Here is a 57671-nt window from a genome sequence, read left to right as displayed (position 1 = left end):
AAGTAGCTCTGCACCAGTTCGACCGCCTCGACGAAGACCGGGTCGGTGAACTTGATGTCGCCGGACAGCGCCTGGTGCAAGGCGTCCGGACCCGAGTAGTGGTTCCAGAACACCGTCATCAGCCACTCGCCGGCGGCCTTCCAGTCCACGTTGGAGGAACCGAACGCGGTGATGCCCTGACCGTGCGCCTCGGCCGCCAGTGCCTCGAGCTCGTCGCGGTTCGTGGGCTGCTTCCAGCCCTTCGACGCGAACAGCGTCTTGTTGAAGTAGAGCATCATCGTGTCCACCCGCATGGGCAGCGCGAACAGCTTGTCCTCGGTCGTGAACGCGTTCATCGCCCAGGCCGACAGCTTGTCCTTCCAGCCGTACTTGTCCGCGTACGGCGTCAGGTCCGCAAGTGCGTGCGCCTTGCTCCAGGCCAGGGTCTGAGTGGCCGACGGACCACGGACCACATCGGGCCCGGACCGGGCCTGCAGGGCGGTCTGCACGAGCCGGCGCAGGTCGTCACCCTTGTAGTAGGTCGTGTTCAGGTCGACCGACGGGTTCGCCTTCTCGAACAGGGCGGCGACCTGCTCGTTGAAGTACTTCTGGTTCGCGTCGCCCTGGATGTCGAGCCACAGGTCGACCTTGCCGCTGCCCGAGCCGGCCCCACTGTCGTCGCTGCCTCCACAAGCGGTGAGGACACCGGGCGCGGCGATGGCAGCCGCGCTCAGGCCCGCACCGGTCAGGAAACGGCGGCGGCTGAACGGATGTGCGGTCATGATTCCTCCTCGCGGGAGATGGGTGTGATGCGGACCTCTTGGGTCGCCGTCCGGCCCTCGGTGACCACCAGCGCGACGCCGCCGCAGTCGTACGCGGGGTCGGTGAGGTCGAACAGAGCCTCGCCGTCGACGGCGGCGACGAGCCGGTCGCCGTCCACCGTGAGGGCGAGCCGATAAGTGTGGCCGTACTCCCAGTCGAACGCGCGGCTCGCGAGCACAGTGTGGTGCCGAACGAGGCGGACGGTGTTCCGGTCGGCCAGTTCGAGCGCGTAGTACCGCTGCAGCCCTTGGACCCGAGCCGCGATGCCGGCCGACGCCGCCAGATGCGGAGTCACATCGGCGGTGACGGTGTAGTTCTGCCAGTCCCTGGATCCCTGGCTGAGCAGGCCGGTGCCCCGGTTCTGCACGATGCGGAACGGCTCCGGCCAATGGCCGTCCCAGCGGTCGACCGCGCGGAGCCAGGCACGACGCCAAACGGTTCCGGCCACCGGTCGCGTGAGGGTTACGTCGGGTGCGCCGTCCCAGGTCAGGCGGTCCAACTGGACGGTGCCCGAAGTCGTCAGACCGACAGCCGCGACCGGCTGGCCTCCGAGCTCCGGCACGGTGAAGGCCAGCTCCGCGGACTCGCCCGCGGACAGGGTCGTCCCCGGTCCGGAGACGGTGCGCAGTTCGTCGTTCTCGTCGTACGCCGTGATTGTCAGTCGCACCTCGGCGTCGTCCGTGGCGTCGACGTGTGCCGTGACCGTCTGCCCGGTGTAGAGGGTGGGGCTCGCGAGCAGGCCGTAGATCGGCATGTCCAGAGCCTCGGGCGGGATGAACGTCGGCGTACTGACCGTCGTTGCCCCCGGCACCGTCAGGCGGGTGTCGTGGTTCACGACCTGACCGTTGCCCTCAGCAACGGCGAAGCCCTGCACGGAGCCCGGGAAGGCGAAGTGGAACCGGGCGCCGTCCTTCGGGACCACCGGTCGCTCACCGGCCCAGGTCCGTCCGTGCCCGGCGAGAGTCAGGGCCTCACGCGCAGCGTCGGTGATGCAGGAGCCACCGTCGGCGGCCGGCAGGTAGAGCCGGTCGGCGATCGGGCCACGCCAGTCCGGGCCGGCGTCGAGGCCGGCCAGCCCACCTCGGACGCCGCAGATCGCACCGACGTTGCCGGCGTTCGAGTCGGTGTCCCAGCCGGAGGTGTTGACCACCGTCATCGCCTGGGCGAACTCGCCGCCACTGTGCGCGAGGGCGTTGATGATCGTCGCGTGGTTGGGGATCACGTGGCAGTTGCCGCCGTACAGGTGGTAGCCGTACCGCTCCTCGATCCGTTCCCGAGTCGCTTTCCAGTCACCGCCGGTGGCCCATTCGCGGACGTCGGCGACGACGCGGTAGATCAGGCTGTCCTTCGGGATCAGCGTGACCGCGGTGTCGAGCAGCCGATCCATGTCCGGCTCCACGAACGACTGTGCGACCAGGGCCGCGACCACACGAGCAGCATGGATCGCCTCACCGTCGTGGCTCACCCGGGCGGCTCGCTCGGCCAGGTCGGCCGCGGCCTGCGGATCGCCCGGCCGCGTCATCGCGAACCCCTCGACGAAGATCTGCGCACCGACCTGCTCGGCGACCACCTGACCGTTGCGCGCCATCGCACCGCTGTCCGGCGGCAGGATGCCGGCCTTCATCCGCAGGTACGCCGTGTGCTCGGTCGAGTTGCCGAGCCCACCCCACCACAACACCGTCTGTTCCTCGACGATCTGGTCGAGCCAGGTCTGCCCGACCTGCTCCGACGTCGGCTCGACACCGTGGTCGCGCAGCGCCCGCGGGAACACCAGCGTCCCGCTGATGTCGTCGTCGGTGACCACCAGCAGGTGGTTCTTCAGCGGCAGATCCATACGGTCGTTGACGTAGTAGGTGATGTCGCCGAGTTCGTCGACGATCCGCTGGTACCGCCAGCCCTCGAACGGCCGGCCCAGATAGACGGCGATCACCTTGCCGAGCACACCGGCGTACACCCGGTCTTCGTAGTCAGCCGGAATCATCAGAACGGCACTCCCGCGGTCAGGATCACATTGGCGTACGGCGTGGTCTCGCCGGTGCGGACGACGGCCCGCGAGGTCCGGCAGAGGACCTTGAAGTCTTCGTGGCTGGTCCGTTTCAGCGGGACCGAGCCGAGGTGTTCGTCGAGGCCTCGCAGCAACCGCGAGTCCGTCAGCTCCTGCGCGATCAGGGCCTGCTCGACCACCAGTTCGGCGGCGAGCGCGGCCAGCACCGGCAGCAACGCGGGCTCGTCGCGGGCCCAGACCAGATCGATCGTCTCGACCTCCGGCGGGACCGGCAGCCCGGGATCCGCGAGCACGATCGTCTCGGTATGTCGCAGACCGGCCACCACCGCGGCCAGCCGCGGGTGCCACAGTCCTGATCGACGCATCTCAGTCCTCCGTTTCGGGTGCGTCTCCGCCCGTCGGGTCGATGCAGCCGCACGACCCGCGCCGGACCAGCTGGACCGGCAGGACCTCGGTCCTCGCCTCGTCCGCGTCGACCTCACCCACGCCCAGTTGCTGCACGAGATGGCTCACCGCCGCCCGCGCCAGCAGGCGGAACGGCTGCTGGACCGTGGTCAGGCCCGGCGTCGAGTACATGGCCGCGGCCACACCGTCGAACGATGCGATCGCCAGTTCGTCCGGACAGACCAGGCCGAGCTCGGCGACGGCACGCAGTACACCCATCGCCTGCTCGTCGCTGGCCACGAAGATCGCGTCCGGCCGCTCGTCCGCGGCGAGCATCTTGCGGGCCGCGCTGTACCCGGCCTGCCGGCCGAACGGCGCGTGCCACAGCGACATCGCATCCGGTTGGATGCCGCCGTCCGCCAGCGCCGCACGCCAGCCGGCGACTCGGTCCGTCGCGGGCATCACGTCCTGCGGTCCGGCCAGGCACGCGATCCGCCGCCGGCCGTGTTCGAGCAGATGCCGGGTCGCGGCGTACGCACCGCCGTGGTTGTCGACGAGCACGGCCGGCGCGATCCCTTCCACGGCACGGTCGAGCGTCACCCACGGCGTCTTCGCGCGCTGCAGGTCCTCCAGGCAGCCCAGCGGACCGTGCGCCGGAACCAGGAACAGCCCGTCGACCTGACGGGCCAGGAAGGTCTGCACGTACGTCGTCTGCCGGTCGTCGTCCTCCGACGAGTTGCCGATCAGCAACGTGTACCCCTCGGCGAACGACTCCTCCTCGATCGCGCGGGCGAGTTCGGCGAAGTAGGGGTTGGCGTTGTCCGGGACGACCAGGCCCAGCGTCATCGTCCGGGCCATCCGCAGCGAGCGGGCGATCCCGTTCGGCCGGTAGCCGAGCTGCTCGATCGCGGCCAGCACCCGCTGCCGCGTCTCCTCCGCGACCCCGCGAGGTCCGCCGTTGAGCACGTAGCTCACGACCGAGGGCGACGTACCCGCCAACCGGGCCACGTCCGAGCGCCGCACCGTCACCGCGCCTCCGATCAACACGAGTTGCGTGGAATCGAGCGGCCAGCATGTCGCGCCGGTCACATCTCGAGCAACACGTGTTGATCCGTCGTGACCCAACCGTGATGAAGGTGGTCTGTCAGCGGCTGCTGTGCGTCGGAGCGGGGTCGAGCGGCGGGTACGGCGAGTCCGCGAGGCCGAGGTTCCGCCAGACGAAGCGGGGGACGCGGGCCAGGAAGCCGCGGAGGAAGTCGGAGCTGTGGGCGATGACCCCATGGCTGTGGGTGCCCGGCGCGAACCAGGCCCAGTCCTCGGTGATCCTGAACGACGCCGGTGGGTTGGCCATCAGGTACTCCATCTGGCGGGGATGGATGACGTCGTACGCGAACTTGGTGTCCTGGGCGGTGACGGCGAACTGGTCGTTGAAGTCTTCGCTCTCGAAGCTGATCCCGCGCCCGAAGCCCCGCCGGGCGACCTGGATCCACGGCATCCGGGCCGGCAGCTGGAAGCCGAGGATCGGCTCGCTGTGGTTCTCGACGACGGTTCGGGTATGGGTCCGGCCCTCGCTGTCGGTCGACGTCTCGGTGCGGGTGGTCTTCCAGTGGTGCGTGAACGCGACGAACGGCGGACCGTCGCCGTCGCGTCCCCGGATCACCTCACTGGTGCTGTGATCGTGGCCCGACCGAGTCACCGGGGTGACCTGCAGCAGGCTGTCGTCGACGCCGATCCAGTACCACTCCGGGTGGTGGTAGAAGGTCAGCCGAGGCGGCTGCTCCGGCTGGATCCACTGATCCAGCGGTGTGGCGTCGATCGCCGCGGCGACGGTGGCCAGTTGCTCCAGCCAGGGACCGAGCAGCTCGACGTCCTTGCGCGGCGGATCCAGAACGACCAGCTGGTCGGCGTCGATGCTGAGGTTCACACCCGGCTGGCCCGCGGCAAGCGCGGTCAGCCGCTCACACAGCTGCGGCGTCATCACCGCTGCCGCGAACGCCGGGTCCAGTGCACCGACCTGCCAGCCCTGCCCGAGGTGTGCGGGGGTCTGCATGACGGTCGCTTCGACGCCGGACCGCGGCTGCGTCTGACCGCCGGTGATCCACAGCTCCGGCAGCCGGCGGGACAGCGTGACCATCCCGACCCAGCCTGACCAGTACTCCGAGTCGTACTCGATGACCTGGAACGCCCGGCCGGAGCTGGTGAGGCCGGTGATCTGATCGTCCGGCTTGCGCCGGAAGCCCATCCCGAACGGCGGATTGCCGAGCCGGCCGACGGCGTCGAACGCCGGACTGTTCACGAACGTCCAGCCGCGATTCCGCAACGACTTGATGTACTGCTGCCGCCGTACCAGCGCGATGATGCCCCAGATGATCCCGGCCGCACCGACGACCACGACGGACAGTACGAAGATCCCTGACCCCGCCACGTCCACCTCCTTCAGCCCAGAACCCAACCACACGGCCGGGTCCAGCCGCAGGAACGTCTGACGCATCAGCCGCCCGAACCGCTCCGCCGGAACCGGGTCAGTTCGGCAAGGTGGCCTTGACCTGCCAGCCACCGCGGAAGGTCGGCCCGGCGTCCAGCCGGCCGTCGAGGTCCTGGACACGTTCGCGCAGACCGAGGAGACCGCGACCGGTGCCGGACAGTCCGGGCGGTTCCTGGGTCGGATGATCGTTCTCGACGGAGACGGTCAGAGCGCGATCGGAGCCGTCGACCAGGACTCGTACGGCGGCACCCGGCGCGTGGCGCAGCGCGTTGGTCAGGCTCTCCTGTACGACCCGAAACGCGATATGCGCGGTGGGCGCGGCCAACCCGTCGTACTCCCCCTCGAACCGGCAGGACACGTCGAGTCCGCCCTGCGCGGCCCGGGTCACGACCTCCTCGATCAACGACAGATCCGGTCCGGACACCTCGGTGCCGCCGAGCAACTCGACGAGCCGCCGCAGGTCGTCGCGTCCTTGTCGTGCCGACTCGGCGATCGCGGCGAAGACCTCCTTGGCCCGGACCGGGTCGTGGTCGAGCAGTCGCTGACCGGCCGCCGCCTGGATGACCATGACGCTGATCGCGTGCCCGACGATGTCGTGCAGCTCCGAGGCGATCCGCGCCCGCTCGTGGCGCAGCGCGAGTTCGGCGTACAGCTCCCGCTCCTCCTCGAGCTCACGGCCCCGCAGTGCGAGCCGGTCCGTGGTCTCCCGTCTCAGCCGCAGGACGGTGCCGGCGAGGAACCCCGGCGCGCTGAACATCACCAAGGCGGTTCCGGTGGTGTCGCCGAGCACGAGCCACAAGACGAACAGGTACGCCGCCAACCCGAGCGCGGCCACCCACGACGCCCGGCCCGACCAGCCCAACGCAGTCACGGTCGTCAGCAATGCCAGGACCGCGAACGACAGATCGGGGAACCAGCCGTAGTCGCCGAGAACGGCGGCCAGCAGGTAGAGCAGGCCACCAACGACGGCGACCACCCGTGGATGAGTCCGCCACCACGCCAGCGCGAGTCCGCCTGCCACCAGAAGTGCGGCGAACACGTTCCCCAGGACGGTGGTCGGCCAGCCGTGGACCGCCGTCGGCACAACAACCACGGCGAGTACGAGGGCCACGACCGCTGCCTGCTCGAGCCTGCGCATGGTCACCTCCAGGTCAGCCGAGCACGGGCAGCTGGGCCACCGCGCCGGCCCGGCCGCGGGCGACCTTGACCTCGACCGAGCCGCCGAGCAGTTTGGCGCGCTCCCGGGCCCGGGCGGTCGCTGCCTTCAGCTCGCCAGGCTTGTCCACCAGTCCACTCACGCGGATCTCGAGGGCGTCCGCCTCGAACCGCACCGCGACATCGATCGGAGAGTCCGCGTGGTCGGCCAGCGCCGCGACCAGGTGCTCGACGATGCGGTACGCCGAGAGCTCGACCGTTGCCGGCAGCACCCGTGGATCCCCCGTCACGGTCAGCCGCGAGTACGCCGTACGCAGCCTCGCCAGGAGTGCGTCGAGGTGGGCGACCGTCGGGGCGGGTGCCAGCGCGACGTCGCCACCGCGGAGCAGGCCGACGATCTCGCGCATGTCGTCCAGCGTCTGCCGGCTGACGGACTCGATCGACTCCAGCACGGCCTTCGCCTGCGCCGGTTCGAGGCTGCTCGCCGACTCGGCGGCCATGGTCAGGTCGGCCAGGCGCTCTTGGAGCAGTCCGTCGAGCTGCCGCGAGAGCCGGGCCCGATCGTCGGCCACGTGGAGCGCGGCCCGCTCGTCACGCAGCCGCCGCAACTCCTCCTCATGGAGCTCGAGTTCCTCGTTCAGGACTGCTCGCTGACGGGCGGCTCTGCCGATCCCGAAGACGATGAGGAGGACGGGCAGCCCGATCGCGATGGCGCCAGGGCCGGTGGTCGCATCGACGATCAGCACGGCCACGGTCAGCAAGGCCGAGAGTGCGCAGACGATCCAGGCCGTCGTGCGTTCCGCCGCCAGCGCTCCGAGGAACGCCAGCACGAACGCGAGCGGAAGCCCGGCACCGCAACGGGTCACCCAGCCGAAGACGATGTCGTGCAGCGTCATCGCCAGCAGCGCGACGGCGGTGACGACGACGAGGTTGCGTCGCCACCAGAGCACCGGAATCGTCGTGGCGGCGTACGCCGGGAGCATCCAGACCGAGTGAGAACTCGGCGGGTGGGCCATCGATCCCTCCGCGATGGCCCTGGCGGCCTCGGCCTCGGACAGGTGGATGTCGAACCACATCAGCAGGAAACCGAGCGCGGTGAGGCCTCCCGCAAGGAGCCAGTCGCGGCCCTTGATCCCCCGGAAGACCTCACTCATCGCCGATCCCCTCCCCCGTCGCAGATCCGCTCAGACGGCCGCACGCTCGGTGGCCGGCGCCATCCCCGCGGACTGCTTCTCGACTCGATTCTGCACGAGCAGGCCGAGTCCGTAGAAGACCCCGGTGATCGGCAGCGCCAGCGCCAGGCCGCTGAGGATCTTGTCGATCGACGCGTCCCTGGCCAGCATCGCGACCTCGAGGACGACGATGCCCGCGAGGGCGATCACGTGATTCGTCCAGGCACCGGCGAACCGGGCCACGGCGTACGCGAGCGCGAACGCCAGCGGGAGGACCACGCCACAGCGTGTGTTCCAACCGAACGCGAGCACATGCCCGATCGTGGCGACCGCGGTGACGACCACGACCGCGACGATGTTGCGCCGGCGCCACAGGATCGGCAGTGTGACGAGCACGAAGGCCGGCAGCATCGCCCACGACGTCGACGACTGCGCGTGCGGCAGGTCGTCCGAGATCGCCTCGATGTTCCCGTACATCAGGAACGCACCGGCCGCCGTCATCAGCACCGCCAGGACGTAGTCGCTGGGCCGGACCCCCTTGAAGATTCCGTTCATCGCTCTTTCCTTCCCTCCCGTGGGCCGGCCCGACCGGCCCCGATGCAGCGACGTTAGGAGGCGGGCCGCGTCGCCCACGTCTGCCGCGAGGACGATTGTTCGCGAGCGGCGTCCTCCGCAGGGATGCCCCCGCAGGGCACAATCACGGTGTGCCCGACAAGATCCGCGTGCTCGTCGCCGACGACCAGACGCTCGTCCGCACCGGTTTCCGGGTCATCCTGGAGGCCGAGGGCGACATCGAGGTCGTCGCCGAGGCCGACACCGGCACCGAGGCGATCCGGCAAGCCGAGCTGGTGCGGCCCGATGTGATCCTGATGGACATCCGGATGCCCGAGCTCGACGGCCTGTCCGCGACCGAGCAGATCCGCCGGCGGCCTGACCCGCCCACGATCGTCGTCCTCACCACGTTCGACCAGAACGAGTACGTCTACCGCGCCCTGCGCGCCGGTGCGGCCGGGTTCCTGCTCAAGGACTCCCCGTCAAGCCGGCTGGTCGCCGCCGTGCGGGCCGCGGCCACGGGCGACTCACTGATCGAGCCGTCGATCACCCAACGGCTGGTCGAGCGCTTCGTCGAACCGGTCGAGCCGGACGGACGCCCCGAGAAACTGGCGGCTCTGACCGACCGCGAACTCGACGTACTGCGGCTGATCGCGCGCGGACTGTCCAACGCGGAGATCGCGGCCGAACTGGTCGTGGCCGAGACGACGGTGAAGACCCACGTCGCCCGGCTCCTCACGAAGCTCGGCATCCGCGACCGCGTCCAGGCCGTGGTCGTCGCCTATGAAACCGGCTTCGTCACCCGCAATCCCGAGGGTTAGGCCAACAGCGGTAGGAGCTGGAGGATCGGGGCGCCGAGGCTGCCGAGCCAGCCGGCGAGGGTTTGCAGGGGCTGGACCAGGGCCGCGCCCGCGGACGCGAGTGAGCCTGCGGACAGCAGCAGCCGCGTGAGTCTCTCCAGCGAGCTCGCGGCCCGGGACCGATCGGGCTCAGGTTTCCGGATCTCCGTCTCGATCTCGCGCACCTCCGCCTCCGCGGCAGCCGAGGTCTGCTGCTCGAGCGGAGCGAGCCGGAGCCCGGCGCGCAGATCGACGACAGCCTGTCGGGCCGCCTCCGGTGTCACCATCACGCCCTGCTGACCGCCGGTGATGTGCTGGTCCCGGCCGACGTTGTTGATGTTGCCGGCCGACTGGTTGCCGATGTTGAAGGTCATCACGCATCCCTTTCAGGGGCCGCGGTACGGCCGTGGCGGCGGCAGTTCCCGGTCGACCCGCTTGCGCCGCGATGTCGCGACGATGTGCAGCACGATCCCGATGATGATCAGCAGGATGCCGAGGGTGTTGATCAGGCCACCCAGCAGTGTCGTCACGAAGCCGTCCCCGAAGTCGTCCGGCGGACCGGTCGAGTCCAGCGGCGTATCGATGATCAGCTTGAAGAAGCTGTAGCCACCGGCGTAGGCGATGCCCAGACCGGCCACGAAGAGGACGACTCCCATCCAGACCAGCCATCGCGCCTTGGTCCTCGTGGCCGCGATCTCACGGAAGAAGCTCTCCCGCTGCTGGATGATCTGCTGCGAGTAGTTGTACTGGTCCCGCCCGACGTTGTTGATCGATTCCGCCCGCTGGTCCCTGATGTCGTAGCGAACCGCGGGCTGCGGCGCCGGTGTCCCATCGCCTTCGTAGCGAAGCCGAAGGCCGGCGAACGCCACCGTGTCACCGGCGGACAACTGACGCGGAGCACCGATCGGTACGTCGTTCACGTACGTGCCACCGGACGACCCGAGGTCCTCGACGTAGTCCAGACCGCCACTGCGCCACAGAGCGGCGTGCGTACGGCTCACCTGGATGTCGTCGAAGCGCACGTCGCAGCTCGGCAACCGGCCGACCGTCAACCGGTTCCCGACCAGGCTGATCCGCCGCCCCTGGTCCGACCCCGCACTCTCCACAACCAGGTAGGTCGCTCCAGCAGTCGACGGCCCCAAGTCACCACCCCCGAATTCCAGGAAACCACCCCGAATTCAGGCCTGCAATAGGGAGACATTGACAGAGAGCGACCGCGCCGCGCATCTTCACGACATGCCGTTGCGATATTCGCCGAAAGGCACACCACGAGGCCCCTGGCGACTGCATGGTCACGGGCGCCTGTCCGGCACGACTGATGTCGTCGCGCCCCAGGAACGGCTCGTGCTTCCGCAGATGCTCGCGATCGGCGCACAGCACACCTTGGCGATGTTCGGCGGCACGGCCCTCGTCCCGATCCTCACCGGCTTCCCCGTCAGCACCACCGTCTTGTTCTCCGGGATCGGAACCCTGGTGTTTCTCGTCGTAACGGCCGGCCGGGTCCCGTCGTACACCGGCTCGAGCTTCGCGTTCATCGCCCCAGTGCTCGCCGCCAAGGTGAACGGCGGCGTCTCCGGTGCGCTCGGCGGCATCGTGTGCACCGGGATTCTGCTCGCGGTGATCGGCGGGGTCGTGCACTACGTAGGTCCCGGTCCGGTCGCCCGGCTCCTCCCGCCGACGGTCACCGGGGCGGTCGTCGTCATCGTCGGTCTGAACCTGGCGCCCGTCGCCAAGGACCAGTTCAGCGCACAGCCGGGCATCGCTGTGGTCACGCTGCTGGCGATTCTGCTCGCCGGGGTACTGCTTCGCGGCCTCTGGGCGCGACTGTCCATCCTTCTCGGCATCTGCGCGGGTTACGCCCTCGCGGCGGTCCTGGGTGAGGTCGACTGGAGTCCGGTCGAACGCGCTCCCTGGGTGGGCATCCCGGAACTTACCGCGCCGACGTTCGAGCCGCGCGCCATCGTCCTGATCGTGCCGGCCGTGCTCCTCGTGTTGCTCGCCGAGAACGCCGGACACGTGAAGGCGGTCAGCGCCGTGACGGGCGACAATCTGGACGGAATGCTCGGCCGCTCCTACATCGGCGACGGGCTCGCGACGTGCATCGCCGGCAGCTTCGGTGGTTCGGGTACGACGACGTATGCGGAGAACATCGGCGTGATGGGGCTGACGCGGGTGTACTCCACCCTGGCCTACCTGATCGCGGGCTGCTTCGCGATCCTGCTCGGTCTGTTGCCGAAGTTCGGCGCCGCGGTCTCCGCGATGCCGGTCGGGGTCGTCGGCGGCGCGGCCACCGCACTGTTCGGTCTGATCGCCGTCCTAGGTGCCCGGATCTGGATCGACGGCCCGGTCGACTTCCGCGACTACGTGAACCTTTCCACGGTTGCGGTCGCCCTCATCGTCGGCGTCGGCGACTTCACTCTGCAAGTAGGTGACTACCGGTTCGCCGGGATCGCCTGCGGTTCCGTGACGGCGATTGTCGTCTACCACGTGCTCCGGACCTTGCAACGGCGAGCCTGACGGCGCATGTCTTCTGCATCCCTTGCCGCAGACGGGAACCGAAACTAGCCTCTTGACACAACGGACCGAGCGGTTTGGGGGGTGCGCCATGAGCGCAACAACCGGTGACGTGCGGGTGACCTCGACGGGGAGCAGTTTCATCAACGGGGAACTGTTCACGATGAGCTACAAGGCCACTGGCTCGCGACAGGACGGAACCATCGAGACCGACTGGGAACTGTCGAGCGTTCCGAAGGGTATGCCGATCCTTGTCCTGGTCGACTGCACCAGTGCGGGTGTCAGCCCGATCTTCGCCCGCGAGCAGAACGGCGCGAAGAACCTGCTTTCACTGGCTGGAGGCAACTATCGGCTCCAGCGGACGTTCGACTACGGGACCTACGGACGCTACGAATTCACCTACGAGATCCGCACCTCAGGTGACGACGTCACCTCGACAGGCGTGCAGGAGGGCAGTCTCAACCTCCCGGAGATCGAGAGCGCACAACTGTCTCTCGTCGAGTACCTGATCCCGGCCGGACCCCGCCGTCTGCACGGTTTCATGCGGACCAGCAAGACCCTCAAGAACGGCGAACAGGTCCAGGTGAACATCACGGGCGTCTATTCGCCGCTGGACGACGACGCCGATTGGACTCTCACCGCGGAGGCGCAGGTACGCCGGTCGCTCATCGAGATCACCGAATCGTCGCACGACAACAAACTGTCGCTGAAGTACACGACCGTCGTCGCTCCGATCGTTGCCCCGGACATCGCATCGGGAGCCTGACCTCACCAGGGGCGTCCTTTCGTCGGGCGCGGTCTTCGGCGACTACGTCGGTCACCACGGTCAGTCTGGTGCCGCCGGAGTTTTTACGTCAAGAGCCCGGAATTAATCTGTATGGATTAATTCCGAGGTCTTGACAGAAAACGGGGAGACGGCCCAGAGTCCTCCGCATGGCCAAGGACACCGCCGGACCGCTGCGCCTGCTCCGGGAGACCCACGAGGATCGGGTGCTGACGGTGTTGCGCACGCAGGGCGCGATGACCCGTGCCCAGCTGGCGGAGCGAACCGGCCTGTCCCGGGCGACCCTGTCGTCGATCGTCCAGGAGCTGCTGGCGGCCGACGCACTGACCGAGACCGCGATCGACGACAACACCACTCGCGGCCGCGGCCGCCCGGTCACCCAGTTGACAGTGAACGCGTCCGGCGGGCTCGCGCTCGGCATGGATCTCGGTCATCGCCTGATCCAGGTGACGATCGCGAACGTCGCGCACGAGGTCGTCGGCTCGGCCGGCACCGACTGTTCCGAACGGACGCCGTGGTCCAGGCGGCTCGAACTGGCGCTCGACCTGGTCGACACGCTTGCCGCCGACAACGGAATCTCGCTGTCCGCGCTCGCCGGTGTCGGCGTCGGTGTGGTCGGTCCGGTGTCCGAGACCGGCGGCCACCGCCAGCCGAGCCGGGCCACCCGCATTCATCTCGTCCGCGACGGCCTGACCGACCGTTTCGGCGTACCTGTGTACGTCGACAACAACACCCGGCTGGCCGCTCTCGGCGAGGCGATCTGGGGCGCCGGCGCAGGTCTGCAGAACGTCCTGTACCTCCGGCTCTCGTACGGCGTCGGCGGCGGCCTGGTCCTCGGTGGGCACCTGTTCTCCGGTGCCGGCGGCGCGGCCGGCGAGTTGGGCCACATCACCGTCGATCCCCGCGGACCGAAGTGCGTGTGTGGTGGCCGGGGTTGTCTCGAGCGCTACGTCTCGCTCGCCGCGATTCTCGAGCAGTGCGGCGTACGGCGTTTCGACGAGGTACTGCGCCGGCTGGACGACGGCGATCGCGCGGTACGCGCGGTGATCTCGACGGCCGGCACCAGGACCGGTGAGGTCCTGGCGGCGGCCTGCAACACCGTCAACCCCGAGACAGTGGTCATCGGCGGCGAACTGGCCGCGGCCGGTGCGGCGCTGCTCGACCCGATCCGTGACGCCGTCCGCAAGCACACCCACAACCAGGTGCGGCACGGGCTGCGGATCGCACCGGCCGCCCTGGGCCACGACGATGCGGCGCGCGGCGGTATCGCCCTCGTACTCCGGCGCTCCGCGCTCCTGGCCGGCTACCCGGCCGCCCCCGCCGATCCCGCCGAGGCCGCGGCCGCGCGGGACCGGATCCCCGACCTCGGCTGAGCCCTGCCCTGAGGAGGCACTCGCCATGAGCACCTCGACCACGCCCCGACCGTCCCGACGCCAACTGCTGCGCACCGCCGGCGGCCTCGCCCTCGGCCTTCCGCTGCTCAACGCCTGCACCGGCGGCGGCCAGAGCGCCCAGAACGCCGGCGCCGATCCAGCCGGCACCACCGGTCCGATCACCGTCAACTGGTGGGACCACTTCCGGCCGTTGACCGAGTTGTTCGAGAAGAAGCTGTTCGTCGAGTACCACCAGAAACACGACGACATCACGGTGAAACGCCGTCAGCTCGATCCCGCCGACCTCGGCCAGGCGCTGCAACTCGCCCGGCGCAGCAAGCAGTTGCCCGACGTCCATTCGACGGCCGGCCTGAGCGGCAGCGTCGCGGCGCTGGTCACCAACGGCTGGTTCCACCCGATCGGCGACTTCGTTGATCTCGGCAACAGTCCGATGAAGGACTACCTGTACGACGGGATCCATCGCTTCGACGGGAAGGTGTACACGTTCCCGGTCTTCAGCGGCCGGTGGCACGACTCGACGACCTGGGTGAACAGTGCGCTGGCCAAGCAGGCCGGGCTGGATCCCGAGCAGTCGCCGGCGACCTGGGACGAGTACCGCGCCACGGTCCGCACGCTCGACCAGAAGACGCCCGACTCGGTGCACGGCCTCCTGCTGCCGATGAAGGACACCGACTACCTGGGCGGGAAGCTGACCGCCTTCGCCCAGATGGCCGGCGCACCCGGTCAGACCGACTGGAAGACCGGCGAGATCGTCGTCGCGAGCGACCCGTTCGTCCAGGCGATGGAGTTCCTGCTCGCGTTGAAGGCCGACGGCGTACTGCATCCCGCGTCCTCCTCCCTGGGTCCGCGGGACGCCCGGGCCCGCTGGGCCGCCGGTGAGGCCGCGCTGTTCCCGTGGGGCCCGTGGTTCATCGGCGGTCTCATGGTCGAGGAGTCTCCGGCCGTCAAGCGCGGCATCAGCGCCTGGCAGATCCCGGCGCCGTCGACGCAACGCGGCACCGTGTACGTCGCGCCCGCGCCCGGCTCGTTCTTCGTGTCGGATCAGGCCAAGAACCCGAAGGTCGCCGCCGACGTGCTGTTCCAGATGACCACGCCCGAGTTCGCCGCCCAGTTGGCCACCCGGATGGACCAGCCGCCGATCCTGCTCGACTCCGTGGACAAGGCCGAGGTCCACCCGGCGTACAAGAAGAACGTCTCGTTCTTCCAGCAGGACGTGCGGATCGGGCCGGTGCCGGAGGTCCGGAACAGTGGCGTGGCGAAGGCCCTGGCCGAGATGCGCGACGTGCACCCGAGCCCCGGTGAGATCGTCCAGGCCGTGCTGACCGGCTCGACCAAGGACTACAAGGCAGCGCTCCAGCAGTACGCCGACAAGGCCACCAAGGAACGCGAGCGCGCGATCGGCGCGGCGAAGAAGAAAGGCGCCGAGGTCAGCCAGGACGACTGGGTCTTCGGCAACTGGCAGCCCGGTCAGGACTACACCCAGGCCAGCTACAAGTGACCGTCACCACGGAGGCACCGGTACGACGGAAGCCGCCGGCGCCCGCGCCGAAGCGGCGTACCGTCTGGCGGCGGATGCGGGACGACTGGTGGATCTACCTGTTCCTGCTGCCGACGGTGGTCGGGTACGGCCTCTACACGGTCTATCCGCTCGTCGCCAGCTGGTGGTACGCGTTTCTCGACTGGCCCGGGTTCGCCGACGTCGGCACGTTCATCGGCTTCGCGAACTTCGAGCTGCTGTGGGCCGACGACCTGTTCTGGAACTCGTTCCGCAACTCGCTCGTCTTCCTGGTGATCGCAGTGCCGCTGCGGGTCGGTCTGGCGCTGCTCCTCGCGATCGTGCTGAACCGGCGGAGTACGCCGTTCCGCGGACTCTTCCGGACCCTGCTGTTCCTGCCGGTCGTGACCACCGGCGCGATCGTCGGCGTCGTGTTCACGCTGATCCTGGACGCCGGCGGGCCGGTCAACCTGGCCCTGGTGAAGTCGGCGCTGGTGGACAGCCCGGTCGACTTCCTCGGCTCGTCCGGGATGTCGCTGTACAGCGTGATCGGTGTCTGGGTGTGGAAGTGGCTCGGCATCACACTGATCTACTGGCTGGCCGCGCTGCAGACGATCCCGAACGAGCTCTACGAGGCCGCGCGGATCGACGGCGCCGGCAACTGGAAGGAGTTCCGGTACGTCACTCTGCCGCTGCTGCTGCCGTTCCTGGTGGTGATCACGCTGATCGACATGGTCGGGGCACTGAACGTCTTCGACCTGGTGATGACGCTGACCGGCGGCGGTCCCGCGTTCTCCTCGGAGGTGGTCGAGGTCTACATCTACCGGACCGCGTTCGGCGCCACTGTCCCACAGCTCGGGTACGCCTCGGCCGCGGCTGTCCTGTTCGGGCTGCTCACGATGGCACTGGCGATCGCCCAGGCACTGGGGATCCGGGCCGCACGGCGGGCGATGGCATGATCGCGACCAGAAGCTCTCGCTGGCTGATCGGCACCGGGCTCGCACTGCTCTGCGCCGTCTGGATCTACCCGTTCCTCTGGCTGGTCTCCGGATCTTTGAAGACCAATCCGGAGATCTTCGGCAAAGGCCTGAACCTGTTGCCCGAGGCACCGGTCTGGGAGAACTACAGCCGGGCCTGGTCGGAGGTCGGGTTCTCGTCGTACATGCTCAACACCGTGCTGATCACGCTGGGCACGGTTGCCCTGGTCATCATGCGCAGCGCGCTGGCCGGCTATGTGCTCGGGCGGTACGACTTCGTCGGCAAGAAGGTCCTGATCGGCGTCTTCCTGGTCACCTTCTTCCTGCCGGAGGGCTACACGATCATCCCGGTCACGCAGCTGACCGATCAGCTCGGACTGCTCAACTCGCACCTCGGCGTCGTCCTCGGGCTCGGCGCGGGCGGTCACGCGGCCGCGACGCTGCTGTACGCCGGGTTCTTCCGGACCATCCCGAAGGACCTCGAGGAGTCGGCCCGGATGGACGGCGCCGGACCGCTCACGGTCTTCTTCCGGATCATGCTGCCGCTGGCCAAGCCGATCACGGTGAGCGTGTTCATCCTGCAGTTCCTCGCCGCCTGGAACGCCTACCTGCTGCCGCTGGTGTTCACGCTCAGCCATCCCGAGCTACGCACGCTGGCGGTCGGCATGTCCGCGTTCGTCGGGGAGAACGACACCGACTGGGCCGGGATGGCCGCGGCCGCCGTCCTGTCCCTGGCACCGGTGGTCGCCGTGTTCGTCGTACTGCAGCGGCAGTTCGTCGAGAGCCTGGCCGGCGCGGTGAAGCAATGACCCCTAGCTCTGGAGACCGAGTGCCGTCGAACATCCTGCTCCTGATGACCGACCAGCACCGCCTGGACACCCTTGGCTGCTACGGCAACCGGGTGTGCGAAACCCCCGCTCTGGACGGGCTCGCGGCCGCCGGCACGTTGTTCACCAACGGCTTCACCCCGACCGCGATCTGTACTCCGGCCCGGGCCACGCTGCAGACCGGCGTACTCCCCTACAAACACACGCTGCTGGCGAACTACGAACGCAACGTCGGCTACCGCGAGGAGCTCGACGACACGTTTCCACCCTTCTCGTCCCTGCTCGGCGAAGCCGGCTATCAGCTCGGCCACGTCGGCAAGTGGCACGTCGGCAAGGTGAAGGGGCCGAAGGACTTCGGGTACGACGGTGAGCACTACGCCGGCTGGGGCAACGCCGTCCAGCACCCCGACTACCTGCAATACCTGGCGGAGAACGGCTATCCCTCTTTCGCGGTGCACTCCCCCGTCCGCGGCACCTTCGCGAACGGGGAGCCCGGCAACCTGCTCGCCGGCATCCTCGAGCAGCCGGTGGAAGCCACCTTCGAGTACTTCCTTGCCGAGCGCACCATCCAGCAGCTCCGCCGGTACGCCGAGGACGGACGGCCGTTCTACCTCGGCTGCAACTGGTTCGGACCACACCTGCCCTATTTGTTGCCCGAGGCGTATTACCACCGCTACGACCCGGCCGATGTCGAGCTGCCGGTTTCGATCGCGGAGACCTTCGCCAACAAGCCCCGGGTGCAACAGCACTACTCCTCGCACTGGACGTTCGACAGCCTCGGGCCGGACACCTGGCGCGAGCTGATCGCGGCGTACTGGGGTTACGTGACGCTGATCGACGAGCAGGTCGGTCGGATCCTCGCGGTACTCGACGAGCTCGGGCTCAGTGACGACACGGCCGTGTTCTTCACCGCGGACCACGGCGAGTTCACCGGGTCGCACCGGCTGCACGACAAAGGCCCGGCGATGTACGACGACATCTACCGGATCCCTTTGCTGGCAAGGATTCCGGGGAACCCGCCCGCTCGGACAGAGGACGGATTCGCCACTCTCACCGACCTCACTCCGACCTTCCTCGAGCTCGCCGGACTCGCTGTCCCGGAGTACTACCAAGGGCGGTCGTTGCTGCCGCTGGTCGAGGGCAACCGCCCGGCCGACTGGCCGGATGCCGTGGTCGCGGAGTTCCATGGCCACCACTTCCCGTACCCGCAGCGGATGATCCGCACCGACCGCTACAAGCTGATCGTGAATCCCGCCGACGGCAACGAGCTGTACGACCTGGGGACCGACCCGCACGAGTTGCAGAACCGCTACGAGCACCCCGAGCTGGCCGGCGTACGGCGCGAGCTGATGGGCCGGCTGTACGCGACGCTGCGGGATCGCGGCGACAACTTCTACCACTGGATGACGTCGATGTTCGAAGTCGGCGCGAAGACCTACGACACCGCCCTCAGCGCCCTGGACGAGGAGAACCCGCACCCGTGAAGACCACAGCGACCATCGACATCCGCACCGACCGGCGCAGCACGATCGACCCGCTGATCTACGGCCACTTCCTGGAGTCGGCGTTCTTCGGCAACATCGACGGCGGTGTCTTCGACGAAGGCTCACCACTGGCGTACGACGACCCGGACGCGCGCAACGGACTGCGCCGCGACGTCGTCAAGCTGTGCCGCGAGCTCGGCCTTCCGGTGGTCCGCTGGCCGGGTGGCAACTTCACCTCGCCGTACCAGTGGGAGGACGGGATCGGGCCGCGCGCCGAGCGGCCGCGAAGACTCGAGCTCGCGTGGGGTGAGGAGGAGGACAACCACTTCGGCACCGACGAGTTCCTTGCCTGGTGCGCTGAGGTCGGCACCGAGCCGTATCTCGCGCACAGCTGCCGCGACGTCGACGACGCGGTCCGCTGGGTCGAGTACACCAACTACGCCGGCGACACGACGTACGCACGGAAGCGTGCCGCCAACGGCCACCCGGATCCGTACCAGGTCAAGTACTGGGGTCTCGGCAACGAGGTCTACGGCCGCTGGCAGATGGGCCATCGCTCCGCCGAGGCCTATGCTGCGGACGCCACCGAGCACGCCCGCTTCATGCGCGCCGTCGACCCGTCGCTCAAGTTCATCGGGGTCGGCCTCACCGACGACCGGCGCGGCTGGACGGACACCGTCCTGAAGGCGGTCGGGAACCAGATCGACTACCTGTCCTTCCACCTCTACGGCGCGACCACCCAACTGGTCGACGGCGACACCGAGTACGAGGCGATCGTCGCCCAGGCGCAGTACTTCGAGCAGCAGATCCAGACGTACGCCGATCTCGTCGCCGGCCTGGCCGCGCGGCACGGAATCGAACGGCCGCTGGGTCTCGCGCTGGACGAGTGGAACATCCGTCACGTCGAACCCGACACCTGGCCCGAGCCACAGGCCTCGGACGACGGCGGCACGATCGAGCGCGACGTCGACGGGCTCTCCACCGAGCACTGTCACCGGGTCAATCGGTGGAGCCCACGGACCCTGGCGGATGCGCTCTTCTATGCCGGTGTCTTCCACGCACTGCATCGCGCGAGCGGACACGACGTACCCGTGACGATGGCGAACACGGTCAACCTGCTCAACGCCAATGGGGTCGTCGTCGCCCGACCGGGTGGCGCGGTGCGGGCGACGACGTACCACGTGTGGGACCTGTACCAGAACCACCTCGGCCCGGTCGCGTTGACCGCCGACGTCCGTTCATCCGGGCGGCTGGCCGCCGTACGGCAAGGGGATGCACGCGACGCTGCCGGCGAGTTCCGCACGCGGAGCGGCACCGTGCCCGACCTCGACGTCTCGGCCACGCGGACCGAGGACGGCCGGTCGCTGCGGCTGGCCGTGATCAACCGCCACCGTACGGCGACCATCTGTGCCGACCTGATGCTCGATGGCCGCGCCGAAGGCCTGCCGACGCGAGTCGCCGTCCGAGATCTCGGCGTGGATGTGGATGACGTACTGGCCTCGAACACCCTCAGCCGCCCGGACAACGTTGCCCTGAGAGATCGCGGCGTCCTCGACCTGACAGACGCCGGCTACGACTTCCCACCCCACAGCATCACGTTGCTCTCCTTCGACCTGACCTGACCTGAGGCTATGCGGTGGTGGCTTCGAGGATGCACATGCGGGTGCCGGTGTCGATGACCTGATTGAGGCGGAGGCCGGCGGCTGCGAACAAGGCGGCGTACTCCGTTTCAGTGCGTTCCCGTCCGCCGGGTAGGACCAGCATGTTGAGGTCTGAGAACGCGGCCACCACCTCGTGGCCGGGCCGGTCCAGGACGAGCTCGACGACGAGGACGACGCCGCCGGGGTTGAGCGCCGCGGCGCACGTTCGGAGGATCTCCACGCAGCGGTCGTCCGGCCAGTCGTGCAGGATCGACTTGATCAGGTACGCGTCCGCCGGCGGGACCGCCTCGAAGAAACTGCCGGCCATCGCTGACCATCGGGATGCGACGGCTTGGGTTCGCGGCTCCTTCGCCACGACGTGCGGCAGGTCGAACACCACACCCTGCAGGTGCTCGTGCTGGTTCAGTACGGCGTCCAGCAGGATCCCCTGCCCTCCCCCGACGTCGACGACCTTGCTCACCCCGGAGAAGTCGTACGCCGCCGCGACCGACTTCCCGACGTACCAGCTCAACGCCGTCATGTTGTCGTTGAAGATCTCGTTGTACTCGGGATGTTTCTGCCGGTGAACCCAGACATCGACACCCTGCAGGTCCTCGAACGCGTTCTCACCCGTGCGCACGCTGTGAGCGAGGTGGCCCCAGGCCGACCAGAGCGCCGGGTCCTGCTGCATCCGAGCCAACGGTCGCAACGTGCCCGGTATGTCGGACCGCAGCCGCTCACCCATCGCGGTATTCGAGTACGTCCCGTCCTGCTCGGCGTACACCCCGACGGCCACCAGTGCCCGCAGCAGCCGCCCCAGCGTTTCCTCGTCGGCCTGGACGACGGCCGCCAGCTCGGCAACCGTGCGCCGCTCCCCCGCCAATGCGTCGGACACTCCCAGCTCCGCCGCCACACTGAGCGCCGCTGCCACCCGGAAGCCCGTCACCATCTCCTGCAGATCATCCATACCGCTGATCATGCGCCTGTTTCGCATCAAGAGTCCCTGGTCCTGACGATCAAGGGCATGCCAGGGTGTTCAACCGGCGCGAGCGGACGCCCCCAACGGCAACACTGAAGATCCACGCCGTCACCAGACGTCGCCTGCGAAGGGCTTGTCATGTTCCAAGGTCAGCAACTGCCTTCCTTTGGTGGGGCTACCGGGTGGCTCAACTCCGAGGCGCTCGGGCCCGCCGAGCTGAAGGGCCATGTCGTTCTCGTCGACTTCTGGACGCTGACGTGCATCAACTGGCTCCGCACCGTGCCGTACCTGCGGGCCTGGTACCAGGCGTACGCCGGCGACGGGCTGAGCGTGATCGGAGTGCACACGCCGGAGTTCGAGTTCGAGCACGAGACCGATCTGGTGCGGCAGGCGGTCAAGGAGCGAGGACTGGACTACCCAATTGCCCTCGACAACGACTACGGGGTCTGGAGCGCCTTCGACAACCACTACTGGCCGGCGCTGTACTTCGCTGACGATCGCGGCATGATCCGCGATCATCACTTCGGCGAAGGACGCTACGTCGAGTCGGAGCGCACCATCCAGCGACTTCTCGGCATCGAGCGCGAACCGGTCGCGGTGGCCGGCACCGGCGTCGAGGCGCCGGCGGACTGGAACCAGCTGCGCACGCCGGAGACCTACCTCGGCTACGGGCGGGGCGGGCGGCTGCCGGGCAGCGCCGGACTCGACGACCGCCAGGAGTACCAGCTGCCGGGGCGTCTCGCCTTCAACAGTTGGGCTCTCGGTGGCCGGTGGACGGTTCGTCCCGAGTTCGTCGTACTGGACGAGCCCGGCGGTAGTGTCGCCTTCCGGTTCCAGGCGCGGGACGCACATCTGGTGCTGGCTCCTGGCGCATCGGACGCGGTCCCGTTCCGCGTGCTGCTCGACGGCGAGGCGCCTGGCCGATCACACGGTGTCGACGTCGATGAGGACGGGAACGGCGTACTGCGCGAGGGCCGCATGTACCAGCTCGTGCGCCAGTACGACGCCGTCCTCGAGCGGACCGTGGAGATCAGGTTCGACGAAGCCGGCGTCGAGGCGTACGTGTTCACGTTCGGGTAGCGTCAGCCTTCGACGAGTTGCTGACCGCCGTCGATGTCGACGGTGGCGCCGGTGATGGCCGTGTTGACCATCAAGTGGATCGCCAGGTTGGCGATGTCGTCCGGACCGACGACCCGGCCGATCGGAAGTGTGGTCCGGAGTTGCTCACGACGGGCCTCCAACTGGTCGCCGAGGATCGCCGCCGACAGCGGAGTGTCGACGAAGCCGGCCGCGATCAGGTTCACCCGGACCGGCGCCAGCTCGACGGCCAGGTTCCTCGTCAGGGCCGGCCCCGCGGCTGTCAGCGATCCGATGGATGCGAGGCCCGGCGCCGTCCGGCGGCCGCCGGTGCCGCCCATGAAGAGCAACGACCCGCCTGGACGAACCCGGGTGGCCGCGTGGCGGGCGACGTGCATGGGTAACAGCAGGTGCGCTTCGAGGTCACGGCGTACCGCGTCGAAGTCCATGTCGGCGAGCAGCCCGTAGTACGGACCCGGCCCGGTGACCAGAACGTGGTCGATCGGGGTGGGGAGATCGCCGAAGAAGGTCTCCAACTGGTCGAAGTCGGTCGCGTCGAAGGCGGCGACATCCGCTCCGAGCTCCTTGCCGGCCTGCTGGAGACGTTCCGGTGAGCGCGCCGTGATGATCACGCTGGCGCCTTCGGCCCGCGCGAGCCGCGCGGTCTCGAAGCCGATGCCCAGGCTCCCGCCGATCACCACGACTGTCTGCCCGTCCAGGGTCTTGTCCGTCATCGTTCCTCCATCTGTGCGGGCTGTGCGGGCCTCAGGATTCGGCGCCACGAAGCGCGTCGCGGAGTTCCCGGCGCGAGCTGATCGCGAGCTTGGCGAAGACCTTGCGCAGGTGCCACTCCACCGTGCGAGGGCTCAGGAACAGGCGAGCGCCGACCTCCGGATTGGACAGGCCGTCCCGCGCCAGCAGGGCGATCTGCTTCTCCTGGGGCGTCAGCTCGTCGCGCTTCGTCCCGACCCGCCGTTTGCGGACGGTCTCGCCGGTCGACAGCAGTTCGCGCCGGGCCCGTTCGGCGAACGCCTCCATGCCGATCGCGGTGAGCAGCTCGTGCGCGGTGCGTAGCTGGCGTCGCGCGTCGACGCGGCGACGATGGCGGCGGAGCCACTCGCCGTACAGCAGGTGTGTGCGGGCCAGCTCCGGTCGCAGGAGCGTCCGCTTCAAGCGATCGATCGCCTCCTGGTACAGGCCTTCGGCAACCGAGCCCTCGCTCAGCAGTGCACGCGATCGCGCCGCGAGGCCGAGCGCCCAGTCCGTGCCCGCCGCCGCGGTCGCCTCGACCAGTCGGTCGAGAGCGCCGGCCGCGAGGTGCTGCTCACCACTGCGGGCGCCGGCCTCGATGAGCTCGGGCAGTGCCCAGGCCGAAAGGAAGAGCTCCGGCGTGTCCGCACACGCCTGGTGCGCCGCAGCCAGCGCCTGGGGGTAGCGACCGAGTCCGTTGAACAGGATCGACGAAGCCCACTGCGAGTACTGGACGCCGATCCCCTGCCCACCGTCCGCCGCGTCCCGCGCGGCCGACGTGATCAGCGCGGTCGCCTCGGTCTGCCGCCCGCGCAGGGCGGCGAGCAGCATGGCGCCGTACGGCGCGATGCGGGTCTCGGTCGCGTCGGTGACGGCATCGATCTCCGCGATCACGGCATCGGCTTCGGTGAAATCACCCCGCCAGGCGACCTGGATGGCGTGTGCGGTCAGGTCGATCGGCAGCCGCGCCAGCGCGCCGGCATCGCGGGCCAACCGCAGTTGGCGAGCGTTGATCGTGGACCAACTCTCGTCGTCCCAGAGCACGTTGGACGGCACCGTGGTCAACCATCCCCAGCGGAAGTTGTCCGCCGGGGACAGGTCCTTGGCGGCGAAGGCGCCGGTGGCGCGCCTGAGCATCGGCGCGGCGACCGTACGTCCTTCAGTGACCAGTTGCGCCAGCCCGTCCAGCAGCAGGTCGGAGGGACGCGGAGCGTCGGCGGGCGGGAGTGCTCTGGCTGCCCGCGACGCCTCGAGCAGACTGCCGGCGGTGGCCAGCCGGCCGGCGAACAGCGCCGCTCCCCAGGCGTCGAGGTAGGTCTCGCGGGCGAGGTCCAGGTTGAACGGCTCGAGTTGCTTCGCAGCCTTCAGCAGCAGCGGAGGCGCGTCGCTGCCGTGGCCTGAGGCGAACGCGATCTGACCGCGCAACAGATCGGCCCGCGCACGCTGGAACTCGTCGAGTACTCCGGTCTCCGCGGTCGTCAACAACCCGAGCGCCGCATCGAGCTCTCCCGCCTGGAGGCTGACCTGCGCGGCTGTCAGTGCGCGCTCCGCACGTCGTTCGAGCTCCGCCGTCAGCGCGACCGAGCGCTGCAGGAACGCGGCCGCGGCGGCGAGTCCGCCGCGGGCCTGTGCGCGACCCGAGGACCGTTCCAGCTCGGCAGCCACTCTCTCGTCCGGTCCCGCTGCCGCGGTGCCCAGATGCCAGGCCCGGCGGTCGGCGTCGACCCTCGCGTCGGTCACCTCGGCCAGCGCGGAATGCACGGCGCGGCGGTCCAGTGGCGTCGCCGACCGGTACACGGCCGAGCGGACGAGCGGATGCCGGAACGCCACCCGATCGCCGATCACCAGCAACTCTTCCGCCTCGGCATCGGCCGCCGCCGAGTCCCCTACCCCAAGCCGCTCGGCCGCCCGCCAGACCAGTAGCGGGTCGCCCACCGGCTCCGCTGCCGCGACCAACAGCAGCAGCCGAGTCGGTTCGGGCAGTGCGCCGATCCGCGCGAGGAAGCTGTCCTCGATCCGACCGGACAACGCCTGCGCGCCGAGCAGCCCGAAGCCGCCCGCCAACTGCGCCACGGTCAGCCCTCGCGGCAGCTCCAGCAACGCCAGTGGATTCCCGCCGGTCTCGGCCACGAGGCGGTCCCGGACGCTCGAATCGAGTCCGAACCGAACCGCCGACTCCAGCAGGGCCCGCGCCTCGTCGCTGCGCAGTCCGGCGACCTCCAGCTCCCGCAAGGCCCGCAGCTCCACGCCGGACTGACGGGTTGCGAACAAGACGCCGATCGGCTCAGCCATCAGCCGTCGCGCCACGACTCCCAGGACCTGGGCCGACGCCCGATCCAGCCACTGCGCGTCGTCCACCACGCACAGCAGCGGACCCTCCTCCGCCAACTCGGAGAGCAGGCTCAGTACGGCGAGTCCGACGAAGAACCGATCCGGTGGCCCGGTGTTGCTCAGGCCGAAGACCGTGGCCAGCGCATCACGCTGCGGAGCGGGAAGCCGGTCCAGACGGTGCAACATCGGCGTACACAACTGATGCAGCGCCGCGAACGCCAGCTCCATCTCCGACTCGACGCCGACCACCTGGAGCACCCGCAGATCCGAGGCTCTCGTCATCGCGTAGCCCAGGAGCGCCGACTTGCCGACCCCGGCCTCGCCGCGCAGCACCAGCGAACGCCCCTCGCCCGAGCGAACAGCGGAAATCAGCTCGTCCAGCGTTGCGCGCTCGGAGCGGCGACCGCGCAGTCTGTCTGGCCCTCCCCAGAAGGACGCACCCTCGTCCTTCACCACCGGCATCGCCCGCCCCTCCACGGCCGCCTCGCAACTTTTCCAGACTAGGTGCGCCCCGATGGCCTGGCTACAGCCCTCACTGATCCCGTACGCTCGGGCGTCCGGGCGGCAGGGGGCCGCCGGTGGGGGAGTATTCATGCATGTCCAAGGAAGTCTGACGATCGACGGCGTCCTGGCGGTGCCGATCGAGGCGTACACGTTCTCGGTGACCGGGGCAGTCGCGGTCGCGACCGGCAAGTCGCGGATCTACCTCGAAGACGCGTACGTCGTCGAGACCGTCCGAGCCGCGGTGAACACCGCACCGACCGGCGCGGCGCTCGTCGTCGACGTGAACAAGAACGGCACGACGATCTACACGGATCAGGGCAAGCGGCCGACCATCGCGGCCGGCACGAACACCGACGCCGGCGACACGCCGGACGTCACCACGCTGGCCGCCGGCGACTACCTCACCGTCGATGTCGACCGGGTCGGATCGACGGCCTCGGGGTCCGACCTGACGGTGACCGTCCGGGTCCGCCGGGCCGGGTAGACCGTGGCGCAGGCAGCGGGCTACACGTTCAACGCCGACACGGTCGACGGTACGACGGTACGAGACGTCGCCGGCTACTTCCTGCCCGGCACGATCCTCGGATCCGCGACGCTCGTCCCGGCCAGGTACGGCGACGGCCTCAACTGCACCGGCGGCGCACTCCATGTGGTCGTCCGGCCGCCGAGAGCCGGAGAGGACTTCTACCCGCTCAACACCGACGGCGGACTGTCGGTTGCCGCCTGGGTCCGACTCGGCAACACCACGGCCGCGCCCCGCTGCATCGCGTCCGCGACCAGCAGCGGCACCCTCAACTGGGCCGTCTACGCGTCCAACTCCAGCGGCAACGTGGAGGCGAGGATCGCGGGCGCGACGTACAGCACGAGCACCAGCATCCGGGACGGCGAGGAGCATCACGTCCTGGTCGTGTACGACGCCACGCCGGCCACCGACACCGTGAGAATCGCCGTCGACGGTGTCGAGGTCCTGTCGGTCAACGCCGCGGCTGCCTTCACCTACTCCGGCACCGAGGTCGTCATGGAGGCCGGGCGGAACACGCTCACCGGCACCGAGGCACTGAACGGGATCATCGACGACCTGCGCTGGTGGAACGATCCGGTCGAGGACACGTACTGGCCGACTCTGATCGCCGCCGAGCAGATCGACTTCCAGCTGGCGATCTACCCGTTCGACCACGACACCGCCGAAGACTTCGGCACCTACGGCCGCGACCTCGCAGTCGCTCCGTCGGCGAGTTTCACCACCGGCCTGTACGGGCGAGCCCTGGTCTCCGCGGCGACAGCAGCAGGCGTGTCAGGGGCGATCAACTTCCCCGATTGCGACCGGCTCGCCATCTCCGGCTGGCTCCGCCTCGACACCGCACCGACCGGCACGGCTGCTCCGATCCTGGCCATCAACGATGCCCTGGGCAACGGACGCGTCCGCGTCGTGGTGAACACCGCGCGAACCGTCACCGCCACCTGGACCACCATCGACGACGGGACCGTCTCGGTGACCAGTACGGCGACCCTGACGGTCGGCCAATGGACCCGGTTCCTGTTCGCGATCAACCCGACGTACGTGCAGGTCCGGCTCGAGGACGCCCAGGAGACGGTGAACATCGGCGATGGTGTCCCGCACGTGACACCCGCGATCGACGGGCTGGACACGCTGTACGTCGGTGGCGACGCGAGCGCCGGCGGCCGGGTGTCGTACGACTACCTGACCTTCACGAAGAACTTCCTCGCGGAGGTGACCTCGGGGTACTGGAGCGGCGCGCCGGTCGCCACGCCGTACCGCCCGGAGAATGTTGCCCGCGGCATCTACCACTTCAACGAGAACGCCGGGACGCTGGCCGACGACAAGTCGTCGTCCGGCAACGACCTCACGCTCACCGCGGCCGGGTCCTGGGTCACTGGCATCCAGGGGTCCGCCCTCGGCTCGAACGGCACCGGGCCGGGTGCCTCGAGGACGACCCTCACCTGGCCGGCATCGCCACCGGGCTGGGCGTTCTCGGCGTGGGTGAAGTGCCGAGCCAGCAGCAGCGGCGCCCGGTTCCTGGTACTGCGGAACAGCAGCGCCGAGGTCACCCACGCCGGCATCCTCGACGGCGTGTTCTGGGTGCGGCTGTTCGGCGCGAGCGGCACCACCGGGATCCTCAGTTCGGCCCGGGGACCGATCGCCGTCGAGACCTGGACGCACGTGGCGGCATCGTGCGACCAGAAGGCGATCCGGTTCTTCCTGGACGGCAAGCCGTTCACGATCGAGCCCTACTCGGCGGGTGCGCTGCTGCAACCGACGGAACTGAACGTCGGCGGCGACAACCCGGACTCGTCCGTGGCCGACGTCGACGACCTCCGCCTGTTCGACTCACCGATCAGCGCGGCCAACGTCCGGTGGCTTCAGCAGAACACCGGCCAGTACTTCGACGCGGCACCCGCCACCTTCGCCGCCTGGGGCGTACCTCTCTAGGGATGGTTGCCCACCAGGTCGAGCGCAAGGTCGACGTACAGGTGGGCGACCTCCTCGGGGCTGGACGGTCCGCCGGCCTGGAACCACTGGGACAGCGCGGTGCACATGGTGACCACCGCGCGCGAGGCCTCATGGGCGTGCGGCGTGGTGAACGAACCGTCCTGGGCCGCGAGCTTCACCTCGACGTCGACCATGCGCTGCACGGCGCGCCGTGACGCCGCGACCCGTTCGTACGCGGCCGGCTCGAGGCTGCGCATCTCACTGGCACCGACGAAGCCGAGCTCGCGCCGGTGGGTGTGGAAGAGGGCCAGACACTCGACCAGCAAGGCGAATCGCGCCACCGGGTCCGCACCTTCCGCCCGCGCCGCGAGCATCCGGGTCTGCAGGTCGTCCATGGTCAGGTCGAGGATCGCGACCAGCATCTCCTGCTTGCTGGCGTAGTGGTGATACAGACCGGGCACGGACAACCCGGCCCGCTGGGCGATGTCGCGGATGGTCGCACCGTGGTACCCGACCTCGAGGAACGCGGCGAGCGCTGCCGCCAACGGCGCGTCGAGCTCGATCGGCGGGAACCGCCGCCAGTCCTCCCCCACCACGGCCATCGCCAGAACTCCGCGACCGGCCCGCTGCCGCAGGCCGGTCGACGACTCCGGGAACAACTGCTCGACCGGTACGTCGAGCAGCCTGGCGATCTGCGCCAGCCGGACGGCGTCGACTCCGGTGCGGCCGTTCTCGACAGCACTCATCGTCGCCGGGCTGACGGCGAGTTCGGCGGCCAGCCGGCGCAGGCTGATACCGCGCGCCGTCCGCAGCTGACGAACCCGGCGGCCGATGGTGGCCCGGGCGTCGTCATCGGTCGCCAGGTGTTCAGACACGGGCAACGGACCGCTCGGTAATGCTCATGGCTGAACACTGTACTTCGCCTCATCGCCCGCGCCACGGGGCGCGCGGTTTCTCATCTTCGAGATCTTGACAACTTTCAACCACCTCGCCAGGGTTGTTCACCACAGACCGATCGCTCGCTCGGTTCCACAAACACCGGAGGTCGAGGATGACTGAGACGGCAAGCGCACCCTACGTCGGTGACCTGCTCAAGGACTCGCCGAAGAACTGGGGCAAGTGGGGCGCGGACGACGAGGTAGGTGCCCTCAACTACCTCGGACCGGCGGAGGTTCTCGCCGCCGTCGCACTGGTCCGCTCCGGCAAGGTATTCACCCTGCAGATGCCGATGGGGAACCCGGCGGGCGATCCGGTCTGGCCTGGCCGTCGAGGCTCGGAGCGGTACATGTTGCTGGACGAGAGTCACTGGCTCGCCGACAAGGGCCCGGCGTTCCCCGGTGGACTGCACTACGCCGACGACGCGATGTCCGCCTTCCTTCAGGGCTCGACGCAGTACGACGCCCTCGGCCACGTCTGGTACGACGGCGAGATCTGGAACGGGTACGACGCGACCAGCACGATCGGCGGGATGGCGAAGGCGAGCGTGCAGCCGATCGCGGAGAAGGGTGTGGTCGGCCGGGGTGTGCTGCTGGACATGGCCCGCCACCGCGGCAAGGAGACCCTGGACAAGGGCGAGACCTTCACCCAGCACGACCTGCTCGCCTGCGCCGAGGCCCAGGGCGTCGAGATCCGCCAGCGCGACATCCTGGTGATCCGGACCGGGTTCCTGAACCTCTTCCACCAGCTCGGCAAGGAGGCCTTCTACGACGGCTTCAACGAGCCGGGACTCACCTACTCCCCCGAACTGGTCCAGTGGTTCCAGGACCTCGAGGTGCCGAACCTGGTCACCGACACGATCGCCAACGAGGTGACGATCGACCCCGAGAGCGGCGTCGCGCTGCCGCTGCACTGTGCGCTCATGCGCAACCTCGGCATCGTCTTCACCGAGATCTGCAACCTCGACAAGCTCGCCGCCGACTGTGCCGAGGACGGCCAGTGGGAGTTCATGTACACCGCGGCCCCGCTGAAGGTCGTGAACGGCACCGGCGCCCCGGTCAACCCGGTCGTCATCAAGTAGGCGCGCCATGAGCTACGACGACCGTCCCTGGCTCGGCCGGTACGCCGCCGGCCAGGCAACCGACTTCGAGCCCGAGTTCACCGACGCGCTGGCGATGTTCCGCGCCTCGGTCGCCGACCGCCCGGACGCCGTGGCGATCAAGTACTTCGACGGCGCACTCACCCTGCGCGAGATCGACCAGTCCTCCGACGCGTTCGCCGTCGCCCTGCAGGCCAACGGGTTCCGTCGCGGCGACCGGATCGCCCTCTACCTGCAGAACGTGCCGCAGTTCGTGATCGCCCTGGTCGCCGCCTGGAAGGCCGGCGGCATCGTCGTACCGGTGAATCCGATGAGCAAGCAGCGCGAGCTCTCACACCACCTCAACGACTCCGGCGCGACCGTGCTGCTGTGTCTGGAGGGTCTGTACGCCGGAGTCGCGCGCGACGTCGTCGGCGACACCGAGGTACGGCTCGTGGTCACGACGAGCGAGCTGGAGTACCAGGCCCGCGACGACGAACGGGTCTTCAAAGGTGTCGAGCGTTCGCGGTCCGACGGCACCGCCGACTTCGCCGACCTGATCGCCGCGCACCTCGGCAAGCACCCCGAGCCGGTGTCGTACGACGGACAGGATGTGGCGTTCCTGACCTACACCTCCGGCACGACGGGGACGCCGAAGGGCGCGATGAACACCCACGCGAACGTGACGTACAACGCGCAGGTGTATCGCGACTGGTGCGGACTGACCTCGGACCACGGTGTCCTCGGCGTCGCACCGCTGTTCCACATCACCGGCCTGATCGCCCACATCGCAGTGTCCGTGCTGACACGAGCACCACTCGTCCTGGCCTACCGGTTCGAGCCGGGCGTGATGCTGGACGCCATCCGCGAGCACCGTCCCGCGTTCACGGTCGGCGCGATCACCGTCTTCATCGCCTTGTCGAACACACCGGGCGTGACGCGCGCAGATCTCGCGTCGATGACCACCGTGTACTCCGGCGGCGCGCCGATCTCCCCTGCCATCGCGCAGCGCTTCGAGGACACCTTCGGCATCTACCTCCACAACGTCTACGGACTCACCGAGACGACGTCACCCTCGCACCTCGTTCCGCCTGGTGTGCACGCGCCGGTCGATCCGCTCAGCGGTGCTCTCTCGGTCGGTGTACCCGGGCCGGGAACGATCGTTCGGATCCAGGACGACGACGGCAACGACCTTCCACCCGGCGAGATCGGCGAGATCGTCACGTCCGGCCCCGAGGTGGTGCTCGGCTACTGGAACAAGCCGGACGAGACCGCGCACGCGCTGGCCGGAGGCCAGCTGCGCACGGGTGACGTCGGGTTCATGGACGAGCGGGGCTGGTTCTACATCGTCGACCGCAAGAAGGACCTGATCAACGCGGCCGGGTACAAGATCTGGCCGCGAGAGGTCGAGGACGTGCTGTACGAGCACGCCGCCGTACGGGAGGCGGCGGTCGTCGGCGTACCGGACGAGTACCGCGGCGAAACCGTGAAGGCGTTCGTCAGCCTCAAGCCGGGAACGACGGCGACGCCGGACGAACTGATCGCGCACTGCAAGGACCGGCTGGCGGCGTACAAGTATCCACGCAGCGTCGAGCTCATCGACGAGTTGCCGAAGACGGTGACCGGCAAGATCCTGCGGCGCGAGCTCCGGAAGCAGGCGGGGTGAGGAACGGTACCGGCACCCTGCCCGGGCTCAATCTCGTGGCCCTCCGCACCTACCTCGGGAACCGCCTGCCAGGCGGGCTCCGCGGTGGTCTGTCGGCCGAGTTGATCGCGGGTGGACGGTCGAACCTCACCTATCTGCTCGACGACGGCCGGCAACGATGGGTACTCCGCCGGCCACCGCTCGGGCATGTGCTCGAGACCGCCCACGACATGGGCCGCGAGTACCAGGTCCTGTCCGCGCTGGCACCGACACCGGTGCCAGTCCCCCGGACTTTCCTGTTCTGCACCGACCAGTCGGTGATCGGTGTGCCCTTCTACCTGATGGAGTACGCCGAGGGCACGATCTATCGCACCGCCGAGCAGTTGGGCCACGTCGGCCCGGAGACCGGACAGGCGGTCGCGGACGCGCTGGTCGACACGCTCGCCGTTCTGCACGACATCGAGCCGGCCCGCGTCGGGCTGTCCGACCTGGGCCGCGCGGACGGCTACCTCGAGCGGCAGGTCCGGCGCTGGGGCAAGCAACTCGCGGCGTCCCGGTCGCGGGACATCCCCGGGATCGCGCAGCTCGGCGAACGGCTCGCGCAAGGCCTGCCCCGGTCGTCGCGGACCACGCTGGTCCACGGCGACTACCGGCTCGACAACGTGGTGCTGGAGGAACACGCCGGAAAACCGCGGGTGCGGGCCGTCCTCGACTGGGAGATGGCCACCATCGGCGACCCGCTCACCGACCTGGCCTCGATGCTCGTCTGGTGGGACGGAATCGCCGGGCTGAACAGCCCGGTGGCCGCGGTACCCGGCGAGTGGCCGGCGTTCCCTCCCGGCAGCCGGCTGCTCGAACGATACGCCGCCGACCTGGACGTTGCCGTGGGCACCATGGGCTGGTACGTCGGGTTCGCGTACTACAAGGTCGCCGCGATCTTCGAGAGCATCCACTTTCGCGACCTGCGGGGCCAGACCGTCGGCGGCGGCTTCGACCTGCTGGCCGGCCTGGTCGGCCCACTCGTTGCCCGCGGCCACCAGGCGCTCGACGGCTGAACCGGCGTACGGATCGCATCGGAGGAGGAGATCACAGATGATCGCGGAGGCGTCGCCCCGGGCGCGGGAGCTGACCGAACGGATGACAGTGTTCATGCGCGACCACGTGCTGCCGGCCGAGCCGAAGTACGACGCGTATCGGGCCGCTGCCGGTGCGGGCGACCACAGTGTCCCTCCGGTGGTCGAGGAGCTGAAGCTGCGGGCGCAGGAACTCGGACTGTGGAACCTGTTCCTGCCGGCCGAGTCGGGCCTGACCCAGCTCGAGTACGCGCCGATCGCCGAGCTGTCCGGCTGGAGCAGCGATCTGGCGCCGGAGGCGATCAACTGCCAGGCACCGGACACCGGCAACATGGAACTGCTGCACCTGCTCGGCACGCCGGAGCAACGCCGCGAGTGGCTGGAGCCCTTGCTCGCGGGCCGCATCCGGTCGGCGTTCGCCATGACCGAACCCGACGTGGCCAGCAGCGACGCCACCAACATCGGCACCCGGATCGAACGGGACCGCGACCACTACGTCATCACCGGGCGGAAGTGGTGGATCACCGGCGCGGCCGATCCGCGCTGCGCTGTCCTGATCCTGATGGGCAAAACCGATCCCACGGCGCCCGCGCACCGCCAGCAGACGATGGTCATCGTGCCGATGGACGCCGCAGGCCTGACGGTGGAGCGCGATCTGTCGATCTTCGGCCGGCACGATCAGCACGGGCACGTCGAGCTCCGGCTCGACGGTGTCCGGGTGCCGGTCACCAATGTGCTGGGTGAGGAGGGCGGTGGATTCGCCGCGGCCCAAGCGCGGCTAGGTCCCGGCCGGATCCATCACTGCCTGCGTGCGCTCGGCGCGGCGGAGCGCGCTCTGGCGATGCTCACCGATCGCGCGCAGAGACGGGTGGCGTTCGGTGCGCCGCTCGCGGCGCAAGGCATGCTGCAAGAGCAGGTTGCCGAGTCACGACTGCAGATCGAGCAGGCCAGGCTGCTCTGTCACCAGGCCTGCCAGGTCATCGACACCGCCGGCAACAAGGCCGCACGGCACCTGGTCTCCATGGCCAAGGTCGCCGTTCCGCGCGCGGCGACGGCGGTCATCGACCGGGCCATCCAGGTGCACGGCGGTGCCGGACTCTGTGACTCGACTCCGCTCGCGGCCATGTATGGCTGGCATCGGGCGATGCGCCTGTTCGACGGCCCGGACGAAGTGCACCTGCAATCGCTGGCCAAGGCGGAGTTGGCGCGTACGCCGGTGCTGCCGGTATGACGATCCGCTATCGCAGCAGCCGCGGGGCGGCGTACATCACGCTGTCCCGGCCGGATCGGCGCAATGCGCTCGACCTCGACACCCTGCAGGAACTCGGTAGCGCACTCCGCCAGGCCCGGGTCGACGATGTCCGCGTCGTGGTGCTCGCGGCCGACGGCGATGCGTTCAGCGTCGGCGGCGACCTGCTCGCGATCTCCGCCGCGGACGATCGCGAGCAGTACGTCGAGGACCTGGCCGAGACCCTGCATCGGGCGATCAGCGAACTGCACAATCTCAACGCGATCGTTGTCTCGGTCGTGGCCGGGGTCACCGCCGGTGCCGGTGTCGCCCTGGCGGCCGCGGCGGACGTCGTACTGGCCGCGGACTCGGCCCGGTTCTCGATCGCCTACACCAAGGTCGGGCTGTCCCCCGACGGAGGCACCAGCCTCCTCACTGCATCGCTCGGACTGCACCGAGCCCTGTACCTCACACTCCTCAACCCACTCCTCACGGCTGAGGAAGCGAAGGCCGCCGGCCTCGTCGCGGAGGTCCATCCGGACAACGACCTCGCGGCAGCCGTAGACCGCGTCGTCGACGTACTGCTGACCGGCTCGCGATCCGCTCAGGTGGTGGCCAAGCGCCTGCTCCGCATGACCGCCACCCCCGCCCCCGCGGAAGCCATGCGCCGCGAGGCACTGACGATCCGCGCCGCGGTCAGCACGCCCGACGCCAAGGAAGGAATCGAAGCCTTCCTCGACAAGCGCGGCCCGGCCTTCCCCAGCGCTACTGACTGAAGGCGGCCGGCAGCGGCTCGGTGTGGATGATGTGAAGGCGGCTGACGGCTCGGGTCAGAACGACGTACAGGCGGTGGAGGCCGCGCGGTTCGGCTGCGACGATGCGGGCCGGCTCGGCGACCACGACCGCGTCGAACTCGAGCCCCTTCGCGAGGGACGCCGGCACGCAGACCAGGCGCGTCGCGTCCATCTCCTCCTCGCCCGCGCCGAGAAGTGCGGGCTCGAGACCCGCCGCGACAAGCGCGTCCATCAGCTCCGAGACCTGGTCATCGGCCGCGATCAGAGCGACCGAACCTTCGCCGCCGAGGTCGGCCTTGCACGCGTCGACGAGCTTGTCCACGAAGGAGCGCTCGTCGGCCTCGATGACGCTGAGCGCATCCTCGACGGTCCGGACACCGGTCGGTACGCCGAGCGTGGGCGCGATGTCCGGCAGCAACTTCGCGGCGAAGTCGATGATCTGGGCCGGGACCCGGAAGCCCCGATCGAGCTCGGCCACCACGGCGTCGGACTTCTCGAGGTGACCGAGGACGCGATCCCAGGAGCCCGCAGCCCACGCGGTCGTCGCCTGGGCGAGGTCGCCGAGGACGGTGGCCGAGCCGGTGCGGCAGCGCCGGCCGAGTGCGCGCAGCTGCATGGCCGACAGGTCCTGTGCCTCGTCCAGGACGAGGTGGCCGAGTGAGCCGCTGCTGCGTTCGATCGCGTCCTCGAGCTCGTCGAGCAACACGGTGTCGGCGGCCGACCACTTCGCGGACTTCCAGGACCGCGCAGGCTTGGTCCACAGCAGCGCGGCCTGTTCGTCCGCGGTGAGCGCGTCGCCGGCGGCCTGCGCGAGGAAGTCGGCATTGGAGAACAGTCTGTGCAGCACCTGCTCGGGAAACACTCGCGGCCAGACCGCGTCCTGCACCTCGCGCACGGGCTTCGAGCGGGCGACGGCATTCTGCACGCGGTCGTCCGGCGACTCCGCGCGCTCCTCCATCCGGACCAGGACGACGTGCGCGATCCGCTGGGCGAGAGCATTGCGGCCCGGCGCGTACCGCGTCGACTCACGCAGTGACGACACGATCTCCCTGACCTCGTCCTCGTGCACGCGGTAGCGCCGGGATCCCTTGCTGTACAGGACTCCGGCGGTCGGCGTACCGACGTACGACCACAACGCGCGGTGCAGCACGGCGGCCATCCGGGCATCGCCCTTGACCCGCGCGGCCTCCGGTTCGTCGACCGCCACGGCGGCCTGGCTGATCCATTCCTCGATGGTCGTCTGCCGTACGTCGACCTCGCCGAGCGCGGGCAGGACCTTGCGGATGTAGGAGAGGAACGAGCGGTTCGGCCCGACGATCACGACGCCGCCGCGGCTGAGCCGTTCCCGTTCGGTGTAGAGAAGATAGGCCACCCGGTGCAGGCCGACGGCGGTCTTGCCTGTGCCGGGCGCACCCTGCACACAAACGGACGGATGCAGCGGCGCGCGGACCAGGTCGTCCTGCTCCGGCTGGATGGTGGCCACGATGTCGCGCATCGGCCCGGTACGCGGGCGCTCGATCTCGGCGCGCAGGAACGCGTCGGCCTGGTCGGCCACGACGGTCCCGATCAACGGCTCGTCCTCGAAACCGGTCAACTCGGCATGGTCGGAGAAGCCGTACCGGCGCCGCAGCAGGACTCGCTGCCGGTCGCTGCGGGTGGCCCGGTAGAACGGCACCGACACCGGCGCGCGCCAGTCGATGACGAGCGGTGCACCACTCCCGTCGTGCACATGCCGGCGGCCGATGTAGATCCGGTCGAGCTCCTCGATCGCGCCGGCCTCGTAGTCCAGCCGCCCGAAGAACAGCGGCACGTCGGGCAGGTCGATCAGCGCCCGGGTCCGCTGCTCGTACGCGCGCTGGTTCGCCTCGTTGGTGAAGCGCTCGTCGTTGTCCTCACCCCCGATCACCGGGATCTCGCGTCCGAAGACGTCGCCGTACATGCGGGCCAGCGCGGCGCGCGCCTCGGTCAGGAAGGCCCGTTCGGCCTCGAGTTCATCGGTACCGGCAGGGCTGGGTGCGGAATCGACCATCGAAAGGAGCCTCGACTCGTGTTGGCAGACGGACGAACGACGGACTGGCGGCGATCCACAGGGTCCCGCCCCGGAGAGCCATCCGGTTCGATTCGATCCTTCACGCAGTGCAGAGAAGCCACCCGAAAAGACAGGCCGAGGACGTTACCAGCGCCCCCGACGCGCCGCTACCGAATTACCTGGCCCCGGTCGGCTACTACATTGGACACCGATGGATATCGGTCGCCGCCCGTTCTCTGGCCGTTAACCTCCAGACCCCCGTGGGCGTCGTCTGCATTTCCTAAGTTCCTTGAGGTTATGAAGGAAGGGATGCATGGACGCACTCATCGCGGTCCGGGCTCGCGGGATCACCAAGGCGTTCGGTGAGGTCGTCGCCCTCGACGGCATCGACCTGGACGTCGCGCAAGGACAGATCCACGGCCTCGTCGGGCCGAACGGCGCCGGCAAAACGACACTGCTCGGTCTCCTGCTCGGCCTGGCCGTCGCCGACAGCGGCAGCCTCGAGATCCTGGGTACGCCGGTCGGCCGCGCACTGGCCGCACCTGAGGGCGTGGCCGGCTTCGTCGACGGGCCCGGCCTCTACCCATCGCTGACCGCCCGGCAGAATCTCGCCGCCTTGGCCGATCTCCGCGGCGGTACCGAGACGGCCGGAATCGACGCCGTCCTCGCCGAGGTCGGCCTCACCGATGTCGCCGACGACCGGACCCGTGGCTTCTCCCTCGGCATGCGGCAGCGACTCGGACTCGCCGCCGCTCTGCTGACCAAGCCGCGGCTGATCGTGCTCGACGAGCCGTCCAACGGCCTCGACCCGGCAGGCAAGAGGCACGTCCACGGTGTCCTCAACCGGCTGGCGGCCGAGGGAACGACCGTCGTGCTGTCGAGTCACCGCATGGACGATGTCGAGGCCCTGTGTTCCGAGGTGACCATTCTCAACACCGGACGGATCGTCTTCACCGGACCGCTGAGCAAGCTCGCGGCCGAGAACGGTGAACTCAACTATCGCCTGGTCACTTCCGATGCAGAGGCAGCCCGCAAGGTGGCAGGCGACACCGACGGGATCACCGTCGACGAGGCTGTGTCCCCGAACGACGACCTCTTCGTGGTCCGTGGACTGGTGCCAGCGCTCGACGACCTCGTCGTACAGCTGGTGCAGGCCGGCATCGCGGTACGCGAGTTCGCACCCGTCGTGTCGCCCCTCGAGGCAGCGTTCCTCGCCCTCACCGAGCAGCAGGAGGCCGGCCAGTGACCGCGACCGTCGCCGACGCCAGTCCGGCCGTCGCCCATCCCGTCTCGGTGGCCCGCGGCTACCGGTTCGAACTGGTCAAGCTGACCTCGCAGTGGCGGATCCGCCTGATCGTCGTCGCCTGCTGGATCGCACCCGCGCTGTTCGTCGCCGCGGTCAGCCAGCAGACCTCACTGCCGGTCGACACCCTCTTCGGCCGCTGGATGCACGCGACCGGGTGGGCCGGACCGCTCGTGATCCTGGGCTTCTCCGGGAACTGGGCGCTCCCGCTGCTGACCTCGCTGGTCGCCGGAGACGTGTTCGCCTCCGAGGATCGGCTGGGGACCTGGCGTCACCTGCTCGTGGCGGTCCGTTCGCCGCAACGGATCTTCGTGGCGAAGGCACTGGCCAGCCTGACGGTCATCATGCTGCTGATGGCCGGGCTGGCTGTGTCCAGCGCGGTCGGCGGGCTGATCGCGGTCGGCAACCAGCCGCTGGTCGGCCTCGACGGTCACCTGTTGTCGTCGGGCAATGCCGCCGGGAACGTACTGCTCGCCTGGGTCTGTGCGATCGCCCCGACCCTGGCTCTCGCCGCGATCGGCCTGCTCGGATCCGTCGCACTGGGTCGGTCTCCGATGGGTCTGCTGCTGCCCGCGCTCGTCGCGCTGGCCATGCAGTTGGCGCAGATGCTGCCGTTGCCGGTCGCCGTACGCCTGGCTCTGCCCGGATACGCCTTCACGGCCTGGAAGGGTCTGTTCACCAGCCCGGGTCAACTCGTGCCGTTGCTGATCGGCGTGCTCGTCAGCCTGGTCTGGGCGGCCACCGCGACTGTGCTTGCGTACCTGCTCTTCCTGCGGCGCGACTTCACCAACCTGAGCTCGGACGGCTCGGGCCGGCGCGCGATCACCGTCGGCCTGGTGCCGCTCGCCGGTCTGCTCGCCGTCACCATCGCGATCCTCGCCGCGGTGACGGCATCGGCGACGGCCGGCATCCAGCAGGCCAAGGTCGAGGCCGGCGTGTCGACCGCGTTCGCCCACCTCTACCGGGTGCAGACCAAGGAGCTCAATCGTCCCGACGTCACCGAAGCGCAGCTGCAGGCTTCGACGGCGTGCACGAAGGGCGACGGCAAGGTCGACCCGGTGGGCCCCGGCAACGACTGGCGTTGCGTCGTCTCGTGGCATCTGCCCGACGTCGCGGCGACCGGGCAAGCCATCTACCAACTGGACATCACCGCAGATGGGCGCTTCATGGCCGACGGCGACGGACCGAAGGAAGTCAACGGCTTCTTCCTGGTCCGGACTCCGATCGGCGACGCACCCAACCCCCTATGGCAGTTCGACGGCAACGTCGACCTGCTACCCACCCCGAAGGGATAACCCAAGATGCAGGTAACACGCCTCCGCCGGCGTGTCGAGAAGAAGCCTTCGGGCCTTCTCGGTCGACGCATCGGCCGCCGGGTACCACTCGTCACGGCAGGCGCCACCGTTGTCGCCGTCCTCGCCGCCGGTACCGGCTCGGCACAGACCACGCAGTTCGGTACCTCACACGTCGGCGACACCACCGACAAGGGTCTGGTCATCTCCAGCGACCAATACCTCAAGCCGATCGGCGATCGTCTCCTCCTTCAGCCCGGCAAGATCATGTCCTCCTCGGTCAGCCCCGACGGCACCCACGTCGCGGCCTCGATCACCGACGGCGGTATGGCGCTGGCGATCGTGAACCTGAAGGACTGGAAGGTGCAGCAGCTGATCGGCAACAACGCCGCGGCGAATCTGCGCATCCCGGGCAACGACATCGGCCAGGAAGGCCCGACGTACTCCCCCGACGGCTCGCAGCTGTGGCTCGGGCAGACCGACGGCTACCGCAGGTTCACGGTGAACCCGGACGGCAGCCTCGCGAACCCGACGTTCGTGTCGATCCCGGCCGACGGACCCAAGCACGCGCTGGTCGGCGAGGCCGTGTTCTCGTCCGACGGTTCGATCGTGTACTCCGCGGTCAACGGCCAGAACCGCGTCGTCGCGATCAACGCGGGGACCGGCGACATCGTCCAGAGCTGGTCGGTGGGCATCGCCCCGCGTGACCTGATCATGGTCGGCGACAAGCTGTACGTCAGCAACGAGGGCGGCCGGACGGCACGACCGGGCGAGACCACGATCAACTCGTACAACACCCCGGTGCCGGCGAACCCGGTCACCGCCGCCACCACGACCGGCACGGTCAGCGTCATCAACCTGGCGAAGCCGGCCGCGGCCGTGACGAGCATCAACGTCGGCCTGCACCCGACCGCCCTGTACGCCAAGGGCAAGGCGCTGTTCGTCACCAACACCCAGACCAACGACGTGTCGATCATCGACACCGGCAAGGGCAAGGTCGTCCAGACCATCGCCACCCAGCCGTGGCCGGAGGCCTCAGTGGGCTACGAGCCCGACGGAGTGACGCTCACCGACGACGGTCACCTGCTGGTGACGCTCGGCCGCGCCAACGCGGTCGCCGTCTACAAGTACACGACTCCGCTGGAGCCGGTCAGCTACGTCGGTCTGCTGCCGACGGACTACTTCCCGGCGGAGATCGCCACGGTCGGCGACGACGTACTGGTCTCCAACACGCGGGGTATCGACGCCCGCCGTACGACGACTGCCGCCGGGCACGGCACCCACGACACCACGTCGAGCCTGCAGCGGTTCAAGCTGCCGACCGACAACGTGATCCGCGCCGGCACGGCCACGGTCTTCCAGCAGAACGGCTGGACCAAGGGCTCGGTCCAGGTGGCCAACGGCAAGGGCGAGGCCGCCAAGAAGAAGCCGGTGCCGGTCCCGCAGCGGCTGGGCGAGCCGTCGACGATCAAGCACGTCTTCCTGCTGGTGAAGGAGAACCGGACCTACGACCAGGTTCTCGGTGACATGCCGGAGGGCGACGGCGACCCGGCGCTGGCGCAGTTCGGTGAGAACGTGACGCCGAACCAGCACGCGCTGGCTCAGCAGTTCGGGCTCTACGACAACACCTACGACATCGGCACGAACTCGGCCGAGGGTCACAACTGGCTGATGCAGGCGGACAACCCGGAGTACACCGAGTCCTCGGCCGGCGAGTACCTGCGCAGCTACGACACCGAGGACGACGCGCTCGGCCACCAGCAGACCGGCTTCATCTGGAGCGGTGCGCAGGCGGTCGGCAAGACCGTTCGCGACTTCGGTGAGTTCCAGCAGTTCCTGACCAAGCCGGCCGGCGCCAGCTGGCAGAACCTGTACTGCGACACCAAGAACATGATCGCCACCGGGCAGGACACGAAGTACCCGCTGGTCTCGTCCTCGCCGATCCCGTCGCTGAACGACGTGTCGGTGCACGGCTTCCCGAAGTTCGACACCAGCGTCCCCGACATCTACCGGGAGCAGATCTGGAAGCAGGACTTCGAGAAGAACGGGCCGGCGAACCTGAACATGTTCTGGCTGTCCAGCGACCACACCGGCGGTCCGGCCAACGCCGCCGCCCAGGTCGCGGACAACGACCTCGCGGTCGGCAAGATCGTCGAGACGATCTCGCACAGCAAGTACTGGAAGGACTCGGCGATCTTCGTCGTCGAGGACGACTCGCAGGCCGGTCTGGACCACGTCGACGGCCACCGGGCGCCGATCCAGATCATCAGCCCGTGGGCCCAGCACGGCAAGGTCGACAACCACTACTACTCGCAGATCACGATGATCCGCACCATCGAGCAGATCCTCGGGATCCACCCGATGAACCAGAAGGACAGCGCGGCCACCCCGATGCGGGACGCGTTCACCCAGCGCCCCGACAACACGCCGTTCACCGCGCTGCCGAACCGGACCTCGCTGACCGGCGGTCTGAGCACCCCGCCATCCTGCGGCCTGGACACCCCGGCGGCGCAGAACCCGCTCGCGGCGCCCGCGCCGAAGGCGACGGTGCCGGCGGACATGCAGGAGATGGTGGCCAAGTGGAACGACTGGAAGTCGCAGCAGCGGCTCACCGGCCCGGATGCCAAGGCCGACTTCGCGAACCCGGCGCAGATGGACCACTTCACGTGGTACCAGGCGCACGACTGGGCCACGCCGTACCCCGGTGAGGACAAGATCGTCGCACCGCAGGACGTGCCGGGCTCGTACATCCCGGCCCCGGACTCCGACGGCTGAGATAACACGTAGTACGTAGGACCCGAGGCCCCTGGCCGGCATCACGCCGGTCAGGGGCTTCTGCGTTCCCTACCAGGGGTGGATGGATCTCCAACCTCCGATCGAGGCGGCAGCGGCCCGGACTTCAACAGTCACGCCGATGACCGGGCACCGCCGGTTCGCAGACGCTGGTTCCGGCAAGCACTCAAGGCAAGGGACTGGACATGCTTCGACTCCTGGGATTCAACCCGTACCTGCGCGCGCTGACAGGCATCGGACTGCTGGTGTTCGGGATCGTCACGCACCGGCCGCTGCTGATCGCCGTCGGCGCCGGTGTCGGCATCTGGAGCGTGGCGAACGTCGTCATGGATGCCAAGGGCAACGGTCAGCGCGACCGTCCCGGGCGGGATCGATGACCGGCGTCGTCTCCGTTCGCGACCTGACCAAGCGGTACGGCGACTTCGCCGCCGTCGACGGCATCAGCTTCGAGATCGACGAGGGCGAACTGGTCGCCGTACTCGGACCGAACGGCGCCGGCAAGACCACGACGCTCGAGATCCTGGAGGGATTCGCCGAGCCGACATCGGGTCAGGTGCGGGTCCTCGGTGAGGATCCGCTGCACGGCGGCCGCGCCTGGCGTGCGCAGGTCGGCCTCGTCCTCCAGTCGACCAGCCTCGAGACCGAGCCGACTGTCGTGGATCTGCTGCGCGTCTTCGGACGTCTCTACCCGAACCCGCGGCCTGTCGCCGAAGTACTGGAGTTGATCGACCTCGCCGACGACGCGAGGACGCGAGTCGGCACGTTGTCCGGTGGACAGCAGCGTCGGGTCGATCTCGGGCTCGCGATCATCGGGAATCCCGACGTACTGTTCCTCGACGAGCCCACCACCGGCCTCGACCCGGAAGCGCGACGACGATGCTGGGCCAGCGTGGAACGGCTGAACGACGCGGGTACGACGATCCTGCTGACCACGCACTACCTCGACGAGGCCGACCATCTCGCGGATCGAGTGATGGTGCTCTCCGCTGGGCGCCTGGTGGCCGACACCACACCCGCAGCCATGCGAGCGAGCGATGGCCGGAGTGTCGTTCGTTTCCCATTGCCGGTCGGAGCTCCCAATCTCCCGCCGTCTCTGGCCGTCCATGTCACCGATCGCGTGCTGAGTCTCCACACGGATCGGATCGAGCCCGTACTCGCGGACCTCCTCGCGTGGGCCCAACACCACCGGCTCGAACTGACTGCACTCGAGGTCGGTCCACCCAGCCTCGAAGAGGCCTACCTGTCCATCACCCGCACGCCCGCCGACTCGGAGCCCCACCATGCCCTCTTCACAAGCCGCGTCTGACGCGAGTGCGCGGTTGCCACCGGTCCTGCCGCTCCTGCTGGGCCAGGTCGCCCACCAGATCCGCTTGCTCCTTCGCACTCCCCGAGCGATGAGCACCGGTCTCGTTCTCCCGATCCTGCTGCTACTGCTGAACTCCTCGGACGGCCGGGTCGCGCCGTCCCGGCTCGCGGGCTGCGCGGTTCTCGGTACGACGATGATCGCCTGGACGACCCACGGGATCGGGCTGGTGGCGGCCCGGGAGTCCGGTGTGATGAAGCGCTGGCGTGCGACACCGCTGCCCGCCTGGTGCTATCTCAGTGGTCAGATCGTCGCGTCGGTGCTCGTCGCGGTGCTCGCCGGTGCGGTCGCCGTACTCGCCGGTGTGGCGTTCTTCGGCACGGACCTGGACATCTGGCGTGCGCTGTCGATGCTTGCCGCGATATTCCTCGGGGCGCTCGCGTGTGCCTCCGCGGCGACTGCTGTCACGGGCTTCATCTCGACAGTGGCCAGTGCGTTCCCGATCCTCGGCCTGACCTATCTGCCGGTGGTGCTGTTCTCCGGCACGGTCGGCGATCCGGTGAAGGCGTCATGGGTTTCCACCATCGCGTCGTACCTGCCGGTGCGCCCGATCATTGACGCCGCGGGTCACGCGCTCACCGGCGCAGGGCTTCCGGTGCGGGACGTCCTCGTGCTGTGTGGCTGGACTGTCGCGGGGTTGCTGGTGTCGCTGGCCGTCTTCCGCTGGGAGCCGACGCGGACCCGCCAGCGTCGGCCCGCTCGGGCGCGGATGGTGGTCGCGGCGGGGCTCGCTGTCGTGTGCGTCCTGCCGCTGACCACGACACGTGCCGGCGCTGACCCCGTGGCAGATCATTGCGGCCTCGTTGCCAACGTCAACGAGTGCCGTTTCGACCCACGCACCCTGATCGGCCGGTCGACGCCGTGCGGCGTGATCACGGCCACCGATGCGAAGGTGATCGCAGAGATCCTGCAAGGTCCCCGGACCTCGGGCGGCCGATCGCTCTGGTACGGGCTGGAGCCCGGCAGCGACTTCACCTACCTCGCCGGCAACCCGCTCTACATCGCCGTCGGCTGGTACAAGTACTGGCTCGCGCAGGATCCGGACTTCGACTGGACGACGATGACGACGGGCGAGTACGCACGGCTCTACCTGCAAGGAGAGCGGGAGTTCAGGGAGGTCCAGAGCGACGACCCGGATCTCGCGCCGTACCGGAACGCCGGAGGCAAGTTGCTGCTGTGGACCGGCTTGGCGGACCCGTTGATTCCACCGCAGGGCACCATCCGGTACTACGACTCGGTCGTGCAGACGATGGGTGGCCAGAGCCGGACGGAGTCGTTCGCGAGGCTGTTCCTCGCGCCGGGCGTCGGTCACTGCGGCGGGCCGGCCGGCACAGTCGGGCCAGCCCCGACGGACCCGCTCAGCGCGGTCGTCAGCTGGGTCGAGAACGGCGTCGCACCGGACACCATCAAGGCCTCGAAGGACCACCAGACCAGACCGCTGTGTGCCTACCCAAAGGTTGCCCGGTACCTCGGCCACGGCAGTACCGACGATGCAGCCAGCTTCTACTGCGCCTCGGGCTACTGATGCCGGAGGAGACCGTGTTGGTACGCGTAGCTGACGGCACGGGCACGATCCCGGGCGCCGATCTTGGCGAGGAGGTGGTTGACGTGACTCTTCACCGTCGCCTCCGTCACCACCAGCCGGGCCGCGATCTCGGCGTTCGACAGACCTTCGGCGATGAGCGTCAGTACTTCGGTCTCGCGCCGGGTCAGCACGTCGTCGGACGCCGCCGTGGGCTTCGGCGTACCGGGGTCCGCCGCGATCGCCGCGACCAGGTGGTGCTGCACGGCCGGGTCGATCGCGGCCTGGTCGTCCAGCACCCGGTGCAGCGCCTCGTGGATCTCGGCCGACCTCGCGTCCTTCGTCAGGTAACCACGCGCTCCCGCCCGGAGTGCGGCGAGCACCGACTCGTCATCGGCGTACGTCGTCAGCGCGATGACCTTCACCTCCGGGTGGAGCTCACGCAACCGCCGAGTCGCCTCGACCCCGTCGCACCGCGGCATCCGCAGATCCATCAGTACGACGTCGGGCTTCAGCTCACCGACCAGGCGCACCGCCTCCTCGCCCCCGGAGGCGGTGCCGACGACCTCGACATCGGGGAGCAGCCCGAGCACCAGTGCCAGTCCCTCCCGGACCACGCGCTGGTCGTCGACGCTCAGGACGCGGATCATGCCGGCACCTCCAGTTCCACCCGGAACCCCGTCCGGGTCGGGCCCGCGTCGAGTTGCCCGCCGAGCAGTTCGGCCCGTTCACGCATACCGGTCAGGCCATAACCGGAACAGCCCGCTGTGGTTGCCGGATCGCCGAAGTCCTCGACGATCAGCCTCGCGAGGCCGTCCTCGTAGGTGAGCTTCACGGTGACGCACTGTTGTCGCGTGGCGTGCTTCGCGATGTTCGTCAGGGACTCCTGCGCGACCCGGTAGACGGCGAGGCGGGCGTCCGCGTCGAGCGAGTGCTCATCGCCGGTGACGGTCAGTTCGCACCGGATGCCGGTGTCGTGCTCGAACCGCGCGGTCAACGCCGGCAGCTCCCCCGGCCCCGGCAGCACCTGGTCGTCGCGGAGCATGCCGATGGCGTGCCGGGCCTCGTCGAGTCCCGAGCCGGCGAGATGCCGCGCCCGATCGATCACGCCGGCGAGGCGGTCGTCGCCGGCTGCCAGCACGGTCGCACCCTCGAGCTGGAGCACCAACGCGGACAGCGAGTGCGCGAGCACATCGTGCATCTCGCGGGCCAGTCGCTGGCGCTCCGCGAGTGCGGCGGCGCGAGCCTGCGCGTCGCGGGTCCGTTCCAGCTCGAGCAGCAGCCGTTCGGCCTCTTCGTTGGTCTCGCTCAGTCGCTCGGCCAGACGCATCACGGCGTAGAAGCTCGCCATCGCGATGCTGGTCAACAACGCCGGCAACGGTGACCGGTCACCTCCGACGAGCAGAAGGATCAGCCCCGCACCGACGACCGCGGTGCCAGGGACCGGCGCAAGCCTGCGTCCGATCAGCGCCACGGCGACGAATACCCCAAGCACTCCCGGACCAGACGGCTGGAGCCGCAGCAGTACGACGCTTGCCACGAACAGGTCCGCGATCGACAGCCATCGCGCCCAGGCCGGCCCACTCCGAGCGGCGAAGGTTCCGAACGCCCCGGCGGCGAACGCCGCGATCGCGACCGAGATGACCAGCCCTTCGCCGTGCCGGCCCGGACCAGGCGTGGACTGGCTCAGCACGATGATCTGCAGACCGATGATGAGTGGACCCACCAGGCGCAGCCACCGCCAGGTCGTCTCGTGATGTGCCCGGGCGTGACGCAGCGCCACCACCGCAGGCAAACTTCTGGCTCCGGCGATCACCGAACGACCATAGACTCCGGCCTCGACCAGATCACCGTCATCGACAGGAGATCCACCCGGAGATCAACCCAGGGTTGGAGAAACGCGGGTCAGTCGCTCTCGTCCAGCCGGAGCTGGAGAAGTTGTGCGAGCGGCATCGACTCACCATCGCGGGCGCCCAGGCCGACGGTGATCGGCGGATCGGACGGCAGGATGCGTACACCGAGGAGCCGGGCGCTCAGGCTGGCCGGCGTACCGAGGATGTAGAAGTTGCCGTCGGCGTCGGTGCCGAGCGAGCGGTTGCGGCGTAGGTACCAGCCAGTGATGCCGGTGCGGTAGCTGGCTCCCGAGCCGGTGACCTGCGCCCGCAGCGGCTGTGGCTCGATGCCCCGTTCCTTCATCGTCCGGACGAAATCGGTCAGCAGCGCACGGGCCTGCGCGGTCTCGGCGGCCTTGCGGCGTTCGAGCGCTGCGGCGTGGATGGCGGCTGCCTCCCGCCGTTCCTCGCGCCAACTCGGCTGACTGTCCACCTCGCCAGCCTAGTTGGCCCCGGACGTCAGGCTGTGGCCGGCTGAGCTATCCGGCCCAGCAGGTGTTGCCAAGCACGGTCAAGGCCGGCGGCGATGCATCCGGCCACGACTGTGTCTGCCGCGAGCACGCTCATCTTCACTTCCGGCATGACCGGCGAGAGCAGGCGCAACTGCTCGACGACCGCATCGAGGAAGCCCGGTGCCTGCCCGATGCCACCGCCGAGCACGATCAACTCGGGGTCGACGACGGCGATGACACTGCACACCGCCTTCGCCACGAGGAGTGCCTCTTCGGTCACCACGGCGGCCGCGATCACATCGCCTCGCGCCGCCGCCGCGAACACCTTCGCTGCCGATGTCGCACCTCGCACGCCCGCACGCCGAGCGGCCCTGACCACGGCCGCGGCTGATGCCGAGGCGTCGAAGCTGCCCCGCTTGCGTGCATCCCGCGCATCGCTTCCGCTGCCTTCGGTGAACGGAAGGTAACTGATCTCGCCCGCCACACCGTGGAAGCCGTGCCGGAGCTTGCCGTCGAGCACCAAGCCCATGCCGATGCCCGTACCGACGGACACGAACGCGAAGCTGTCGACATCGCGGCCATGACCGTGGACCCGCTCGGCCAGGGCCGCGGCGTCGACGTCGTTCTCGATCATCAACGTCGGGCCGAACCGCTCACGCAGCGCCGGCAACACCGCCGGCGAGTCCCAACCCGACAGGCGCCCGGTCAACGTCAGAGTGTCGCGCTTCGGGTCGTAGACACCCGGGCTCCCGATCACGGTCTGGGTCAGCTGCGACGCGGTGATGCCTGCTTCGTCCAGCAGTGTCGTGGCGAGGTCGGCGAGCTCCTGAACCCGGGCCATCTCCCGCACCGCCTTGGTGCGCACGCTCAGCCGGCAACGCACAGTCCCGCGCAGATCCGCGATCGCTCCGCGCAGGAACTCGCGCCCGACGTCCAGTCCGAGAACGAATCCTGCCTCCGGGCGTACGTCGTACAGTCGCGCGGCCGGACCGGGGACCCCGGTCCGCTGGCCGGACGCATGCACCAACCCGCCGCGTTCTATCGTGGCCAGGGCCGCGGAGACTGTCGGCTTCGACAGACCGGTCAGCGCGGCCAGCTCCGTCCTCGACACCGGCCCGGACCGCCGGATGTGCTCCAGCAGCACCTGCTCGTTGATCGCGCGAATCAGCTGCGGGCGGGCTGCGGCGGCACCTCCGGCGACAACCGTCACGTCGGTCTCCTTCAGGTCGCGAATTGGTCAAGCTGCGAGTTGGGCCTTGTGCCCGCCAGGATTGTTAAGTTAGTTTCCTAACGATTCTATTGGACGGCACGGTGGAGTTGCCAGCCCATGATTCCCACCCCGGTTGTGCTCGGTCTCGACTTCGGCGGGACGAAGATCGCCGTCGCGGTCGGCGACCTGTCCGGCCGGCGTCTCGGCACGACCACCATCGACAGCCTGGCCGAGGCGGGAGCCGAGGCCGCGATGCGCCGCGGTCTGACCGCGGCCCAGGATCTGTTGACGGCTGTCGCTCCGGACAGGGAGCTCGCGGCGGTCGGCGCGGCGACCCTCGGGATCCCGTACGACGACCACGTCGAGCTCGCGCCGACGTTTCCCGGCTGGGGTGAACTCCCCTTCGGGCGGATGGTGCGGGAGGCGTTCCCCGACGTACCTGTCCGGCTCGGGACCGACGTGAAGGCCGCGGCCGCCGCCGAGGTGCGGTGGGGTGCGTTGGCCGGTTGCGATCCGGGCATCTACCTCAACCTCGGCACCGGCCTGGCGGTGGCGATCGTTGCCGGAGGCACGGTGATCTCCGGTGCGCACCGAGCGTCCGGAGAGATCGCGTACAACGTGCGGACCGCCGCGGATGTTTGGATCGAGCCGGCGCAGCGCACGATCCTCGAGGATGTCGTCAGCGGCCAGGCACTCGAGGCAACCGGCAGCACCCGGCTCGGACAGCGGGTATCGGCGGCGGACGTTTTCACCAGGTCGGCGACCCAGCCGGACGCCGCCGTCCTCACCGACGAGTTCAACCGCGAGTTGGCGATGCACGTCGTCAACCTCGCCATCGCCCTCGACCCGGCCCGCATCGTCGTCGGTGGCGGCCTGGTCGGTTCCTGGGACCGGATCGGTCCAGAACTGCGCCGGGCACTCGACGCGGCCGTCCCGTTCCCACCGGAACTGGAGCTGGCCCGGTTCCCTTCGGACGCGCCGCTGGTGGGCGCACTCGCCCTCGGAGTCGAGGCCGCGGGTGCGGTCCTCGGTGCGGAGGCATTCGCATGACCATGAGATCGAGGAGTGAAAGGCAGAGACGATGAGGGGCATCAAACGGATCGCCGTCGCCACCATGGCGGTCGGCATACTGGCCGCTGCGGGCTGTGGCGGCGGTGACAAGCCGATCGGGAGTGCGTCCAGCAACCCGTCGTCCTCGACGAGCAGCGGCGGCAGCACCGGGCAGTTCAAGAAGGGTGGAGTCGTCACGATCGCCAACGTCGGCGGTCAGACGTGGCCATGCCAGTTCAACCCGTTCAACCCGTCGGTCAACGGCGTGGCGGGCGGCTTCGTCTACGAGCCCCTGGTCTTCGTCAACGTGCTCAAGAGCGGTGCCACCACGCCCATGCTGGCCTCGGCCTTCACCTGGTCGCCGGCCAAGGACTCGATCGTCTTCACCATCCGCGACGGCGTGAAGTGGAGTGACGGGCAGCCGTTCAGCGCCGACGACGTGGTCTACACGTTCAACCTGATGAAGCAGCAGCCGGCCCTCGACCTGTACGCACTGTGGACCGGCGCCGGACTGACCAGCGTCACCGCGGCCGGCAACAAGGTCACACTGAAGTTCAAGGCAGCGGCGGAGCCGTACTTCTTCAACTTCGCCAACCAGGTCAACATCGTGCCCAAGCACATCTGGTCCACCGGTGAACCGGCGTCCAAGCCGGCCACCTGGGCGGATCCGAAGCCGGTCGGCACCGGGCCGTTCACGGTCGAGTCCTGCAGCAGCAACAACATCACCTACGCCGCCAACGGCACCTACTGGCAGCCGGGCAAGCCGTACCTGTCGAAGGTGCAGTACCCGGCGTACCTGGACAACAACCCGGCCAACCTCGACCTGGCCAGCGGCAAGGCGCAGTGGGGTGGTCAGTACATCCCGAACATCGACAAGTTCTACAAGTCGAAGTCACCGGACAACAACTACTGGTTCCCGCCGACCGCGAACGTGGCGCTCGTGCCGAACAACGACCCGTCCCGCCCGGCGACCAGCAAGCTGGCGGTCCGGCAGGCGATCGCCTACGCGCTCGACCGCGAGCAGATCTCGAAGATCGGTGAGAGCGGCTACCAGCCGGCCGCGAACCAGACCGGTGTCGTCACCCCGACCTTCGACAAGTACTTCGACAAGGACGCGCTGACGGCGGCCGGCTACGACAAGCCGAACCCGGAGAAGGCCAAGCAGTTGCTGGCCAGCGCCGGCTACACCGCGTCCAACCCGCTCAAGCTGAACGTCATCAGCGTCACCGGCTACACCGACTGGGACGCGTCGCTGGCGGTCGTCAAGCAGCAGCTCGCCGCGGTCGGGATCGAGCTGACCACGCAGGACCTGCAGCAGCAGTCGTACAACCAGAAGCTCTACACGGGTGACTACGACCTGGCGTACTCCAGCCTGTCCGGCGGACCCTCGCCGTACTACGAGCTGCGGCAACTGCTGTACTCGAAGAACACCGCACCGGTCGGCAAGCAGGCCAACAGCAACTACTCGCGCTACATCAATCCCGAGGTCGACAAGCTGCTGGACCAGTACGCGAGTGCCGACGCCGACACCCAGGTCAAGCTGATCAAGCAGATCTCGGGGTACATGATCAAGGACGTGCCGCTCATCCCGACCACCGAGTCGGTCGACTGGTACCAGTACAACACCACGGACATCGAGGGCTGGCCGACGCAGGACAACCCGTACGCCCAGCCGGCGCCGTACAACATCCCGGACGCCGGGCAGGTGCTGACGAACCTGTACTCGAAGTCGGCCCAGAAGTAGTTAAGGAAGGAAGCGTGGCAAGAGTGAGCACGAGGAGCTGGTGGTCGTGCGGTACCTGATACGTCGTCTCGGGTTCTTCGTGCTCACTCTCTGGGCGGCGATGACGCTGAACTTCTTCATCCCGCGGATGATGCCCGGCAGTCCGGAGGAGGCGCTGCGGGAGCGCCTCAGCAAGGGCGGCTCGGTCGTCACGCCGGAGCAGTTGCGCACGGTGCTGGCCGAGTTCGGCTTCGACCCGGACAAGAACATCGTGTTGCAGTACGGCGAGTACCTCAAAGCGATGGTCACCGGGCACTGGGGCGTGTCGGTCGGCAGCAGCCTCGGTGTCCCGGTGACGACGCTGATCGGCGACGCGCTGCCGTGGACCCTCGGCCTGGTCGGCATCACCACCGTGCTGGCGTTCGGGATCGGCACCCTGATCGGCACGATCGCCGGCTGGCGGCGAGGCGGGCTGATCGACGGGGTCGTGCCGCCGATGTTCATCGTCACCTCGGCGCTGCCGTACTTCTGGGTGGCGCTGCTGCTGATCTCGTTGTTCGCGATGGGCAGCAATCCGGTCCTGCCCAACGACTTCAACTACGATCAGGGACTGACGCCCGCGTTCACGCCGGAGTTCGCCGGCAGCGTGCTCAAGCACGGCATCCTGCCGGCCGCCACCATCCTGATCACCGCGGTCGGCGGCTGGATTCTGACCATGCGCAACAACATGGTCACCACGCTGGCCGAGGACTACGTCCGGATGGCCCGCGCCAAGGGCATCCCGAGCCGGAAGATCATGTTCGGCTACGCCGGCCGGAACGCGTTCCTGCCGAACCTGTCCGGGTTCGCGATGTCACTCGGCTTCGTCATCTCCGGCGTGATCCTGGTCGAGTACGTGTTCAACTACCCCGGCCTGGGTTACATGTTCTACAACGCCACGGTGAGCACCGACTATCCGTTGCTGCAGGCGCTGTTCCTGCTGTCGACGCTGGCCGTCCTGATCTGTGTCCTGCTCTGCGACTTCGCGGTGTTCCTGCTCGACCCACGAGCCCGGACGAAGGGGTAGTTGCCAGTGAGTGAGCGAAGCGAAGTCACCATCAAGCACAGCTGCTCATCGCGCTTATCGGCGCCCGCAGCGAAGCGAGGACGTCGATGAGTGCGATCGTCGCCGGCACCGCACCGGCCGCACCGAGTGTGACCCGCCGCCCGCGGGGCGGCATCTTCCGGGCCGTCCTGCACAACCGCAAGGCCATGGTGGGGGCGGCCTTGCTGCTGCTGTTCGTCCTGCTCGCCGCCGTTCCGAAGCTCTTCGTCCCGTGGCTCAAGGGCGACCCGCAGGCGATCGGTGACCTGCCGCTGCAGGGCCCCTCGTCCGCGCACTGGCTCGGCACCACCGGCCTCGGCCAGGACGTGTACGCCGAACTGATCTACAGCACTCGCGAGTCGTTGATCATCGCGGTCGTCGCCGGCCTCGGCGCCACGATCCTGGCCGTCGTCATCGGGGTCTCGGCCGCCTACCTCGGTGGCGCCGCGGACAACGTGCTGTCGATGATGACCGACATCTTCCTGGTGCTGCCGACGTTCCCGCTGATCATCGTGCTGGCGACGTACGCCGGCAAGGGCAACCTGACCGTGATCATCGTCGTGCTGATCCTCACCGGCTGGTCGTACGGCGCCAGACAGATGCGCGCGCAGGCGCTGTCGCTGCGCAACCGCGACTTCCTCGAGTCGGCCCGGGTCCGTGGCGAACGGCGGTCGTACATCATCGTGGTCGAAGTGCTGCCGACGATGATCTCGCTGATCGTCGCGAACTTCCTCGGTGCCGCCTTGTACTCCGTCCTGACCGCGGCCGGCCTGCAGTTCCTCGGGCTCGGCGATCCCAACTCACTGAGCTGGGGCACGATGCTCTACTGGGCGCAGAACCAGGGCGCCCTGGTGAACGGACTGCCCGCGTGGGCGCTGTCGCCCGGCCTGGCGGTCGCGCTGCTCGGTGTTTCGTTTGCCCTGCTCAACTATGCGTTCGACGAGATCAGCAACCCCGCACTGCGGCCGGTTCGGAGGCGACGTGCCAAGTCAGCAGCCAATTCTTGAGGTCCGCGATCTCACCGTCGAGTACGACACCGGCGACCGCCCGGTCGTCGCGGTCGACTCGGTGGATCTCGACGTACACGCCGGTGAGTTCGTCGGGGTGGTCGGCGAGTCGGGCTGCGGCAAGTCGACGCTGCTGTTCGCCATCGCCCAACTGCTGAGCCCACCGGCGGCAATCACCGGCGGCAGCGTGCGTTTCCAGGGCCAGGATCTCGTCGCGATGAACGAGAAGAAGCTGGCCGCGTTGCGCTGGCGGGACTACTCCGTGGTGATGCAGAGCGCGATGAACGCGCTCAACCCGGTGAAGAGCATCGGCAGCCAGTTCCGCGACGCGATCATGGCTCACGACGAACAGGTCGACGACGGCCGCCCGGCCGAGGTGATGCGGATGGTCGGCATCGACCCGATCCATCTCAAGAGCTATCCGCACCAGCTCAGCGGCGGGATGCGGCAGCGGGCCATGATCGCGATGGCGCTGCTGTTCACCCCCGACCTGATCATCATGGACGAGCCGACCTCGGCCCTCGACGTGGTCGCGCAACGATCCCTGATGGTGCAGATCAAGGAACTGCAGCGGCAACTCGGCTTCGCGGTCGTCTTCGTCACCCACGACATGTCGCTGATCAGCCACTTCTCCGACCAGCTGATGGTGATGTACGCCGGTCAGGTCGTCGAGTTCGGCGCCACGCGCGCGGTCTTCGACCATCCGGCACACCCGTACAGCAAGGGTCTGCTCGACGCGTTCCCGTCGATCCGGGGCCCGAAGCAACCACTGACCGGGATTCCGGGCAGCCCGCCGAACCTGGCCAGCCCACCGAGCGGCTGCCGCTTCCATCCGCGCTGCCCGGTGGCGTTCGAGGACTGTCCCAAGATCGAGCCCGAGCTCTACCAGGTGGGTCCGATCCAGGCGCGCTGCCTGCTGCACGCCCCAGGCCAGACCCGCCCGGCCGAGCCCGTCCAGGAGGTGACGTCATGACCGATATCAGTGTGGACTCCACGTCGTCGACCGTCCAGGACTCGGTGGCGTCGACGGCGCCGCTGCTCGAGACCAAGAAGCTCACCCGTCACTTCCGCGTCGGCCGCGGGCTCTCCCGCCAGATGCTGCACGCGGTCGACGACGTCGACCTCACCATCGATCGGCAGGAGATCGTCGCGCTGGCCGGGGAGAGCGGCAGCGGCAAGAGCACGATCGCCCGGCTGCTCGCGGGTGTGTACCAACCGACGAGCGGCGAGATCTACTACCAGGGCCGGCCGCTGTCGAGCATGCGGTCGCGCAAGGACCAGCTCGCCTACCGCGGCGACGTACCGATGGTGTTCCAGGATCCGTTCAGCTCGCTCAACCCCGCGTTCCGCGTCTCGCACGGCATCCTGCGCAGCCTGAAGCTGCACCGCCCGGAGCTCACGCGGGCACAGCGGTTCGAGGAGGCAGAACGCGTCGTCGAGGCAGTCGGCCTGTCCCCCGCCGGCGACATCATGCACCGCTATCCGTATGAGCTCAGCGGCGGGCAGCGGCAACGCATCGGCTTCGCCCAGGCGCTGGCGCACAAACCCAAGCTGATCCTCGCCGACGAGCCGGTCTCCATGCTCGACGTGTCGATCCGCATCGGCCTGCTCAACCTGATGAGCGAACTGCGCGAGACCCAGGGCGTGTCGTTCCTCTACATCACCCACGACATCGCGAGCGCGCGGTACGTCGCCGACCGCCTCGCCATCATGTACGCCGGGCACATCGTCGAGTCCGGCCCGGCCGAGTCCGTGCTGGCCAACCCCAAGCACCCGTACACCGACCTGTTGCTCGGCGCGGTCCCCGACCCACGGGCACCGCTGACTGCCGCCGTCGAGGGCGACACCGGTGAACCACCGAAGGTCATCGACCCCACCCCCGGCTGTCGCTTCCGCTGGCGCTGCCCGCTCGTCGTCGACGAGTGCCACCGGACGACCCCGCTCCTGCGCATCCTCGGCACCGACCACGAGGCCGCCTGCCACGTCGCCGAGCCTGACGCGGAGGTCAAGGTCCAGGACCGGGTCTAGCGGTAGGCGCGGGCCTGGAGTTCGAAGAGTTCGGCGTAGCGGTGGCCCGCGCCGAGGAGGTCCTCGTGCGTGCCGACCTCCTCGACGCGGCCGTTGTGCATGACCACGATGAGGTCGGCCATGCGGACGGTCGAGAAGCGGTGGGAGACGAGGACGGTGATGCCGCCGGTCTCGGTGGCCGCGATCTTCGCGGCGGCGGCGTACTGCTCGTAGAGGCGGTGCTCGGCCTCCGGGTCCAGAGCGGCGGTCGGCTCGTCGAGGAGCAACAGCAGTGGGCGCTCTCGCATGAACGCCCGGGCCAGCGCGAGTCGTTGCCATTGGCCACCGGACAGCTCGACGCCGTCGGTGAACTTCTTGCCCAGCTGCGTATCCAGCCCGCGCGGCAGCCCGGCGACGACGGACTCCGCGTCGCCTCGCGCGACCGCGGCGCGGACGGCCGCCTCGTCGGAGGCCCGGTCGACGTCGCCCAGCCCCACGACGTCGCGGGCCGCCAGCTCGAACTTGACGAAGTCCTGGAACCCGGCCGACAGCTGTGACCGCCAGGCATCCGGTGAGATCGTCGACAGCTCCACGCCGTCGACCAGGACGCGCCCGGTCGTCGGGTCGTACATCCGCGCGAGCAGCTTCACCAGTGTCGTCTTGCCCGCGCCGTTCTCCCCCACCAACGCGACCGCCGACCCTGCGGGCAGACTGAGACTGACATCGGTGAGTACGGCGGAATCCGTGCCAGGGTAGGAGAATCCGACGTTCCGCAGCTCGATGCCGGACACGAGCCGGGCCGGTGCCGCGGTCGTGCTCGACTTCCAGGAGTTCTCCTTCGCGTACGTGCGCAGCCAGTCGTACCGGCTGAAGCTCCGCACGACCTCGCCCACCCAGTACACGTTCCGCGCGATCCCGCCGGTCATCTGATCCACCTGCGGCGCCAGCAGCAGCACGAGTACGACGTCGCCCGCCGTCTGCTGCCCGTTCCGGGCTCGCGCGATGATCCACACCACGGCCGCGGCGTACGCGAGACCGAACACGAGGCGGACCGACCCGTCGACCTTGCCGCCCCACCGCGCCGCCGCGACTCGGCGCCGGAAACGCTCCGTCTGCAACGCGAAGATCCTGTCCAGCAGCACCTGCCCGAGCCCGAAGACCCTCAGCTCGAGGCCTGTCCGCGGGTCCTTCGCCACCTCGATCAGCCGGTCGATCAGGCGCTCCTGAGGCATCGAGTCCTCCCACGCCTTGTGCTGCCGCGTGCTGCTCAGGTACGCCGACCAGATCCGTGACGCACCGAGCAGCGGGAGGATCAGCAGCAGCGGATTCACCGACCCCAGCAACCCGAGCACGGTCACCGTGTTGGCGATCGTCGCGAACGCCCACAGCAGCACCTCGGCGCCGACGCCCATCCGCCATGCACGTTCACGCACCAGCTCCAGCCGGTCGGCGACGTCCGGCCGCTCGTGATGCGTCAACCCTGGAATGCCGGTCGTCACGTCCAGCAGGTCGGCGTGCACGCGACCGGCCATCCGCTCCTGCGCGGTGTCCTGCAGCGGCCAGCCCACGACGTCGGCGACGAACGAGAC

General features: G+C 68.8%; 49 protein-coding genes (2 of these 49 only partly in view). 29 read left to right on the top strand and 20 right to left on the bottom strand.

Features of this window, described 5'->3' with window-relative positions; all coding sequences use genetic code 11:
- From ACGFH6_RS11395 to ACGFH6_RS11360, 8 genes are all read right to left on the bottom strand, one after another.
- Positions 1-761, bottom strand: the 5' portion of a protein-coding gene (locus ACGFH6_RS11395) for an extracellular solute-binding protein (protein WP_360447534.1). Its footprint begins 643 nt before the window's first position; only the first 761 of its 1404 coding nucleotides appear in the window; the start codon lies at positions 759-761; its stop codon lies beyond the left edge, outside the window.
- Positions 758-2782 (bottom strand): ADP-ribosylglycohydrolase family protein, encoded by a 2025-nt coding sequence (locus tag ACGFH6_RS11390; RefSeq protein ID WP_393382649.1) that lies wholly within the window; start codon positions 2780-2782, stop codon positions 758-760. The genes ACGFH6_RS11395 and ACGFH6_RS11390 overlap by 4 nt, the downstream gene beginning before the upstream one ends.
- Positions 2782-3171: a D-ribose pyranase gene (gene rbsD / locus ACGFH6_RS11385; RefSeq protein ID WP_393382647.1), complete on the bottom strand. Its 390-nt coding sequence runs from the start codon at positions 3169-3171 to the stop codon at positions 2782-2784. The genes ACGFH6_RS11390 and rbsD overlap by 1 nt, the downstream gene beginning before the upstream one ends.
- Before the next feature lies 1 nt (position 3172).
- Complete coding sequence (locus ACGFH6_RS11380) at positions 3173-4219, bottom strand: LacI family DNA-binding transcriptional regulator (RefSeq protein ID WP_393382646.1); 1047 nt, start codon at positions 4217-4219, stop codon at positions 3173-3175.
- 115 nt (positions 4220-4334) lie between these two features.
- Positions 4335-5615, bottom strand: a complete 1281-nt coding sequence (locus ACGFH6_RS11375) for a hypothetical protein (RefSeq protein ID WP_393382644.1) — start codon at positions 5613-5615, stop codon at positions 4335-4337.
- Positions 5616-5712: 97 nt separating this feature from the next.
- Positions 5713-6813, bottom strand: a complete 1101-nt coding sequence (locus tag ACGFH6_RS11370) for a sensor histidine kinase (protein WP_393382643.1) — start codon at positions 6811-6813, stop codon at positions 5713-5715.
- Positions 6814-6826: 13 nt separating this feature from the next.
- Positions 6827-7984: a sensor histidine kinase gene (locus ACGFH6_RS11365; RefSeq protein ID WP_393382641.1), complete on the bottom strand. Its 1158-nt coding sequence runs from the start codon at positions 7982-7984 to the stop codon at positions 6827-6829.
- A gap of 30 nt (positions 7985-8014) precedes the next feature.
- Positions 8015-8557: a hypothetical protein gene (locus ACGFH6_RS11360; protein WP_393382640.1), complete on the bottom strand. Its 543-nt coding sequence runs from the start codon at positions 8555-8557 to the stop codon at positions 8015-8017.
- A 149-nt stretch (positions 8558-8706) separates the two neighbouring features.
- Between ACGFH6_RS11360 and ACGFH6_RS11355 the strand changes: the two genes are divergently transcribed.
- Complete coding sequence (locus ACGFH6_RS11355; protein ID WP_393382639.1) at positions 8707-9375, top strand: response regulator; 669 nt, start codon at positions 8707-8709, stop codon at positions 9373-9375.
- On the opposite strand, the gene ACGFH6_RS11350 is transcribed toward ACGFH6_RS11355, so the two are convergent.
- Together ACGFH6_RS11350 and ACGFH6_RS11345 are read right to left on the bottom strand one after the other, a co-directional pair.
- Entirely contained in the window at positions 9372-9767 is a 396-nt protein-coding gene (locus tag ACGFH6_RS11350; protein WP_393382637.1) for a hypothetical protein, read from the bottom strand. The two genes, ACGFH6_RS11355 and ACGFH6_RS11350, sit on opposite strands and share 4 nt — an antisense overlap.
- 12 nt (positions 9768-9779) lie before the next feature.
- Complete coding sequence (locus tag ACGFH6_RS11345; RefSeq protein ID WP_393382635.1) at positions 9780-10535, bottom strand: FHA domain-containing protein; 756 nt, start codon at positions 10533-10535, stop codon at positions 9780-9782.
- Positions 10536-10737: 202 nt separating this feature from the next.
- On the opposite strand from ACGFH6_RS11345, the gene ACGFH6_RS11340 reads away from it, so the two are divergent.
- The 8 genes from ACGFH6_RS11340 to ACGFH6_RS11305 all read left to right on the top strand — a co-directional run bounded on the left by ACGFH6_RS11340 (position 10738) and on the right by ACGFH6_RS11305 (position 20490).
- Positions 10738-11910: a uracil-xanthine permease family protein gene (locus tag ACGFH6_RS11340; RefSeq protein WP_393382633.1), complete on the top strand. Its 1173-nt coding sequence runs from the start codon at positions 10738-10740 to the stop codon at positions 11908-11910.
- An 88-nt stretch (positions 11911-11998) separates the two neighbouring features.
- A complete protein-coding gene (locus ACGFH6_RS11335; protein WP_393382632.1) occupies positions 11999-12673 on the top strand; it encodes a hypothetical protein in 675 nt (224 codons plus the stop codon).
- 167 nt (positions 12674-12840) lie between these two features.
- The gene (locus ACGFH6_RS11330) at positions 12841-14064 is read left to right on the top strand and encodes an ROK family protein (protein WP_393382630.1); all 1224 of its coding nucleotides are present in this window, start codon (positions 12841-12843) and stop codon (positions 14062-14064) included.
- 25 nt (positions 14065-14089) lie between these two features.
- Positions 14090-15583, top strand: coding sequence for an ABC transporter substrate-binding protein (locus ACGFH6_RS11325; protein ID WP_393382628.1), 1494 nt, complete (start codon positions 14090-14092; stop codon positions 15581-15583).
- Positions 15580-16539, top strand: coding sequence for a carbohydrate ABC transporter permease (locus ACGFH6_RS11320; RefSeq protein WP_393382626.1), 960 nt, complete (start codon positions 15580-15582; stop codon positions 16537-16539). The genes ACGFH6_RS11325 and ACGFH6_RS11320 overlap by 4 nt, the downstream gene beginning before the upstream one ends.
- Complete coding sequence (locus ACGFH6_RS11315; RefSeq protein ID WP_360447553.1) at positions 16536-17366, top strand: carbohydrate ABC transporter permease; 831 nt, start codon at positions 16536-16538, stop codon at positions 17364-17366. The genes ACGFH6_RS11320 and ACGFH6_RS11315 overlap by 4 nt, the downstream gene beginning before the upstream one ends.
- A complete protein-coding gene (locus ACGFH6_RS11310) occupies positions 17363-18868 on the top strand; it encodes a sulfatase-like hydrolase/transferase (RefSeq protein ID WP_393382623.1) in 1506 nt (501 codons plus the stop codon). Before ACGFH6_RS11315 ends, ACGFH6_RS11310 begins: the two co-directional genes overlap by 4 nt.
- The gene (locus ACGFH6_RS11305) at positions 18865-20490 is read left to right on the top strand and encodes an alpha-L-arabinofuranosidase C-terminal domain-containing protein (protein ID WP_393382622.1); all 1626 of its coding nucleotides are present in this window, start codon (positions 18865-18867) and stop codon (positions 20488-20490) included. Before ACGFH6_RS11310 ends, ACGFH6_RS11305 begins: the two co-directional genes overlap by 4 nt.
- Positions 20491-20497: 7 nt before the next feature.
- On the opposite strand, the gene ACGFH6_RS11300 is transcribed toward ACGFH6_RS11305, so the two are convergent.
- Complete coding sequence (locus ACGFH6_RS11300; RefSeq protein WP_393382621.1) at positions 20498-21475, bottom strand: methyltransferase; 978 nt, start codon at positions 21473-21475, stop codon at positions 20498-20500.
- A 150-nt stretch (positions 21476-21625) separates the two neighbouring features.
- Here ACGFH6_RS11300 and ACGFH6_RS11295 point away from each other — a divergent pair, with 150 nt between their 5' ends.
- Complete coding sequence (locus tag ACGFH6_RS11295) at positions 21626-22567, top strand: redoxin domain-containing protein (RefSeq protein ID WP_393382619.1); 942 nt, start codon at positions 21626-21628, stop codon at positions 22565-22567.
- A gap of 2 nt (positions 22568-22569) precedes the next feature.
- Here ACGFH6_RS11295 and ACGFH6_RS11290 read toward each other — a convergent pair whose 3' ends face one another.
- Both ACGFH6_RS11290 and ACGFH6_RS11285 read right to left on the bottom strand, forming a co-directional pair.
- Positions 22570-23298 (bottom strand): SDR family oxidoreductase, encoded by a 729-nt coding sequence (locus ACGFH6_RS11290; RefSeq protein WP_393382617.1) that lies wholly within the window; start codon positions 23296-23298, stop codon positions 22570-22572.
- A 31-nt stretch (positions 23299-23329) separates the two neighbouring features.
- Positions 23330-26107, bottom strand: a complete 2778-nt coding sequence (locus ACGFH6_RS11285) for an AAA family ATPase (protein ID WP_393382615.1) — start codon at positions 26105-26107, stop codon at positions 23330-23332.
- A 130-nt stretch (positions 26108-26237) separates the two neighbouring features.
- On the opposite strand from ACGFH6_RS11285, the gene ACGFH6_RS11280 reads away from it, so the two are divergent.
- Both ACGFH6_RS11280 and ACGFH6_RS11275 read left to right on the top strand, forming a co-directional pair.
- Complete coding sequence (locus ACGFH6_RS11280; protein WP_393382613.1) at positions 26238-26633, top strand: hypothetical protein; 396 nt, start codon at positions 26238-26240, stop codon at positions 26631-26633.
- Between the two features lie 3 nt (positions 26634-26636).
- Entirely contained in the window at positions 26637-28601 is a 1965-nt protein-coding gene (locus ACGFH6_RS11275) for a LamG-like jellyroll fold domain-containing protein (RefSeq protein WP_393382612.1), read from the top strand.
- Here ACGFH6_RS11275 and ACGFH6_RS11270 read toward each other — a convergent pair.
- Positions 28598-29476, bottom strand: coding sequence for a TetR family transcriptional regulator (locus tag ACGFH6_RS11270; RefSeq protein ID WP_393382610.1), 879 nt, complete (start codon positions 29474-29476; stop codon positions 28598-28600). The two genes, ACGFH6_RS11275 and ACGFH6_RS11270, sit on opposite strands and share 4 nt — an antisense overlap.
- 176 nt (positions 29477-29652) lie before the next feature.
- Here ACGFH6_RS11270 and ACGFH6_RS11265 point away from each other — a divergent pair, with 176 nt between their 5' ends.
- The 5 genes from ACGFH6_RS11265 to ACGFH6_RS11245 are packed head-to-tail and all read left to right on the top strand — an operon-like array spanning position 29653 to position 35337.
- On the top strand, positions 29653-30618 hold the full coding sequence (locus ACGFH6_RS11265; protein ID WP_393382608.1) for a cyclase family protein: 966 nt from the start codon (positions 29653-29655) through the stop codon (positions 30616-30618).
- A 7-nt stretch (positions 30619-30625) separates the two neighbouring features.
- Positions 30626-32281: a long-chain fatty acid--CoA ligase gene (locus tag ACGFH6_RS11260; RefSeq protein ID WP_393382607.1), complete on the top strand. Its 1656-nt coding sequence runs from the start codon at positions 30626-30628 to the stop codon at positions 32279-32281.
- Positions 32278-33315, top strand: coding sequence for a phosphotransferase family protein (locus ACGFH6_RS11255; RefSeq protein ID WP_393382605.1), 1038 nt, complete (start codon positions 32278-32280; stop codon positions 33313-33315). The genes ACGFH6_RS11260 and ACGFH6_RS11255 overlap by 4 nt, the downstream gene beginning before the upstream one ends.
- A 37-nt stretch (positions 33316-33352) precedes the next feature.
- A complete protein-coding gene (locus ACGFH6_RS11250; protein WP_393382603.1) occupies positions 33353-34564 on the top strand; it encodes an acyl-CoA dehydrogenase family protein in 1212 nt (403 codons plus the stop codon).
- Complete coding sequence (locus tag ACGFH6_RS11245) at positions 34561-35337, top strand: enoyl-CoA hydratase/isomerase family protein (protein ID WP_393382601.1); 777 nt, start codon at positions 34561-34563, stop codon at positions 35335-35337. The genes ACGFH6_RS11250 and ACGFH6_RS11245 overlap by 4 nt, the downstream gene beginning before the upstream one ends.
- Here ACGFH6_RS11245 and ACGFH6_RS11240 read toward each other — a convergent pair.
- Positions 35327-37384 (bottom strand): HelD family protein, encoded by a 2058-nt coding sequence (locus ACGFH6_RS11240; RefSeq protein ID WP_393382599.1) that lies wholly within the window; start codon positions 37382-37384, stop codon positions 35327-35329. The two genes, ACGFH6_RS11245 and ACGFH6_RS11240, sit on opposite strands and share 11 nt — an antisense overlap.
- A 313-nt stretch (positions 37385-37697) precedes the next feature.
- On the opposite strand from ACGFH6_RS11240, the gene ACGFH6_RS11235 reads away from it, so the two are divergent.
- The 6 genes from ACGFH6_RS11235 (at position 37698) to ACGFH6_RS11210 (ending at position 45660) form a co-directional block, all read left to right on the top strand.
- Positions 37698-38630 (top strand): ABC transporter ATP-binding protein, encoded by a 933-nt coding sequence (locus ACGFH6_RS11235; protein ID WP_393382597.1) that lies wholly within the window; start codon positions 37698-37700, stop codon positions 38628-38630.
- Positions 38627-39982: an ABC transporter permease gene (locus tag ACGFH6_RS11230; protein ID WP_393382596.1), complete on the top strand. Its 1356-nt coding sequence runs from the start codon at positions 38627-38629 to the stop codon at positions 39980-39982. The genes ACGFH6_RS11235 and ACGFH6_RS11230 overlap by 4 nt, the downstream gene beginning before the upstream one ends.
- Positions 39983-39988: 6 nt before the next feature.
- Positions 39989-42754 (top strand): bifunctional YncE family protein/alkaline phosphatase family protein, encoded by a 2766-nt coding sequence (locus tag ACGFH6_RS11225; RefSeq protein ID WP_393382595.1) that lies wholly within the window; start codon positions 39989-39991, stop codon positions 42752-42754.
- Between the two features lie 203 nt (positions 42755-42957).
- Positions 42958-43149, top strand: a complete 192-nt coding sequence (locus tag ACGFH6_RS11220) for a hypothetical protein (protein ID WP_393382593.1) — start codon at positions 42958-42960, stop codon at positions 43147-43149.
- The gene (locus ACGFH6_RS11215; RefSeq protein ID WP_393382591.1) at positions 43146-44078 is read left to right on the top strand and encodes an ABC transporter ATP-binding protein; all 933 of its coding nucleotides are present in this window, start codon (positions 43146-43148) and stop codon (positions 44076-44078) included. Before ACGFH6_RS11220 ends, ACGFH6_RS11215 begins: the two co-directional genes overlap by 4 nt.
- Positions 44053-45660, top strand: a complete 1608-nt coding sequence (locus ACGFH6_RS11210) for a tannase/feruloyl esterase family alpha/beta hydrolase (protein WP_393382589.1) — start codon at positions 44053-44055, stop codon at positions 45658-45660. The genes ACGFH6_RS11215 and ACGFH6_RS11210 overlap by 26 nt, the downstream gene beginning before the upstream one ends.
- Here ACGFH6_RS11210 and ACGFH6_RS11205 read toward each other — a convergent pair.
- The 4 genes from ACGFH6_RS11205 to ACGFH6_RS11190 all read right to left on the bottom strand — a co-directional run bounded on the left by ACGFH6_RS11205 (position 45654) and on the right by ACGFH6_RS11190 (position 49211).
- Positions 45654-46307, bottom strand: coding sequence for a response regulator (locus ACGFH6_RS11205; protein WP_393382587.1), 654 nt, complete (start codon positions 46305-46307; stop codon positions 45654-45656). The genes ACGFH6_RS11210 and ACGFH6_RS11205 overlap by 7 nt on opposite strands.
- The gene (locus ACGFH6_RS11200; RefSeq protein ID WP_393382585.1) at positions 46304-47440 is read right to left on the bottom strand and encodes a sensor histidine kinase; all 1137 of its coding nucleotides are present in this window, start codon (positions 47438-47440) and stop codon (positions 46304-46306) included. The genes ACGFH6_RS11205 and ACGFH6_RS11200 overlap by 4 nt, the downstream gene beginning before the upstream one ends.
- A 122-nt stretch (positions 47441-47562) precedes the next feature.
- On the bottom strand, positions 47563-47982 hold the full coding sequence (locus ACGFH6_RS11195) for a hypothetical protein (protein WP_393382583.1): 420 nt from the start codon (positions 47980-47982) through the stop codon (positions 47563-47565).
- Between the two features lie 26 nt (positions 47983-48008).
- Complete coding sequence (locus ACGFH6_RS11190; protein WP_393382581.1) at positions 48009-49211, bottom strand: ROK family transcriptional regulator; 1203 nt, start codon at positions 49209-49211, stop codon at positions 48009-48011.
- Between the two features lie 117 nt (positions 49212-49328).
- Here ACGFH6_RS11190 and ACGFH6_RS11185 point away from each other — a divergent pair, with 117 nt between their 5' ends.
- From ACGFH6_RS11185 to ACGFH6_RS11160, 6 genes are all read left to right on the top strand, one after another.
- The gene (locus ACGFH6_RS11185) at positions 49329-50261 is read left to right on the top strand and encodes an ROK family protein (RefSeq protein WP_393382579.1); all 933 of its coding nucleotides are present in this window, start codon (positions 49329-49331) and stop codon (positions 50259-50261) included.
- 31 nt (positions 50262-50292) lie between these two features.
- Entirely contained in the window at positions 50293-52005 is a 1713-nt protein-coding gene (locus ACGFH6_RS11180) for an ABC transporter substrate-binding protein (RefSeq protein WP_393382577.1), read from the top strand.
- Between the two features lie 46 nt (positions 52006-52051).
- A complete protein-coding gene (locus tag ACGFH6_RS11175) occupies positions 52052-53050 on the top strand; it encodes an ABC transporter permease (protein ID WP_393382575.1) in 999 nt (332 codons plus the stop codon).
- Between the two features lie 86 nt (positions 53051-53136).
- The gene (locus tag ACGFH6_RS11170; protein WP_393382574.1) at positions 53137-54075 is read left to right on the top strand and encodes an ABC transporter permease; all 939 of its coding nucleotides are present in this window, start codon (positions 53137-53139) and stop codon (positions 54073-54075) included.
- Positions 54050-55048, top strand: coding sequence for an ABC transporter ATP-binding protein (locus ACGFH6_RS11165; RefSeq protein WP_393382573.1), 999 nt, complete (start codon positions 54050-54052; stop codon positions 55046-55048). Before ACGFH6_RS11170 ends, ACGFH6_RS11165 begins: the two co-directional genes overlap by 26 nt.
- The gene (locus ACGFH6_RS11160; protein WP_393382571.1) at positions 55045-56103 is read left to right on the top strand and encodes an ABC transporter ATP-binding protein; all 1059 of its coding nucleotides are present in this window, start codon (positions 55045-55047) and stop codon (positions 56101-56103) included. Before ACGFH6_RS11165 ends, ACGFH6_RS11160 begins: the two co-directional genes overlap by 4 nt.
- On the opposite strand, the gene ACGFH6_RS11155 is transcribed toward ACGFH6_RS11160, so the two are convergent.
- Positions 56100-57671: the 3' portion of an ABC transporter ATP-binding protein gene (locus tag ACGFH6_RS11155; protein ID WP_393382569.1), read on the bottom strand. It continues 210 nt past the right edge of the window; the window shows 1572 of its 1782 coding nt (coding positions 211-1782); its start codon lies off the right edge, out of view; its stop codon occupies positions 56100-56102. The genes ACGFH6_RS11160 and ACGFH6_RS11155 overlap by 4 nt on opposite strands.

Origin of the sequence: Kribbella sp. NPDC049227, from assembly GCF_043197265.1 — a bacterium.
Taxonomy (GTDB): Bacteria; Actinomycetota; Actinomycetes; order Propionibacteriales; family Kribbellaceae; genus Kribbella.
This window is presented reverse-complemented; position numbering and strand designations above follow the sequence as displayed.

Bases quoted from the DNA above. Each gene is read 5' to 3' on its own strand.
- ACGFH6_RS11260 (WP_393382607.1), top strand. From the start codon at position 30,626: ATGAGCTACGACGACCGTCCCTGGCTCGGCCGGTACGCCGCCGGCCAG.
- ACGFH6_RS11310 (WP_393382623.1), top strand. From the start codon at position 17,363: ATGACCCCTAGCTCTGGAGACCGAGTGCCGTCGAACATCCTGCTCCTG.
- ACGFH6_RS11365 (WP_393382641.1), bottom strand. From the start codon at position 7,984: ATGAGTGAGGTCTTCCGGGGGATCAAGGGCCGCGACTGGCTCCTTGCG.
- ACGFH6_RS11370 (WP_393382643.1), bottom strand. From the start codon at position 6,813: ATGCGCAGGCTCGAGCAGGCAGCGGTCGTGGCCCTCGTACTCGCCGTG.
- ACGFH6_RS11180 (WP_393382577.1), top strand. From the start codon at position 50,293: ATGAGGGGCATCAAACGGATCGCCGTCGCCACCATGGCGGTCGGCATA.
- ACGFH6_RS11330 (WP_393382630.1), top strand. From the start codon at position 12,841: ATGGCCAAGGACACCGCCGGACCGCTGCGCCTGCTCCGGGAGACCCAC.
- ACGFH6_RS11225 (WP_393382595.1), top strand. From the start codon at position 39,989: ATGCAGGTAACACGCCTCCGCCGGCGTGTCGAGAAGAAGCCTTCGGGC.
- ACGFH6_RS11325 (WP_393382628.1), top strand. From the start codon at position 14,090: ATGAGCACCTCGACCACGCCCCGACCGTCCCGACGCCAACTGCTGCGC.
- ACGFH6_RS11240 (WP_393382599.1), bottom strand. From the start codon at position 37,384: ATGGTCGATTCCGCACCCAGCCCTGCCGGTACCGATGAACTCGAGGCC.
- ACGFH6_RS11215 (WP_393382591.1), top strand. From the start codon at position 43,146: ATGACCGGCGTCGTCTCCGTTCGCGACCTGACCAAGCGGTACGGCGAC.
- ACGFH6_RS11210 (WP_393382589.1), top strand. From the start codon at position 44,053: ATGCCCTCTTCACAAGCCGCGTCTGACGCGAGTGCGCGGTTGCCACCG.
- ACGFH6_RS11350 (WP_393382637.1), bottom strand. From the start codon at position 9,767: ATGACCTTCAACATCGGCAACCAGTCGGCCGGCAACATCAACAACGTC.
- ACGFH6_RS11390 (WP_393382649.1), bottom strand. From the start codon at position 2,782: ATGATTCCGGCTGACTACGAAGACCGGGTGTACGCCGGTGTGCTCGGC.
- ACGFH6_RS11280 (WP_393382613.1), top strand. From the start codon at position 26,238: ATGCATGTCCAAGGAAGTCTGACGATCGACGGCGTCCTGGCGGTGCCG.
- ACGFH6_RS11205 (WP_393382587.1), bottom strand. From the start codon at position 46,307: ATGATCCGCGTCCTGAGCGTCGACGACCAGCGCGTGGTCCGGGAGGGA.
- ACGFH6_RS11250 (WP_393382603.1), top strand. From the start codon at position 33,353: ATGATCGCGGAGGCGTCGCCCCGGGCGCGGGAGCTGACCGAACGGATG.
- ACGFH6_RS11185 (WP_393382579.1), top strand. From the start codon at position 49,329: ATGATTCCCACCCCGGTTGTGCTCGGTCTCGACTTCGGCGGGACGAAG.
- rbsD (WP_393382647.1), bottom strand. From the start codon at position 3,171: ATGCGTCGATCAGGACTGTGGCACCCGCGGCTGGCCGCGGTGGTGGCC.
- ACGFH6_RS11335 (WP_393382632.1), top strand. From the start codon at position 11,999: ATGAGCGCAACAACCGGTGACGTGCGGGTGACCTCGACGGGGAGCAGT.
- ACGFH6_RS11220 (WP_393382593.1), top strand. From the start codon at position 42,958: ATGCTTCGACTCCTGGGATTCAACCCGTACCTGCGCGCGCTGACAGGC.
- ACGFH6_RS11315 (WP_360447553.1), top strand. From the start codon at position 16,536: ATGATCGCGACCAGAAGCTCTCGCTGGCTGATCGGCACCGGGCTCGCA.
- ACGFH6_RS11245 (WP_393382601.1), top strand. From the start codon at position 34,561: ATGACGATCCGCTATCGCAGCAGCCGCGGGGCGGCGTACATCACGCTG.
- ACGFH6_RS11290 (WP_393382617.1), bottom strand. From the start codon at position 23,298: ATGACGGACAAGACCCTGGACGGGCAGACAGTCGTGGTGATCGGCGGG.
- ACGFH6_RS11300 (WP_393382621.1), bottom strand. From the start codon at position 21,475: ATGGATGATCTGCAGGAGATGGTGACGGGCTTCCGGGTGGCAGCGGCG.
- ACGFH6_RS11235 (WP_393382597.1), top strand. From the start codon at position 37,698: ATGGACGCACTCATCGCGGTCCGGGCTCGCGGGATCACCAAGGCGTTC.
- ACGFH6_RS11160 (WP_393382571.1), top strand. From the start codon at position 55,045: ATGACCGATATCAGTGTGGACTCCACGTCGTCGACCGTCCAGGACTCG.
- ACGFH6_RS11360 (WP_393382640.1), bottom strand. From the start codon at position 8,557: ATGAACGGAATCTTCAAGGGGGTCCGGCCCAGCGACTACGTCCTGGCG.
- ACGFH6_RS11295 (WP_393382619.1), top strand. From the start codon at position 21,626: ATGTTCCAAGGTCAGCAACTGCCTTCCTTTGGTGGGGCTACCGGGTGG.
- ACGFH6_RS11285 (WP_393382615.1), bottom strand. From the start codon at position 26,107: ATGCCGGTGGTGAAGGACGAGGGTGCGTCCTTCTGGGGAGGGCCAGAC.
- ACGFH6_RS11265 (WP_393382608.1), top strand. From the start codon at position 29,653: ATGACTGAGACGGCAAGCGCACCCTACGTCGGTGACCTGCTCAAGGAC.
- ACGFH6_RS11170 (WP_393382574.1), top strand. From the start codon at position 53,137: ATGAGTGCGATCGTCGCCGGCACCGCACCGGCCGCACCGAGTGTGACC.